The sequence below is a fragment of the Pseudomonas sp. NFX224 genome (assembly GCF_048565165.1).
Lineage (GTDB): Bacteria > Pseudomonadota > Gammaproteobacteria > Pseudomonadales > Pseudomonadaceae > Aquipseudomonas.
On the sequence record NZ_CP183416.1, the window covers coordinates 4,966,433 to 5,024,103 of the forward strand.

Genomic DNA, 57,671 nt, shown 5'->3' on the forward strand with positions numbered 1-57,671 from the left:
GCGCAGGGTTGTGGTCCCTTGGGCACCGATGACAGGGAACATGCTTTTGGCCAGGGAGGCTCCGGACTGGATCGATGCCATGGCTATTATTAGCAGGCCGACCGAAAACAGGGTCGAGGCAAGGCTGCGAGGCTGATCATTCATTGAGTGACATCGTCCAGGGCTGGGATCTTGGGTGTTGTTCTTGGTGATGAGCAATATACTGCGCATTCGATGCGGGCGCGTCTATATATAAGCAATGAAATTGTTCTTGCTGATAGAAAAACCAAATCAGTGCTTGACGGCAGATCTCAGGTGTCTATAATTCGCCCCACTTCCGGCGCAGTCGAAACGGAAAACTCCTTGGTAAACAACGAGTTACGAAGTTTTCGGCAGCAAGTTGCTTCAGTTCATCGAAGCCAAAAGGAAGTTGAAAAAGAGGTGTTGACAGCAGCGTGTAACGCTGTAGAATTCGCCTCCCGCTGATGAGAGATCTGAGGCGCAAGTGGTTGAAGTTGTTGAGGAATTCCTCGAAAGCTTCTGAAAATAATCACTTGACAGCAAATGAGGCTGCTGTAGAATGCGCGCCTCGGTTGAGACGAAAGATCTTAACCAACCGCTCTTTAACAACTGAATCAAGCAATTCGTGTGGGTGCTTGTGGAGTCAGACTGCTAGTCAACAGATTATCAGCATCACAAGTTACTCCGCGAGAAATCAAAGATGTAACCAACGATTGCTGAGCCAAGTTTAGGGTTTTCTCAAAACCCAAAGATGTTTGAACTGAAGAGTTTGATCATGGCTCAGATTGAACGCTGGCGGCAGGCCTAACACATGCAAGTCGAGCGGATGAAGAGAGCTTGCTCTCTGATTCAGCGGCGGACGGGTGAGTAATGCCTAGGAATCTGCCTGGTAGTGGGGGACAACGTTTCGAAAGGAACGCTAATACCGCATACGTCCTACGGGAGAAAGCAGGGGACCTTCGGGCCTTGCGCTATCAGATGAGCCTAGGTCGGATTAGCTAGTTGGTGAGGTAATGGCTCACCAAGGCGACGATCCGTAACTGGTCTGAGAGGATGATCAGTCACACTGGAACTGAGACACGGTCCAGACTCCTACGGGAGGCAGCAGTGGGGAATATTGGACAATGGGCGAAAGCCTGATCCAGCCATGCCGCGTGTGTGAAGAAGGTCTTCGGATTGTAAAGCACTTTAAGTTGGGAGGAAGGGTTGTAGATTAATACTCTGCAATTTTGACGTTACCGACAGAATAAGCACCGGCTAACTCTGTGCCAGCAGCCGCGGTAATACAGAGGGTGCAAGCGTTAATCGGAATTACTGGGCGTAAAGCGCGCGTAGGTGGTTCGTTAAGTTGGATGTGAAAGCCCCGGGCTCAACCTGGGAACTGCATTCAAAACTGACGAGCTAGAGTATGGTAGAGGGTGGTGGAATTTCCTGTGTAGCGGTGAAATGCGTAGATATAGGAAGGAACACCAGTGGCGAAGGCGACCACCTGGACTGATACTGACACTGAGGTGCGAAAGCGTGGGGAGCAAACAGGATTAGATACCCTGGTAGTCCACGCCGTAAACGATGTCAACTAGCCGTTGGGAGCCTTGAGCTCTTAGTGGCGCAGCTAACGCATTAAGTTGACCGCCTGGGGAGTACGGCCGCAAGGTTAAAACTCAAATGAATTGACGGGGGCCCGCACAAGCGGTGGAGCATGTGGTTTAATTCGAAGCAACGCGAAGAACCTTACCAGGCCTTGACATCCAATGAACTTTCCAGAGATGGATTGGTGCCTTCGGGAACATTGAGACAGGTGCTGCATGGCTGTCGTCAGCTCGTGTCGTGAGATGTTGGGTTAAGTCCCGTAACGAGCGCAACCCTTGTCCTTAGTTACCAGCACGTTATGGTGGGCACTCTAAGGAGACTGCCGGTGACAAACCGGAGGAAGGTGGGGATGACGTCAAGTCATCATGGCCCTTACGGCCTGGGCTACACACGTGCTACAATGGTCGGTACAGAGGGTTGCCAAGCCGCGAGGTGGAGCTAATCCCATAAAACCGATCGTAGTCCGGATCGCAGTCTGCAACTCGACTGCGTGAAGTCGGAATCGCTAGTAATCGCGAATCAGAATGTCGCGGTGAATACGTTCCCGGGCCTTGTACACACCGCCCGTCACACCATGGGAGTGGGTTGCACCAGAAGTAGCTAGTCTAACCTTCGGGAGGACGGTTACCACGGTGTGATTCATGACTGGGGTGAAGTCGTAACAAGGTAGCCGTAGGGGAACCTGCGGCTGGATCACCTCCTTAATCGACGACTCAGCTGCTCCATAAGCTCCCACACGAATTGCTTGATTCATTGAAGAAGACGAAAGAAGCAGCCCGAAATTGGGTCTGTAGCTCAGTTGGTTAGAGCGCACCCCTGATAAGGGTGAGGTCGGCAGTTCGAATCTGCCCAGACCCACCAATTTTGTGTGGGAAACGCCTGTAGAAATACGGGGCCATAGCTCAGCTGGGAGAGCGCCTGCCTTGCACGCAGGAGGTCAGCGGTTCGATCCCGCTTGGCTCCACCACTACTGCTTCTCTTGTATAAAGCTTAGAAATGAGCATTCCATCGGTAAGATGGTGAATGTTGATTTCTAGTCTTTGACTAGTTCGTTCTTTAAAAATTTGGGTATGTGATAGAAAGATAGACTGAACGTTACTTTCACTGGTAACGGATCAGGCTAAGGTAAAATTTGTGAGTTCTCTTAGTTGAGAAATTCGAATTTTCGGCGAATGTCGTCTTCACAGTATAACCAGATTGCTTGGGGTTATATGGTCAAGTGAAGAAGCGCATACGGTGGATGCCTTGGCAGTCAGAGGCGATGAAAGACGTGGTAGCCTGCGAAAAGCTTCGGGGAGTCGGCAAACAGACTTTGATCCGGAGATGTCTGAATGGGGGAACCCAGCCATCATAAGATGGTTATCTTGTACTGAATACATAGGTGCAAGAGGCGAACCAGGGGAACTGAAACATCTAAGTACCCTGAGGAAAAGAAATCAACCGAGATTCCCTTAGTAGTGGCGAGCGAACGGGGACTAGCCCTTAAGTGGCTTTGAGATTAGCGGAACGCTCTGGAAAGTGCGGCCATAGTGGGTGATAGCCCTGTACGCGAAAATCTCTTGGTCATGAAATCGAGTAGGACGGAGCACGAGAAACTTTGTCTGAATATGGGGGGACCATCCTCCAAGGCTAAATACTACTGACTGACCGATAGTGAACTAGTACCGTGAGGGAAAGGCGAAAAGAACCCCGGAGAGGGGAGTGAAATAGATCCTGAAACCGTATGCGTACAAGCAGTGGGAGCCCACTTTGTTGGGTGACTGCGTACCTTTTGTATAATGGGTCAGCGACTTATTTTCAGTGGCGAGCTTAACCGAATAGGGGAGGCGTAGCGAAAGCGAGTCTTAATAGGGCGTCTAGTCGCTGGGAATAGACCCGAAACCGGGCGATCTATCCATGGGCAGGTTGAAGGTTAGGTAACACTGACTGGAGGACCGAACCGACTACCGTTGAAAAGTTAGCGGATGACCTGTGGATCGGAGTGAAAGGCTAATCAAGCTCGGAGATAGCTGGTTCTCCTCGAAAGCTATTTAGGTAGCGCCTCATGTATCACTGTAGGGGGTAGAGCACTGTTTCGGCTAGGGGGTCATCCCGACTTACCAAACCGATGCAAACTCCGAATACCTACAAGTGCCGAGCATGGGAGACACACGGCGGGTGCTAACGTCCGTCGTGAAAAGGGAAACAACCCAGACCGTCAGCTAAGGTCCCAAAGTTATGGTTAAGTGGGAAACGATGTGGGAAGGCTTAGACAGCTAGGAGGTTGGCTTAGAAGCAGCCACCCTTTAAAGAAAGCGTAATAGCTCACTAGTCGAGTCGGCCTGCGCGGAAGATGTAACGGGGCTCAAACCATACACCGAAGCTACGGGTATCACTTAGGTGATGCGGTAGAGGAGCGTTCTGTAAGCCTGTGAAGGTGAGTTGAGAAGCTTGCTGGAGGTATCAGAAGTGCGAATGCTGACATGAGTAACGACAATGGGTGTGAAAAACACCCACGCCGAAAGACCAAGGTTTCCTGCGCAACGTTAATCGACGCAGGGTTAGTCGGTCCCTAAGGCGAGGCTGAAAAGCGTAGTCGATGGAAAACAGGTTAATATTCCTGTACTTCTGGTTATTGCGATGGAGGGACGGAGAAGGCTAGGCCAGCTTGGCGTTGGTTGTCCAAGTTTAAGGTGGTAGGCTGGAATCTTAGGTAAATCCGGGATTCTAAGGCCGAGAGCTGATGACGAGTGTTCTTTTAGAACACGAAGTGGTTGATGCCATGCTTCCAAGAAAAGCTTCTAAGCTTCAGGTAACCAGGAACCGTACCCCAAACCGACACAGGTGGTTGGGTAGAGAATACCAAGGCGCTTGAGAGAACTCGGGTGAAGGAACTAGGCAAAATGGCACCGTAACTTCGGGAGAAGGTGCGCCGGTGAGGGTGAAGGACTTGCTCCGTAAGCCCACGCCGGTCGAAGATACCAGGCCGCTGCGACTGTTTATTAAAAACACAGCACTCTGCAAACACGAAAGTGGACGTATAGGGTGTGACGCCTGCCCGGTGCCGGAAGGTTAATTGATGGGGTTAGCTAACGCGAAGCTCTTGATCGAAGCCCCGGTAAACGGCGGCCGTAACTATAACGGTCCTAAGGTAGCGAAATTCCTTGTCGGGTAAGTTCCGACCTGCACGAATGGCGTAACGATGGCGGCGCTGTCTCCACCCGAGACTCAGTGAAATTGAAATCGCTGTGAAGATGCAGTGTATCCGCGGCTAGACGGAAAGACCCCGTGAACCTTTACTATAGCTTTGCACTGGACTTTGAATTTGCTTGTGTAGGATAGGTGGGAGGCTTTGAAGCGTGGACGCCAGTTCGCGTGGAGCCATCCTTGAAATACCACCCTGGCAACTTTGAGGTTCTAACTCAGGTCCGTTATCCGGATCGAGGACAGTGTATGGTGGGTAGTTTGACTGGGGCGGTCTCCTCCTAAAGAGTAACGGAGGAGTACGAAGGTGCGCTCAGACCGGTCGGAAATCGGTCGTAGAGTATAAAGGCAAAAGCGCGCTTGACTGCGAGACAGACACGTCGAGCAGGTACGAAAGTAGGTCTTAGTGATCCGGTGGTTCTGTATGGAAGGGCCATCGCTCAACGGATAAAAGGTACTCCGGGGATAACAGGCTGATACCGCCCAAGAGTTCATATCGACGGCGGTGTTTGGCACCTCGATGTCGGCTCATCACATCCTGGGGCTGAAGCCGGTCCCAAGGGTATGGCTGTTCGCCATTTAAAGTGGTACGCGAGCTGGGTTTAGAACGTCGTGAGACAGTTCGGTCCCTATCTGCCGTGGACGTTTGAGATTTGAGAGGGGCTGCTCCTAGTACGAGAGGACCGGAGTGGACGAACCTCTGGTGTTCCGGTTGTCACGCCAGTGGCATTGCCGGGTAGCTATGTTCGGAATAGATAACCGCTGAAAGCATCTAAGCGGGAAACTAGCCTCAAGATGAGATCTCACTGGAACCTTGAGTTCCCTGAAGGGCCGTCGAAGACTACGACGTTGATAGGTTGGGTGTGTAAGCGCTGTGAGGCGTTGAGCTAACCAATACTAATTGCCCGTGAGGCTTGACCATATAACACCCAAGCAATTTGACGCTCCTCGTTGAAGAAACGAGAGAGACCAGATTGCGGTGTGTGAAGACGCAATGAACCGAAAGTTCGATGCTCACAAAACACCAAGCTATCACATAGCCAATTTGCTGAAGCGAGACCATCTGGTCACGAGTCAGTACCCGAATTTCTTGACGACCATAGAGCGTTGGAACCACCTGATCCCATCCCGAACTCAGAAGTGAAACGATGCATCGCCGATGGTAGTGTGGGGTTTCCCCATGTGAGAGTAGGTCATCGTCAAGATTAAATTCCGAAACCCCAATTGCGAAAGCAGTTGGGGTTTTGTTTTGGGCGAAAGAAAAGTGCCGCGATAAAAAAGGGATAGCCTGATGGCTATCCCTTTTTCATTTCGCAACTTTAATGAAACTTCGGCAGCACGAACTCTGCAATTTCTTCAATAATCTCCGCGACCGGCCGTTCGCTACGACGGACATGCACGCCGATGTGTTGCACGCCGGCCTCACGCAATGCCTGAAGCTCATCAATCAAGGCCAACCGTCCACAGCTACCACCGAAGCGCACACGCCGCATTGGCGCATGAGGATTGGCAGCCAGGTCCAGGTGAACGAAGCTTACATAAGGTTTATCCCCACCCACCTCTCGCCACAATCCCACTCGCCGACGATGCTCTTCCGGTGTTCCAGGATAGGCGAGCCAACCATCCATATGCTGGCCAATCCACGCTGGAGATTGCTGACCAAGCCCCGCAACCAGTAACGGCGCTGACTGATCGCGCTCCGGAAGCAAGCGTGCCCCTTCCGGCAATCGGCCCTCGCCCTGGCTGCGCAGCAGTTCAACGGTCTCGCGGAAGATTCCGCCGCGCTGATCGTAGTCCACGCCAAATAACGGATATTCCATCGGACGGTCACCACTGGCTACGCCTAACAGCAGGCGCCCATCACTTAACTCATCAATGCTGTTGGCCGACTTGAGGGTTAGCCAAGGCTGACGCAGCGGAAGTACAACCGAAGCCGTACCCAGCATGATGTTATCGGTAATGCCGGCCAGATGACCCAGGTAGGAAAAGGTTTCGAACACCTGTGCAGCGTCGCCGAAGTGGGGGTCATAAACCGGTACGTCGCGAACCCACAACGCACGAAAGCCGGACTGGTCGGCCAAGCGTGCCATGGCGGCATGCTGCTTCAAGTCGGGTACTCCAAAGGGGCGGTCCTCGGCCATCCGCAGCCGCTGACCATCGCTGGACCAATCATTATCCAGCGGCAGCTCTAATCCGATGGAAAACCCGTTTGAACCCAATAGTCGTTGAAATCGCGGATGCATGAACACACTCCAAAAAATGACATGCATCCAGTATCGACTCACCAATCAGCAAGAAAAATGCAGGAGTGGGAACATCAATATTGACTGAGACGCACGAGTCTTCTGCCCCGTGGGAATTCAAGTTAAAAAAATGACATAAAGGTGGCCTGACAGTTTTGTTATGGTGCAGCTCATTTTTTTGACGGACAGTTTTCACGCCCAGGGACCGGTGTCTTCTTTTCAAAGAGTTGCTTCAGAAATGCCCCAACCGATACCGATCAAGGACCACGAAACAGAGACACGCCTGGTCAACAAAAGGTTGATGGCTTGCGGCTTGTTCGTCGTCGCCATTACCTGCGCGCTGGTGGTGCGCATGTACATCCTGCAGGTCGTCGAATTCGACTATCACTCCACGATTTCCGAAAACAACCGCGTCCATGTCCTACCGATCACGCCTACTCGCGGATTGATCTATGACCGCAATGGCGTGGTCCTGGCGGATAACCGACCCAGCTACAACCTGACCATCACCCGCGAACGCGCGTCTGATGTCAATCAAGAGCTGGACGATGTGGTCAACCTGCTGCACCTGCCCGCTGAGGAACGCACGCTATTCGACAAGGCCCTGAAGCAGGCACGGCATCCGTTTGTGCCGGTGACGCTGTTCTACGAACTGAGTGAAGAGCAGATCGCGGTTCTCGCGGTCAACGAGTTCCGCTTGCCGGGTCTCGATGTCGAGCCGCAGTTCGTTCGGCACTATCCACTGGGCTCGCACTTCGCTCATTCGGTCGGCTATGTCGGACGGATCAACGAGAAAGAATCCAAGGCGCTGGATACGGTCGAGTACCGCGGTACTCAATCCGTCGGCAAAACCGGGATCGAAAAATTCTACGAGTCGCAGCTACACGGCCATGTCGGTTACGAAGAGGTCGAAACCAATGCTCAGGGCCGCGTGCTGCGAGTGCTCAAGCACACTGACCCGGTCCCCGGCGAAAACATTGTCCTGAGCCTCGACGTCAAACTTCAGGAAGCCGCCGAGCAAGCCTTGGGCGATCGTCGTGGCTCAGTGGTCGCGCTCGATCCATCGACCGGTGAAGTGTTGGCCATGGTCAGCAATCCGAGCTTCGATCCGAACCTGTTTGTCACCGGTATCAGCTCGAAGGAATACTCGACGCTGCGCGACTCCATCGACCGACCACTGTTCAATCGCGTGCTGCGCGGGCTCTATGCACCAGGCTCGACCATCAAGCCAGAGGTCGCAATTGCCGGGCTCGACGCCGGTGTCGTCACGCCCCAGACCCGAGTCTTCGATCCGGGTTACTACCAACTCCCGGATTTCGATCACAAGTACCGCAACTGGAACCACAGCGGCGACGGTTGGGTGGATATGGACGCGGCGATCATGCGCTCCAACGACACTTACTTCTACGACTTGGCGCACAAGCTGGGGATCGATCGCCTGCACGACTACATGGCAATGTTCGGACTCGGTGAGAAAGTCTCTCTCGACATGTACGAAGAATCCTCAGGTCTGATGCCATCCCAGGCCTGGAAACGCGCTACACGCCGCCAACCGTGGTTTCCGGGTGAAACCGTGATCCTCGGCATTGGCCAAGGCTACATGCAGGTCACGCCGCTGCAATTGGCCCAGGCGACTGCGCTGATCGCCAACAAGGGGGTGTGGAACCGCCCGCATCTGGCCGTGACCGTCGACGGCGTTGCGCCGGTGGATGAGCATCCGATGCCGAATATTCTGCTCAAGGATCCGCGTGACTGGGAGCAGGTCAACCACGGTATGCAGATGGTGATGCACGATGCTCGCGGGATTGCCCGGGCCGCAGCGGCAGGCGCGCAATACCGGATCGCCGGCAAGAGTGGCACCGCGCAAGTGGTGGCAATCAAGCAGGGTGAGCGCTACAACCGCGAGAAAACCCGCGAGCGTAACCGCGACAATGCCTTGTTCGTCGGCTTTGCTCCGGCCGAACACCCGAAGATCGTGATTTCGGTGATGATCGAAAACGGCGAGGCCGGTGGCCGCGTCGCCGGTCCTGTGGTGCGGCAAATCATGGACGCCTGGCTACTCGATCAGGACGGCCATCTCAAGCCGCAATACGCAGCGCCGAGCAAGGCGCCGGGCGATCCTCACGTCTGAACCATCAAGGCTTCACAGCACAGGCTCACGGATGCTGAGCATGTGCTGGAAGCTTTCGAGGAACACCGTTTCGGCCTGACTCATCTTCTGTTCGCGATTCCACAGCAGCTGGATATCGAAATCCACCACGCCTCCCTCCGGCGGCAAACGCCAGAGTACCCCTTGCTCGACATCCCGATGCACTAGGTGCGTGGGTAATGCGCCAATGCCGTACCCTGCACAGATCAGACGATAAATTTCTTCGAAACTGGTGGATGACGCGACGATCTTGCCGGTGAAACCTTGCTGGTCGCGGAACCGCGTCAGGGGTGAAAGATTGCCGCCCAATTGATCGCTGGTGAAGCTGACAAAATTTTCGGCGGCAAGCTGTTCCAGGGTCAGATTCTCTTGCCCGAACAACCGATGACGCTGGCCACAAAAGTAAGCGTAGGTCTCTCGAAACAGTACCCGTTGTTCCAGTCGCGGCTGGGGTAAACGACACAGGCCGACGCCAATGGTCGCGGTCTTTTGCAGCAGCGAACTGATGATGCTCGAGCTGCCCATGACCTCGACTTCCAGCTCGATTTTCGGGTGGGTTTCATGGAAGTCAGCGAGGAATTCATCGTAATGCCGCGCCTGCACACCGCTGACGGTGAGGATGCGGATCTTGCCCACCACGTCGTCGTGACGGCTTTCCACAACCGTGCCCAAACGTGAAATGTCACCGTAAATATCCGCCGCAATGCGCAGGACTTCTTCCCCGGTTTCCGTCAGATCAAAGCGTCGCCCACTGCGGGCAATCAACACACATTCCAATTGTTCTTCGAGGCGTTTCAGCGCCTGGCTGACCGCCGACTGGGTGATGTGCAGGCGCGCAGCGGCGCGGCTCATGCTGCCTTCCTGGCCGATGACCAAATAGGTACGCAGCAGGTTCCAGTCGAGGCGGTCATTAAGAAATCGGCGGCCGACCCACGGGTTGGAAGTGGAGGGCATAAAACCTCATGTAGTAGCGCTGCTAATAGTAAAGATAAGGAATTGAAAATTGACTAATCCTGGCACGGAAGCGATAAAGCCCACAAGCGCCACAGAGCGCAACCGTCACCAGCCTTAACACCTGCCCAAAACTATAAGTACACAGGGTCCTTGCATGCACACTACCGCCCAACCGCGCCGAGCCGCGGCCGCTGCCTTCATTGGCACGACCATCGAGTTCTACGACTTTTACATTTACGCCACCGCGGCGGCATTGGTGCTCGGGCAAGTGTTTTTCCCCAGCAGCGACCCGGTGATGAGTACCCTCGCGGCGTTCGGCAGCTTTGCTGTCGGCTTCATTGCGCGTCCCATGGCCGGCATGGTGTTCGGTCATTTGGGCGATCGTCTCGGGCGCAAGAAAATGCTGCTGGTGACCATGGCCCTGATGGGCATCGCCACTGCTGGCATCGGTATGTTGCCGAGTTATGCCAGCGCCGGCATCTGGGCACCCATTGGCCTGATCGTGTTACGCGTGATCCAGGGCATTTCGGTGGGTGGCGAGTGGGGCGGGGCGGTGCTGATGGCCAGCGAACATGCGCCGGCCAAGCGCAAGACCTTCTATGCCTCATTCGCGCAACTGGGCAGCCCGGCCGGTTTGCTGCTGGCGCTGATTGCCTTTCGACTGGTGACGTCCCTTGAGCCTGAGGAGTTTCTTGCCTGGGGCTGGCGTCTGCCGTTTCTCGCCAGTGGCGTGTTGATGATGGTTGGTCTGTTGATCCGTTCCGGGGTCCACGAGTCGCCGGAGTTCGCCAAGGTCCAGGACAACAACGAGACCGCCAAATATCCGGTCATGGAAGTGATTCGCACCTGCTGGCGGCAGATCCTGTTCGCCGCCGCTGCCGTGACCATCGGCTCGGCCGGTTTCTTCTTCACCAACACGTTCATGATCACCTACGTCACTCAATACCAGGGCATCGCCCGTTCGACGATTCTCGACTGCCTGTTTCTGGTGACCCTCATTCAGTTGCTCTCGCAACCGGTCTCGGCGCTGCTGGCTGAACGCATCGGCGAAGACCGCTTCCTCAAAATGGTCGCGTTGCTGTGCATGGTCACGCCGTACCCGATGTTTCTGTTGGTTGGCACGCAGAACATTCTGTTGATGATCCTCGGCATTGCCTTGGCCGTGGTGATCCTGTCGGCGCTGTACGCGGTGATCGCGGGCTACATGACCCAGGCGTTCCCGGTGCACCTGCGCTACTCGGGCATTTCCATCGCCTATCAATTGGCCTGCGCCGTGGCCGGTGGCAGCACGCCACTGATCGGCACGCTGTTGGCCAGCAAGTTTTCCGGACAATGGTTGCCGCTGGCGGTGTTTTTCACCCTGCTCTCGGCCGTGTCCCTGATCGGTGTTTGCGGCCTGGCCCGCCTGCGCGCCAACCCGGTCGTCACCCACGTTGCTAAAAAAGAGGTGTATTCGTGAGTAAACCTGCACACATCGACCCGGTTGAATGGCAAGCCCGCTGCGAGCTGGCGGCGCTGTATCGGCTGGTTGCGCACTTTCGCATGACCGACCTGATCGACACCCACATCACCCTGCGCATACCGGGACCCGAGCACCACTTTCTGATCAACCGCTACGGCGTGATCTTCGACCGCATGCGCGCCTCGGACCTGGTACGCATTGATCAGGAGGGCCGGGTGGTCGACCCAGAGTACGCAGGCCATCGGGTTAACGCCGCCGGTTTCGTGATTCACTCGGCAATCCATATGGCGCGCCCGGATCTCAACTGCGTAATCCACACCCACACGGCGGCCGGCATGGCGGTCGCGGCGCAGAAGCAGGGCTTGCTGCCGATCAGTCAGCACGCGCTGAAGTTCTACGGCAAGTTGGCCTATCACACCTATGAAGGGATCGCGCTGTCTCTGGATGAGCGTGAGCGGCTGATCGCCGACCTCGGTCCGCACCGGGCGATGATCCTGCGCAACCACGGCCTGCTGGTCGGCGGTTCGGGCGTGGCCCAGGCGTTCCAGGAGATCCATTTTCTCGAGCGTGCCTGCCAGGCCCAGGTTCAGGCGTTGGCCGGTGGTTCAGCGTTGCATTACCCGTCGCCGGAAGTCTGCGCACACACCGCCGAACAGTTTGACCGTGATGAGCAGGACAACATCATCGACCTGGCCTGGGAGGCCGCTCTGACCCTGATCGAATCCCAGCGCGAGTCCTATTTGTCATGAATACCGTGGTTTTGCTGTCCCGCGACACCCTGCTGCTCAAGCAACTGCAAGTCGCGTTTGCTCGCAGTGCGCCGCAACTCACCACTGTGCTGGCCGATGATCCGCGGGCAGCCAACGCGCGGATGGCAGCCTGCTGGTTTCCTTTGCCGGGCAGTCTTGCCGCCTTGCCAAACCTGCAAGTCGTCCACTCGGTGGCCGCCGGCATCGATCACCTCGACCACGATCCGTCGTGCCCGGACTTGCCGATCTGCCGGGTGGTCGACCCCGGCCACCGCCAGGGCATGACCGAGTACGTGCGCTGGGCGGTGATTCACTATCACCGAGGCTTCGACCAAGTGTTGTTGCAGCAACGGGAACGGCATTGGGAACGACCGCTGCAACGAGCGGCGGGGCAGTTCAAGGTCGGTGTGATGGGGCTCGGCTCGCTGGGCAGCGCCATCGCGCTGGATCTGGTCGCCGCAGGTTATGAGGTGCGCGGCTGGGCGCGACGCAGCAAGGACTTGCCGGGCGTGCGCACATTCGCCGGCGCGGATGCGTTGGACACGTTTCTCGACGGTGTTGAGTTGCTGATCAACCTGTTGCCGCTGACCAGCGAGACTCGCGGCATTCTCGGCCAAGCTACTTTCGACCGGCTCGCCAACGGCGCAGCACTGGTCAACTGTGGACGCGGCGGTCATTTGAACATTGACGACCTCGAACAGGCATTGGCGAAAGGACAACTGCGCGGTGCCTTGCTGGATGTCTTCGAGCAGGAACCGCTGCCGGTCGATCATCGGCTCTGGAACATGCCCGGTGTAACGATCACCCCGCACATGGCTTCGGCGGCATCCCATGACTGCATTGCCGAACAAGTGGCGGAAAACTTCCGTCGGTTGAATATCGGCGAGCCGTTATTGAACTGTGCCGACCGGTTACTGGGTTATTGAACCCGGCGTTATTCAACTAAGAAAAAGTGCCCTGCGAACAGTGAAGAGCGATTGATCGTCCGAAAAAGTACGTTGCTGGTCTCGGATCGTGCCGAACCGCGTTTGCTCGAACGCTTGCGCGCGGGTGAGCCGGTGGCGCAGGTGTTGCGCGTTTAGTCGGTCAGCCGTTGTTGCAGACTTTCGAGAAAGATTGTCTCCGCACGGCTCATGCGCTGCTCGCGGTTCCACAGCAAATGAATGTCCACATCGGCAATCCCTTCGTGGGGCGGCAGGCGCCAGAGCAATCCGGCGTCGACGTCCGCCGCCACCACGTGTTCGGGCAGGCAGCCGATACCGAACCCGGCGATCACTAGTCGCCGGACTTCCTCCAGGCTCGGTGACGAGGCGACGATGCGTCCGCTGAAGCCCTGCTGATCGCGAAAAATCGTCAGCGGCGAGAGCATGCCGCCGATCTGGTCACTGGTAAAACTGACGAAATTCTCCCGCTGCAAATCCCCTTCGCTGACGTCCTGTTGGCCGAACATTGCATGATGCTTGCCGCAGAAAAACGCATAGCGCTGACGCAGGAATAAACGTTGTTCCAGGCGCGGTTGCGGGCGGCGGTTGAGGCTCAGGCCCAGGGTCGCGGTTTTTTCCTGGAGCGCGCTGACGATGTCGGAGCTGCGCATCACCTCGACTTCCAGATCCACTCGCGGATGCTGGCGGTGAAAGTCAGCGAGGAAATCATCGAAGCGCTCGGAAAAGATCCGACTGATGATCAGCAACCGTACCTTGCCGATCACCTCGTCCGCCGGTTGTTCCAGCACGCTGCTGACCTGGGACATCTGCCCGTAGATTTCCCCGGCGAGTTCGAAGATCTGCTCGCCAACCTCGGTCAGGGCAAAGCGCGGCCCGCGACGGGCGATCAGTTGCCGGCCCAGTTGTTCTTCCAGTCGTTTGAGCGCCTGGCTCACCGCCGGTTGCGTCAAGTGCAGGCGCGCGGCGGCGCGGCTGATGCTCAGCTCCTGACCAATCACCCGAAAGGTGCGCAACAGATTCCAGTCCAGCCGGTCGTTGAGCAGGCGTTGCACGTCGCGTTCGGCCATGGCGGTTCTCAATTATAAGGTGGCGTAATACTTCGCATAATAAATAGAAAATTGACTAATCATAGCCTCGGGGAGAAAAATCATCCCCAGACCGGCGCCGCCAGAGCGCCCCGGATTTGCCGTTTCTCTCCTGCCAAAAAAACAATCAAAGGAGCCCGACCTCATGAAGCCTCAAGCTTCGAATCAGCCGCGCCGTGCGGCAGCTGCTGCCTTCATCGGCACCATGATCGAGTGGTACGATTTTTACATCTACGCCACCGCCGCCGCGCTGGTGTTCGGCGCGCTGTTCTTTCCTTCCGACGACAAGCTGTTCAGCACCATGGCTGCGTTCGGCACTTTCGCCGTGGGCTTCTTTGCGCGGCCATTGGGCGGGATTGTCTTCGGTCATATCGGCGACCGCATCGGCCGCAAGAAGTCGCTGATCATCACGTTGCTGATGATGGGGGTGGTCACGGTGTGCATCGGCTTACTGCCGACTTACGCGCAGATCGGTGCAACCGCGCCGGTGTTGCTGATTCTGTTGCGCATCGTCCAGGGCATCGCCGTCGGTGGCGAGTGGGGCGGGGCGGTGTTGATGGCCGGCGAGCATGCGCCGAAAGGTCGACGCAATTTCTTTGCATCCTTTGCGCAACTGGGCAGCCCGGCGGGTTTGATTCTCTCGCTGCTGGCTTTTAGCGCCGTCACCCGGTTGCCGGAAGAAGACCTGATGAGCTGGGGCTGGCGCCTGCCGTTCCTCGCCAGTTCGCTGTTGCTGCTGGTGGGCCTGGCGATTCGCCTGGGCGTGAATGAGTCGCCGGAATTCCTCGCCAGCCGCGAACAGGCCTCCAAAAACAAGCGCAAGGAACAGGCGCCGGTCATGGAGGTTTTGCGCACTGCGTGGCGACCGCTGCTGTTGTGCATCGGGGCCAACACGCTGGGCATCGCCGGGGTGTATTTCACCAACACCTTCATGATCGCCTACACCACCCAACAACTGTCATTGCCGCGCTCGCTGATCCTGGAATGTCTGTTCTTCGTCGCGATCATCCAGTTCTGCATTCAACCGCTGGCGGCGTGGCTGGCCGAGAAGATCGGTGCGACCCGTTTCCTGTGCCTGGTGTCATTGCTGGCGATGGCGTCGCCGTATCCGATGTTCGTGCTGGTCAGTTCGGGCCAGGCGCCGCTGATCATCCTCGGCATCGCCCTGGCGGTGGTGTGCATGGCGTCGTTCTACGCGGTGATTGCCGGTTACGTCAGCGGCATGTTCGAGACCCGCGTGCGCTACACCGCGATCTCTCTGGCGTACCAGATTTGCGGCGCGGTGGCCGGTGGCCTGACGCCGCTGATCGGCACGATGCTGGCGCACAAGTTCGCTGGCCAGTGGTGGCCGATGGCGGTGTTCTACAGCCTGATCGCCGCGACTTCCTTGATTTGTGTCCTGTCCCTTGCCCGTCGCCATGCCAGCGTTGAACGCCTGGAACTGGCCAAGGCCTGACCCTGAATTTTCCTGGAGAAACTCATGTTGAAGATTAATGGCGAACGCCTCTGGGCGAGTCTGATGGCCATGGCCGAAATCGGTGCCACCGCCCGTGGCGGCAGTTGCCGCCTGGCCTTGAGCGATGAGGACAAGGCCGGTCGCGAACTGTTTGCCCACTGGTGCCGCGAAGCCGGCATGACCCTGAGCGTGGATGCCATCGGCAACCTGTTCGCCCGCCGCGCCGGCACCGATCCTGACGCTGCACCGGTGATGATGGGCAGCCATCTCGACACCCAGCCCGAAGGCGGGCGGTTCGATGGCGTGTACGGCGTGCTTGCCGGCCTGGAAGTGGTGCGTTGCCTGAACGACCTCGGCATCCAGACCCGCAAGCCGCTGGAAGTGGCGGTGTGGACCAACGAGGAAGGCGCACGCTTCACCCCGGCGATGTTCGGCTCGGCGGTGTTCACCGGCATCATGCCGCTCGACGCGGCGCTGGCGGTGCGTGATGTCGATGGCATCAGCGTCGCCGAAGAACTGCAGCGCACCGGTTATGCCGGCGAGCGCCCGTTGGGCGGAGCGGTGGACGCCTACTTTGAGGCGCACATCGAACAAGGGCCGATCCTCGAAGACAACGCCAAGAGCATCGGCGTGGTCAGCGGTGGCCAGGCGATTCGCTGGCTCGACGTACGGGTCGAAGGCATGGCGGCCCACGCCGGCACCACGCCGATGCCGCTGCGCAAGGACGCCTTGTACGGCGTGGCGCGGATGATTCAGGCGATCGAAGGTTTGGCCGCTGACTTCGCGCCTGAAGGCCTGACTACCGTCGGTGAGCTGAGCATCAACAAGTCTTCGCGCAACACCATTCCGGGGCTGGTGAACTTCACCGTCGACCTGCGTCATCACCGCGATGAGGCCATTGAGGCGATGGAGCAGCAAGTTCGCGCTCGATTGCAGGCGATTGCCGATGAACGTCGCTTGAACCTGACCATCACTCCGCACTGGATCAGCCCGGCCACGCCGTTCGACGCCGAGTGCGTGGCGGCCGTGCAGCAAGCTGTGGACGCCTTGGGCTACGCTCAGCAATCGATCGTCAGCGGCGCCGGACATGACGCTATTCACCTGGCGCGGTTCTGCCCGACGGCCATGGTGTTCATCCCGTGCGTGGGCGGCTTGAGCCATAACGAAGCCGAGGATGTGTTGCCTCAAGATGTGCGGCGGGGCACGGATGTGTTGCTTAACGCGGTGTTGGCCCGGGCCGGGAAAGTTGTCTGAACGCAATCCCTTTAGGAGCAAGCCTGCTCGCGATAGCGGTGGATCAATCGCCATTGATATTGAAGGTGCTGACCTCATCGCGAGCAGGCTCGCTCCTACAGGGAACCGCGTCCGGTTTCAGGATTTTTGTTAACTGACAGGTATTGATTCCATGCGCAGTTTTTTCCACTCCGAACAATTGCTCCACCACCCACGCAGCTACTACTCCCGTGGCCAGATGCGCACGCCGCAGGAAGTACCGGAGCGGGCGCAGCGCCTGGTGCAGGCGTCTCATGCATTGGGTTTCAAGGTCGAGCAACCGGCCGATGCCGGGCTCGATCCGCTGCTGGCGGTGCACGGTGCGCCATACCTGGCATTTCTTCAGGAAGCGCATCAACGCTGGAAGGAAGTCCCCGAGGATTGGGGTGACGAGGTGATGTCGAATATCTTCGTGCGTGAGCCCAACGCCCTGCGCGGGATTCTCGCCCAAGCCGCGCGTTATCTGGCCGATGGCAGTTGCCCGGTGGGCGAGCAGACCTGGCGCTCGGCCTATTGGTCGGCGCAAAGCGCGATAGCCGGCGCCCAGGCCGTGCTCGATGGCGAGTCGGCTGCATACGCCTTGTGCCGTCCACCGGGGCACCACGCCCGTGCGGAAGCGGCGGGTGGTTTCTGTTATGTGAACAATGCGGCGGTGGCGGCTCAAGTATTGCGCGCCGGGTTTGAGCGGGTGGCGGTGCTGGACACCGACATGCACCACGGCCAAGGGATTCAGGAGATTTTCTACGACCGCGATGACGTGCTTTATGTCTCGGTGCATGGCGATCCGACCAACTTCTATCCGGGTGTCGCCGGTTTTGCCGATGAGCGCGGCGTCGGCGCGGGGGAAGGTTTCAATCTCAACCTGCCGATGGCCCATGGCGCGAGCGAGGCGGATTTCCTCGGGCAGCTGGATGTGGCGCTGAAGGCGGTGACGGAGTTCGGTGCCGAGGTGCTGGTGCTGTCCTTGGGCTTCGATATTTTCGAACTGGACCCGCAGAGCAAAGTGGCGGTCACTCGGGAAGGTTTTGCGGTGCTCGGCGAGCGGATTCGCAACCTGGGGTTGCCGTGCCTGATCGTGCAGGAGGGCGGCTATCACCTGGAAAGTCTGGAGGATAATGCGCGGGCGTTTTTTGTGAATGCCGAGGTGTGGCAGCTCTGATTTATCGGCGCCTGCGATGACGCCATCGCGAGCAGGCTCGCTCCTGCAGTAGACCGGTTCGAACCATGGATTTGTGGTCAATGCGCAACCTGTAGGAGCGAGCCTGCTCGCGATGAACGATAACGCGGTCCATAAGCGCCCTACGGCACTTGCCATCGCCCTGACGTTAACGTAAAGATTGCGGCAGGGCGCCGACGTATGAAGGCGCAGGGCGGACGACCCGGAGCGCTTGATGACGCTAATAAAAACAAACTCCCCCAAACTGCACCGCGAAGCCCGGCTGGCCCGGGAAAAGCTGCATCTGGAAGGCGAAGTGCCCGATGGCGTCCTGCGCGCCGAAATCGACGCTTCGTGGCGACGTAGCCTCGGCCATGGCGTGCATTTCAATGCCAAACATGAGCTGGCCCTGGAGTCGAGTGCCAGCGTCGATGTGCTGCTGGCGAGCAATCGCTTGCTGATCGATGCTGCGCTGCCGGCCATCGATTACCTGGCCGAACGCCAGGGCAAGGAAGGGTTGATCATCCTCGCCAACTCCGACGCCACCATCCTCGCCGTCGAAGGTCGCGCCGATCGCCTCAAGGGTAGCGGCCTGCAGGACATCACCCTCGGTGCCTGCTGGAGCGAAGCCGCACGCGGCACCAACGCCCTCGGCACCGCACTGGTGGAAGCCCGGCCAACGCTGATCGATTGCGGCGAACATTATCTGGATCGCCTCAGTGATTTTTCCTGCACCTCCGTGCCGATTCATTGTCCGCAGGGCGACATCCTCGGCGTCCTCGACCTGACCCGCGAAGGCCCGCTCGGCCGCGCCCACGACAGCACCGCGCTACTGGCCATGGCCGTCAGCCAGATTGAAAGCCGGGTGTTCAACGCCAGTTATCCCGACGAGATCGTGCTGGCATTTCACAGTCGTCGCCAGTACCTCGAATCCCCATGGCAAGGCCTGCTGGCAGTCAGTCTCGGCGGGCAGATCCTCGCGGTCAGCGCCCAGGCCTGCCAGTTGCTGCATGCCGAGCGTTCGGCGCTGGTCGGGCGGCGTTGTGAAGAGTTTCTCGGTGTCGATGGCCTGCAATTGCTGGCGCGCCTGCATCAGGGTGGCGTCGGTAGCCTGCAAACCGCCAAAGGCGAGTTTTTCTACAAGACCCTGCGCGCGCCGCAACGCACGATCAATGTCAGCAGCCCGCCGCGCAGCGTGGCGAAAACCACCAAACCGCAACCGGATCTTGAATCCCTGGCCGGCAGCAATACCCGTTACGCCCGAGCCCTGCGCATGGCCCGACAAGGCCTGGCCAACGAACTACCGGTTTTGCTGTTGGGCGAAACCGGCACCGGTAAAGAAGTCATCGCCCGCGCCCTGCACATGGCTGGCACGCGCTGCGACAAACCCTTCGTCGCGGTGAACTGCGCAGCCATCCCCGAAGGCCTGATCGAGTCCGAATTGTTCGGCTACCGCGAAGGTGCGTTCACCGGCTCGCGTCGTGGCGGCATGGTCGGTCGTTTGCAACAGGCCCATGGCGGCACGCTGTTTCTCGATGAAATCGGCGACATGCCGCTGGCCCTGCAAGCCCGTTTGTTGCGCGTGTTGCAGGACCGCAAGGTCGCGCCGTTGGGTGCAGGCGAAGAGCAGGACATCGATGTCGCACTGATCTGCGCCACCCACCGCGACCTCAAGCGTCTGGTCGAAGAAAAGCATTTTCGTGAAGACCTGTTCTATCGGGTCAATGGCATCAGCGTGATGCTTCCGGCCTTGCGCGAGCGCGAGGATTTCGCTGGATTGGTCAGTCGTTTGCTGGCCAGGCTCGATGCGCCGACGGTGGTGCTGCATGACGACCTCAATCGCCTGCTTGGCGGGTATCACTGGCCGGGCAACATCCGCCAACTGGAAATGGTCCTGCGCACCGCGCTGGCCATGCGTGAACCGGGGGAAACCGTGCTGACCCCCGATCACTTGCCCGACAGCATGCTCGACGAATTGACCGCGATCGAACGGCCCCAGGCCGGCAGCATCCGTGAAAACGAACTGGAGATGATTCGCCAGTCCCTGGACAGCCATCAGGGCAACGTCTCGGCCGCCGCCGACGCCCTCGGTATCAGTCGCGCGACTCTGTATCGCAAGCTCAAACAGTTGCGTTCGTGATGCAGCGTTTGATCGTTCGACTGATCGACAGCCAGAACCCCGAGGCCCTGCAAGCGGCGTTGCGTTGGCTCTACAGCTTCGTGCGACCGCATCGGCTGGCAATTGCAGGGTTGCTGGGATTGTCGGTGTGCGCCTCGGCGCTGGTGCTGGTGCAGCCATGGTTGACCAAACTGCTGATCGACGATGGTTTGCTGGCGCGCAACTTCCCGATGCTGGTGCTGATCGCCGGGCTGATGATCGTCGCCGGCCTGTTGGGCACGGCGCTTTCTGGCATCAACCGCTACCTGCACACGCGGCTGTCCGGGCGCATGCTGTTTGCCTTGCGCGATGACCTGTATCGGCATTTGCAGACCTTGTCGCCGAGCTTCTACGGCCAGCGGCGTATCGGCGACCTGATGTCGCGCCTCGATGGCGACGTGGCGGAGATCCAGCGCTTTGCCGTGGACTCGCTGTTCTCGGCGGTGTCCAGCGTGATTGGCCTAGTGGTGGCGGTGGCGATGCTGTTGACCCTGTCATGGAAACTGTCGTTGTTGGCGCTGGTGCTGATTCCTCTCGACGTGCTCTGGCTGCGCTGGATGCGGCGCAAGGTCGAGCGCGATGTGCGGCAGTTGCGCGAACGCTCGGCGGACATGTCGTCGTTCATGGTCGAGACACTGCCGGTGATGAAATTCATCCAGTCCGCCGGCCAGCAGCAGCGTGAAGCGCGACGGCTTGAGAGTCTGGGCCAGGGCTACATGAGCCAGTTGCTGCGCCTGCAAGTCACCGAATTCTTCACTCAGGCCGTGCCGGGCACATTGACCTCGCTGTCCCGGGCCTGTGCATTTTTGATTGGCGGGTATTGGGTGGTGCAGGGCACCTGGCAACTGGGTGCCTTGATCGCGTTTTCCACTTATCTGGGCATGGCGGTGGGGCCGGTGCAGAGCCTGCTCGGGCTGTACGTGGCGATTCAACGCATGACCGTCAGCCTCGGGCGGGTGATGGAACTGCGCGGCGAAGAACCGACCGTGCTCACACCGGTCACACCGAAGCCGATGCCGGCTTCTGGCGAGCTGCGTTTCGAGGATGTGCACTTCACACATCCCGGTCGCCAGACGACGTTGCGCGGTATCGAGGCGCGGATTCCCTACGGTTTGAAAGTCGCCTTGAGTGGCGGCTCGGGCGTCGGTAAATCGACGCTGATCGACCTGTTGCAACGCCACCATGATCCGCAGTCCGGCCGCGTGCTGTTGGGCGAAGTGGATGTGCGTGAGCTGGATCTGTTTCAGCTGCGTCGGCGCATTGCCGTGGTTAGTCAGGACATCGTGCTGTTTCGTGGCAGCCTCGCCGACAACCTGGCCTATGCGATGCCCGACGCCAGCCGTGAAGCGATTGCCGAAGTGGCGCGGTTGGCGCAACTCGACAGCCTGATCGCGTCCTTGCCTGAAGGTCTGGACAGTCCGCTGGGCGAGCGCGGCCAGCAGTTGTCCGGCGGGCAGAAACAGCGTATCGCCATCGCCCGAGCGCTGCTGCAGGACCCGTTGATTCTGGTACTCGACGAAGCCACCTCGGCGGTGGATGAAGCCACCGAGCGCGAAGTGATCGAGGCCATCGACCGCCTGTTTGCCGGGCGCACCCGCATCCTGATCAGCCATCGCCCCTCAACCCTGGCCGATGCCGATCTACGCTTCGAACTGATTGACGGTGTACTGGTATCGAAAACGGTATTGCATGAAGTCTGAGCCTTATGAAAACTGAGTTGCGTATCGGTGTGGTGGACAGTGGCCACTCGGCCGCACAACGGGTGCAGGTTGTGGCCGGGCGCAGATTTTCGCTCGTGGAGGACGGACTCGCCGAAAGCGACTTGCGCGATGATCCACTGGGACATGGCAGCGCGGTGATCGAAGCCATCGGCCGGCGTGCACCGTCGGCGCTGTTTTGCGTGGCCCAGGTGTTTGATCAGCGCGGGGTCACCAGCGCCTTGCAGATCGCCACGGCCATCGACTGGCTGGTGACGCAGGACGTGCGCCTGATCAATTTGAGCCTCGGTTTGCGTCAGGATCGCAGCCTGTTGCGTACTGCTTGTGCGGCAGCGGTGGCGCAGGGCGTATTGCTTTGCGCGTCCAGCCCGGCGCAGGGCGAGGGCGTGTATCCGGCAAATTATCCACAGGTGTTGCGCGTCACCGGCGATGCGCGCTGTGCCGAACTCGAATGGTCATGGCTCAACAGTGCCCAGGCCGATTTCGCCGCGTGCGTGCATGGCACGTATCCGGGGCAGTCGGGTGCCAGTCTCGGCTGTGCGGCATTGAGCGGGCACATCGCCGGTTTCCTGGTGGAGCAGCCTGGGGCAAGCAACCAGCAAATCATCGAATGGCTGCGACACAACGCGCGTTATCGCGGCCCTGAGCGGCGTGTCGCGCCATGACCATGATCGTGATATTGGGCGCCGGGCCGGCAGGCGCAGCGGTGGCCTTGGGGCTGCGGCGACTGGGTTACGCCGTTACGCTGGTCAGTGAATGGCGCCGGTTTGCGGCGCTGGAAGGCGTTTCCATTCGGGTGCTGGAGGCTTTGCGCGGCGCAGGTCTGCATCAGGCGTTGGCGGATGCGACGCTCCCTTCTCAACGGCAGGTGAACTGGAACGGCCAACAACACGCGCAAAACATCGAATATTTGCTGGATCGCCCGACCTTTGATCGCGGCCTGCGCGAGGATTTGCGTGCGGCGGGGGTGGCGTTGATCGAGGGGCGGGTGCTTGGCGTGCAGTCGTCGACCTCTGGGCATCAAGTCCGGATCGAAGGACGTGAGGTGTTGAGCGCAGACTTTCTGGTCGAGGCCCGTGGCCGTCAGGCGCCAGCCCTTGGCAAAGGCCTGCGCGGGCCGGAGACGGTCAGCCTGCTCAATCGCTGGCAAGGTGCGCCGGGCAGTACCGCCAGCGCCGTGGAAAGCCTCAAGGATGGCTGGGCGTGGATGGCGCGGCGGGCCGACGGCCAGTGTTACTGGCAATGGACAGTGGACGTGGTCAGCGCCGGGTTGCCGGGCAAGGCGCAATTGCTTGAATACTGCCAACAGCGGCGTCAGGACTCGGCGGTGGCGCGGGCATTTTTCGGTGACGAACCCGAGCTCGATTTACAGCTGCACGCCCGCAGCAGCACGGCGATTCTGAGCCCGCAGGTGTGTGGCGATCATTGGATTCGCATCGGCGATGCGGCGATGGCGGTGGACCCGCTGTCGGGCAACGGCATTTTTCAATCGCTGTCCTCGGCATTGCAGGCGCCGACGGTAATCAACACCCTGCTGCGTAAACCCGAACGCGCGGCGTTGGCCCAGCGTTTTCATCAGCAGCGGGTGGAGCAGTTGTTTCTGCGCTTCGCCCGAATCGGCCGGGACTTTTATGCCGATGAGCAGCGTTGGTTCGATCAACCCTTTTGGCAGGCGCGGCGGCAATGGCCGGATGCCGAAGTCGCCCATGCCGAGGCGGATTTCGAGGCGTTGAGGATCGAGCGGGCGCCGGTGTTGCGTGATGGATTTGTCGATGAGGCCGAGGTGGTGATGACCGCGGATCAGCCGCTGGGGATTTGGCATGTGCAGGGGGTTGAGCTGGCGCCGTTGGTGCGGCGGTTACGGATCGAACCGGCTGAGCAGGCGTTGGCCGGGTTGACGGCTGAACAAGGAAGGATGGTCAGGAGTTGGTTGTTGGGGCAGGGGTACAAACCCTGAAACTCGGGTTGGTTGGGCTGTCGTCATTGCTAGCAGGCTAGCTCCCACATAGGAATGCATTCCCCTGTGGGAGCTAGCCTGCTAGCAATGACGGACCGAAAAACGCCGCGATTACAACTTGATCAACACCGACTTCAACTCGGTGTAATGCTCGATCGCCGCATACCCCATCTCACGCCCGACGCCCGACATCTTGTAGCCGCCAAACGGCAGCGCCGGGTCCAGGGCGCTGTGGCAGTTGACCCATACCGAACCGGACTTGATTCGCGGAATCATCCGGTGCACCGCCGCTAAATCATTCGACCAGATGCTCGCGCCCAACCCGTAAGGGCTGTCGTTGGCCATGCGCAGCGCATCGGCTTCGTCATCGAACGGGATCGCCACCAGCACCGGGCCGAAGATTTCTTCCTGCACCAGCGAATGCTTCTGATCGACGTCGACAATCACCGTCGGCTTGACGAAAAAGCCCGGTCCGAACTGCTCGCCACCGCAGGCGATGGTCGCGCCGCTTTCCCGACCTTTTTCGATGTAGCCGTAAACCCGTTCCTGCTGGCGCGCAGAGATCAATGGACCCATTTCGACACTCGGGTCCAGGCCGTTACCGAGTTTCATGGCATTGGCGATATCGCTGATGTCCGCCACCACATTGTCGAAATGCTTGCGCTGAACATACAGGCGCGAACCCGCGCAGCAGACCTGACCCTGGTTGAAGAAAATCGCGCTGGCGGCACCGGCTGCGGCGGTTTTCAGGTCGGCGTCGGCCATGACGATGGTCGGTGATTTGCCGCCCAGTTCCAGGGTGACCCGGGTCATCGAGTCCATGGCGATTTTGCCGATCTGCTTGCCCACGGCGGTGGAGCCGGTGAAGGTCAGCTTGTCCACCCGCGGGTTGTGGGTCAAGGCTGAACCTGCGGTGATGCCGGTGCCGGTGACCACGTTGAACACGCCTTCCGGGTAACCCGCCTCCAGCACCAATTCGGCGAGTTTCAGCGCGGTCAGTGGGGTTTCGTCGGCGGGCTTGAGCACCACGGTGCAACCGGTGGCCAGCGCCGGGCCGAGTTTCCAGCAGGCCAGCAACAGCGGGAAGTTCCAGGCAACGATGGCCCCGACCACGCCCACGGCTTCGCGGCGGATGAAACTGTGGAATTGATCGTCGGGCATCAACGGCGCCGACACGTCGACCGTGGAACCTTCGATCTTGGTCGCCCAGCCGGCCATGTAGCGCAGGAAGTCGATGGACAACTGCACGTCCATCAGTTGAGCGACGGCGGCGCTTTTGCCGTTGTTCAGGCATTCCAGTTGCGCCAGCAGTTCGGCGTCGCGCTGCATCAGGTCAGCGAGTTTCCACAGCAGGTTCTGTCGCTCCCGTGGGCGGGTGCGGGTCCAGGCTGAATCATCGAAAGCCTGACGGGCGGCGAGTACGGCGCGGTCGACATCGTCCGGCGTGGCCCGTGGCACCACGCACAGCACTTCACCGGTGGCCGGGTTGTGCAGGGGCATGGTCTGGCCGTCGGCGGCCTCGACCCAGTCGCCACCAATGAGCATGCGCGGTGCGCGCTGGATGAACGCCGAAGTGGCAGGAAGCAGGTTGGGGAGCGACATGTTGAAACCTCGTCTTGTTCGTGTGGCGAGGTCTTTCGCAACGGTTGTGCCAGATCTGTTTTTCAAGCCCGAAGGCCCGGTCCAGTGGGGTGATGGATTTTTCCCCGGGCACCGTGGGATCAATAAACGTCGCAAATTGCGACGACGTGAGACATCCCGAACACAGTGTCCTGTAGGCGCGAGCCTGCTCGCGATGGTCGTCAACGAGTACGTGTGCTTACAGGTTAAACGCGGTGCTCTGGAGTACATCGCGAGCAGGCTCGTTCCTATAGAAAGCTATGCTTGTCTCAGGTTGAAACAGTTGTCGCGAAATTAAACGTGGAACGCAGACGACACGTTTGACAAAACACCGACCTTTATCGGCAAGTTATTGATTCATAGAAATATTCATAAGCTGGCACGCTCCGTGTATTGCTCATCGCAGACGTTTCTCTTGCCTCCGTCAGTGGCTCGCCACCGACGGCAGAAACCAAAAAAACGATAAGCCACAAAAATAAGAAAGCACCGTGCGAGGTTCGACGTTGATGAAGAGAAGACTCCGATCAGGCATGAGCGCCGGCCTGTTGGCCGTGGCCGCTTGCGTGGCCCTGCATTCGCCTTACAGCCTGGCAGCCCGTGACGCCCAGACCATCCTCAAGGAAACCTGTCAGGGCTGTCACACCCCTGAAGCCGATAACGCCCTCAGCCGTATCAGCCACCAGCGCAAGACACCGGAAGGCTGGCTGATGAGCATCGCCCGCATGCAGACCATGCACGGTTTGCAGATCAGCGATGAAGACCGGCGGACGTTGGTCAAATACCTGGCCGACACCCAGGGTCTGGCGCCGAGCGAAACCGATGGCGTGCGTTATGCCATGGAGCGCCGGCTCAACACAGTCGAACAATTCGACGACCAGACCAGCCAGATGTGCGGCCGCTGCCACTCCGGTGCACGGGTTGCGTTGCAACGGCGTCCGGCCCAGGAGTGGGAACGACTGGTGAACTTTCATCTCGGCCAATGGCCGTCGCTGGAGTACCAGGCGCTGTCCCGCGACCGCGACTGGTTCGATCTCGCCCGTAAAGAGATGGTGCCGCTGTTGGCCAAGCGTTATGCGCTGGACAACCCGGCCTGGAAAAAATGGCTGAGCACCGCGCCGAAAAGCGAGGCGCTGGTCGGCGACTGGAGCTTCAGCGGTCACTTGCCGGGCAAGGGTGAACTGGCCGGTGTAATGAGTGTGACCGCCGACGGCAGCGACACTTTCAAGGTCAGCGTCAAAGGCCAATACGCCGACGGCACGCCGTTCAATGGTGAGGGCAGTTCAATCCTCTATACCGGCTACGAATGGCGCGGCAACGTGACCATCGACGGCGTGACCATGCGCCAGGTGTTCTCTGCCCAAGGCAATGCGATGCAGGGCCGGATGTTCGAGGCCGAGCACGATGAGCGCGGTCTGGACTTCGTCGCCGCCAAGCAGGGCTCCCAGCGTTTGCTGGCGGTGCAGCCGGGTTATGTGAAAGCCGGCAGTGAAACCGAAGTGACCCTGATCGGCAGCGGCCTCACTGGCAAGCCGAATTTGGGCAAAGGCGTGGAAGTGCTCGAAGTGGTCGAGCAGAGCCCTGGGCAGATCAAAGTCAAAATCAAGGCTGCCGCCAATGCTCAGCCGGGCCTGCGCGCGGTCAGCGTCGGTACGCTGAAAGGCCCGAGCCTGTCGGTCTACAGCAAGATCGCCTCGGTTAAGGTCGTGCCGGAATTCTCGGTGGCGCGGATCGGTGAGGGCGGCGGTTCGACGCCGAAAGTCCAGGGCCGTTTCGATGCCGAAGCCTGGGGCAAGGGCGCCGATGGCAAGCCGTATCGCATCGGCGTGTTCCCGGCGCAGTGGAAGGTCGAGGCCTTCGACGACCGTGCCAAGGAAGACGAAGACGTCAAGTTTGCCGGCACCATGCACGCCGACACTGGCGTGTTCACCCCGGGCGATGCCGGGCCGAATCCGGCGCGCAAGATGTCCACCAACAATGCCGGCAACCTCAAGGTGATCGCCGCCATCGACGACGCAGGGAAATCCCTGACCGGCGAAGGCCACATGATCGTGACCGTGCAACGCTGGAACAATCCACCCATTCCGTGATGTGCCTGGACGTGTACGTTTCAGACATTTTTTCGGAATGACCGCAGGCCCTCAAAGCAGGGCTTGCACAGGAGGTTGGCAATGGGCGCTATCTTGAATCTGGTCGAACGCAACCTGCACGAAGTGCACGTCGATGCCGACCGCATGCTGTTTCACATTCCCAGCAGTTCGCTGTTCGCCAGTGATGAACTGACGGGGACCATCATCGATACCTTGCGCGGTCCCGGTTGTTCTTCGGACGACCTGATCCAGCGCCTGGCTGCGCGCTTCAACGGCGAGGAAGTCACCGAAACCCTGCGCGAGCTGATGGCGCTGGAACTGGTCAGCGACGGCTCGCCGCTGACCCCGGACATCGCTACCAAACGGGTCGAGCGCACGGCGATCAACACCGTGGTCCTGAACGTCAACACCGGTTGCAACCTGAGTTGCACTTACTGCTACAAGGAAGACCTCGACAAGCCTTCGGCCGGCAAGAAGATGGACGTGGAAACGGCCATCGCCTCGGTGGAAATGCTGCTGCGCGAATCCCCGGACGAAGAGCGATTCACCGTGGTGTTCTTCGGCGGCGAACCGCTGAGCAATCGCAAGCTGATCGAGTACATGGTCGACTACTGTGAGAAGCGTTTTCGCGAGGCGGGCAAGTTCGTCGAGTTCGTCATGACCACCAACGCCACGTTGCTCACCGAAGAAACCGTGGACTACCTCAACGCCCACCGTTTCGGGCTGTCGGTCAGTATCGACGGACCGAAAACCGTGCACGACCGCAACCGCATCACCGTGGGCGGGCAGGGCACCTATGACGTGGTGCGGCGCAAGGCCGAGATGCTGCTGTCGCGCTACAACAGCCGTCCGGTCGGTGCTCGCGTAACGCTCACCACCGGCGTCACCGACGTCGAAACCATTTGGGATCACCTGTTCAACGAACTGGGTTTTGCCGAAGTCGGCTTTGCCCCGGTGACCTCCGGCGACATCAGCAGCTTCAACCTCACCAGCGATGAACTGGTGCAGGTGTTCGCCAACATGAAGGCGCTGGGTCGTCGTTATCTGGAAGCCGCTCTGGAACACCGCAACATCGGTTTTTCCAACCTGCACCAGTTGATCACCGACATCCACGAAGGCCACAAGAAAGCCCTGCCATGCGGCGCGGGCCTGAAGATGCTGGCGGTGGATCACAAGGGTGAACTGAACCTGTGCCACCGCTTTACCGGTTCGAGCCTGCCGACCTTCGGCAACGTCCATAGCGGCGTGAAACAGATGGAGTTGAACGACTTCCTGTCCCAGCGCCTGGACCGCACCAACACCGGTTGCGAAGACTGCCAGATCCGCAACCTGTGTTCCGGCGGCTGCTACCACGAGAGCTACGCCCGCTACGGCGACCCGACGCACCCGACCTATCACTACTGCGAACTGATGCGTGACTGGGTCGACTTCGGCATCGAGGTCTACACCCGGATCATGGCTCACAACCCTGCGTTCATCAGCAGCTACATCACTCCGCGCAAGGCTCACTGATATGAAACATCTCAAGGCAATCAATAACAAAGCGTTGAAGCTGGATCAGGCCGCGGACGAGAACCGCATCGAAGAAGTGGTGGCGATGAGTTCGGTGGCGGGCTGTGCGTCGACCACCGACCCGGGCTGGGAAATCGATGCGTTTGGCGGTGTGTCGTCGCTGTGCCAGCCCATGGAGGCTGACCTCTACGGTTGCTCCGACCCGTGCTGGTGGCCGGCCCAGGTGCCCGACATGATGAGCACGTACCCGGACTGGAACAAGGATGCCCAGGCGTCCAACGACAACTGGCGCAACCTCGGCACTGTCTTCCCGAAAGACAAGTGATCTGACAAGAAGAAGGATTCCAGCATGCACAGCATAAAAGCCTGCGGCCTGGCCGCTTTCGCCGTCCTGAGCACCTGTTCGCTCAGTGTTCTGGCGGATGAAAACACTGCACTGCAAGACGGTCACGAGTACATGTTGACCACCAACTACCCGAACAACCTGCATGTGATCGACCTGGCCACCGACACCTTGTACAAGACCTGCAAGATGCCCGACGCGTTCGGCCCTGGCACCGTGCAGTTGTCACCGGATCGCAAGACCGCCTACGTGCTGAACAACCACTACGCGGATGTCTACGGCGTTGAGCTGGACAGTTGCAAACAGGTGTTCCACGCCAGCATCACCCAGAAGCCGGGCGAGAAAGCCAAATCCATGTTTGCCTTCACCCTCAGCCATGACGGCAAGGAATTGTTCACCGTCGCCAACCCGACCTTGATGCTCAACGATCGCTACGAAGTGCAGCAGCCGCGGCTCGACGTGTACAAGACCGACGCCGGCATGGACGCCCAACCGGTGCGCAGTTTCCCGGCACCGCGTCAGTTGACCATCATGCAGAGCGGTGATGACGGCACGCTGTACGTGGCCGGGGCGGACGTCTACAAGGTCAATGTGCAGACCGGCAAGTTCGACGTGCTGATCCCCAGCCGCCACTGGAAGCGCGCGAACTACAGCGCGCCGGACGTGCTCTACGTGTGGAACCAGCAGACGTATCGCCATGACTTCTCGCTGCTCTACACCGCCGCGAAATTCAAGGACAAGAAACAGGACCCGGCCACCGCCGAATACCTGTATGGCCTGTTCAGCGTCGACCTGAAGACGGGCAAGACCGAAACCACCGATTTCGGCCCTTTGACCGAAATCTACTTCAGCGGCATGCGCTCGCCGAAAGACCCGAACCTGATGTTCGGCGTGCTCAATCGGCTGGCCAAGTACGACATCAAAGAGAAGAAAATGCTCCAGGCCGCGACGCTGGATCACTCCTACTACTGCATTTCCTTCAACAAGGAGGGCAGCAAGATCTACCTGGCGGGGACGTTCAACGACGTGGCGATCTTCGATGCCGACAGCCTGAAACAGACGGGCAGCATCAAGTTGCCGGGTGGAGACATGGCGATTACCACGGCGCAGATTTTTGTCCGGTAAATTGTGGCGTCTGGGCTGACGTCATCGCTGGCAAGCCAGCTCCCACAGTGGATTTGTGGTGTGTGAACACCACCGAACCCTGTGGGAGCTAGCCTGCCAGCGATGGGGCCCTCAAAAACAATGCAAAAATAGCCAAAATCAAACCCCCGGCACCGGACACCCCAAATCCCCCTCCTGGCACTTCAAGTAAGTCTTGAACGTCTCCACCCGCGCCTTGGTCAGTTCAGTCACGCAATTGCTGTAGATCAGCGGATACACGCTCCCGCCTTCCACCCCGGATGCCGAAAACTTGCACTCGGCATCGCGAAACGCAATCCACGAACGCTGCGCGCCCACCAACAGTTTCTTGCTGTCGGGGTTACCCTTCAAGCGCGAAGTGATTTGCTGGTAAAGCGCATTCAACTCCTTATCCGCCGCTGCATGCTGCTGCGACGCACACTGGTTCATCGTGGCTTGATCAGTGGCGTTGTCGCAGTCAACGGCATGAGCCAGGGAAGTGAACAACAAAGGCGTCAACGCCAGGAGGAAGCGTGCGTGCATGGCAGAAACTCGCTGTGACGGGGGAATTTGCGGTGCAGTGTAGCGTTGTAGGTAATTCAGACATCTACATCTGTCACGCCGGGTCGGATTTTGCCGACATATTTTCAAGCAAGTGTGGGTGCAGAGGCGGCTCGAAGTAGCGCGTCAGCTGTTGCTTCAATATCGTCGCGCAAATGAAGTTTCTCCAGCCAACCTTCGGGTATGGCTCTCACGCCGTAATGAGCTCCGGCCAATTGACCAACGATTGCAGCGGTGGTGTCAGCGTCGTCTCCCAAGTTGGCCGCTTTCAGGATGGCGGCTGCAAAATTGTTGGTTTGATCAAAGCACCACAAGGCCGCTTCAAGTGCGGCAACACAGTAACCACTGCCCTGGATATCGTTTGGTGATTTACCGAGGTAACTGCCTCGGGCGATGGCGGCGACTTTTGGTTCAAGGAATTTCGTCTTTGCTGCATTAAGCAACGCCCGTTTTGAAGCGCCTTGCAACGCATTACAGCTCAGCTCGGCGAACAACTGGCAGCATTCGATCGCTTCCGGTGCAGCGTGCGTGGTTCGTGAACTGTTCGAGGTAAATATCCTTACCTGCTCGCGGTCCGGAAAGTAATACAACACCACGGGTATCAGGCGCATCAGTGAACCATTGCCGGCGGTACGGGGATGACTGGAACCGGAGTAGGGTTCTCCGGTTGCCTGATACCGGGCTAGAGCGTCACTTACAGTGATGCCGATGTCGAAGCATTCGCCGGTCGAGCTTAGATAGCCGTTCTGCCACCAATCGACGTAGCGGTTCATCTGGTCCATTGCGTCGAAACCATTTCTGATCAGCAGGCTTCTGGCCAGACAGAGAGCCATTGATGTGTCATCGGTCCATTGTCCGGGTTTCAGCTGAAAGGGACCGCCGCCGACCATATCGGTCAGGGGGGGAAATGATCCGCGAGGCTGGAACTCGACACTGGTGCCAACGGCATCGCCGCAGGCCAGGCCCAGCAGGGCCCCGCGATAACGCTCCTGGAGTGAGGGCTGCATGCATCTTCCTTGTTCTGAATTGGTTTCGGTGAAGAACGTTAGCAGTTTTAGTCTGCTTCTTTGGTCTGCAGCCCAGAACTTATCGATAGAAATGCACCCGAATATTTCGGGCGAAGCTGATCACAACACAACTTTCGGGCTGGACATGTGGTCTTAGAGGCCTACTGTTGTTCAGTACAGGAGGTGACGTATGAAACCAGTACCCAATAGTTTTGAGCGCAAAATCACGCTTAAAGCGCCGCGCTCCCATGTGTGGCGTGCCTTGGTCGATGCCGAGGCGTTCGGTCAGTGGTTCGGCGTAGCGCTTGAAGGCAGGCGTTTCATTGCCGGTGAGTGGACGCAGGGGCAGGTGACCTATCCCGGTTACGAGCATGTGTTGTGGAATGTGCTGGTGGAGCGGGTCGAGCCGCAGCAGTTGTTCTCCTTTCGCTGGCACCCTTACGCGGTGAATCCGAAGATCGACTACTCCCAGGAGCCCACCACGCTGGTGAAATTCGAAATGGAAGATTTTGAGAACGGCACGTTGCTCAAGGTGACCGAATCGGGTTTCGCTCACATTCCCGACATACGCCAGAAGGAGGCGTATTACATGGACAGCCGTGGCTGGGAAGAACAGTTGAGCAGACTGGAGCAATTCCTTGTTGAAAACGCCAAGGCCCGCGAGCGCGAGAGTGACTGACAGCAGTATGTTTGAGCCTTGGCTGAAACGCTGGGCGCTGGCCTCCAGCCTTAGTACATGAGGCACCTAAGGGTTTTCGGAGGGGGCGCTATAGCGAATGTCTTACACGCCGTAACAACTATGTCGTCTATTGCCGATTGGATCCCATGCGTATTCTGGCCTCATCCACTGACGCACAGGGAGTGCTCAGGATCATGGATGATCGGCCATTTGCATGGAATGCTGACGACAGGGAGTCGTAATGGTCTTGGAAGAACCCGCTTCGGCGGGTTTTTTTATGGGCGCAGGAAAAGTTCTGGCTGCGGGAGCCTTGGCCCCGCAGTTTTTTTCTACCGACGGTCGAGTTTCGCGGCGGCACGCTCGGTGATTTCCGCACGCAGTTTCAACGAGTCTGCGGCGCGTTTGCGGGCTTCTGCCAATACGCTGGCCGGCGCTGTTTCCGGGCTACCGGCCTGGAACGGCGGAGCAGGGGCGTATTCCAGTTGCAATTGCACCAGTTCGGCAGTGTCCTGATCGAACAGTTCTGCAGCCAGGGTCAGGGCGAAATCGATGCCCGCGGTGATCCCGCCACCGGTCAGCAGATTGCCGTCACGCACCACCCGATCCTTCACCTCGATCGCCCCCAGCGGTGCCAGCAACTCGTGATAGGCCCAATGAGTGGTGGCGCGTTTACCTTTCAACAAACCCGCCGCGCCGAGCACCAGCGCCCCGGTGCAGACCGACGTCACGTAACGCGCATTCGCCGCCTGAGCCTTGATGAACGCCAGCGTTTGCTCATCTTCCATGAGCGGCCCGACGCCGCTGCCACCGGGCACACAGATCACATCCAGTGCCGGGCAGTCGTCGAAGGTGACCGTCGGCTTCAGCATCAGGCCGGTGCTGGCGGTGATGGGCATCAGGTCCTTCCAGATCAGATGCACCTTCACATCCGGCAACGAGGCCAGCACGTCGTACGGGCCGGTGAGGTCGAGTTGCTGCACCTGTGGAAACAACAGAAAACCGATCTGCAAGGTCATGGTGTTTTTCTCCTGGAGTGGGTGGACGACTTCACTGTAGGCGCCTAGGATTTGGCGCATACGCCAATAACCCCACGATTTCCGCCAAAATGCCGAAAACCATTCACGTTCTTGCCTTCGCCAATGTGCAATTGCTCGACGTCACCGGGCCGTTGCAGGTGTTCGCCTCGGCCAATGACATCGCCCGTCAGCAAGGTTCGTCTGCGCCGTATGCGCCGTCGGTGATTGCCAGTGGCGGCGGGGCGGTGATGTCGTCGGCGGGGTTGGCGTTGTTGGCTGAACCCTTGCCCGGGCAGGGCAGCGACACCTTGATCATCGCCGGTGGCTGGGGCGTTTACGCGGCGGCGGAAGATCAGCCACTGGTGAATTGGGTACGTGAGCACGCGGCGGGCTGCCGACGGGTTTCATCGGTGTGTACCGGGGCATTTTTACTGGCGGCCAGTGGCTGGCTCGACGGCCGGCGCGTGGTCACCCACTGGACCCGATGCGAGCAATTGGCCCGGCAACATCCGCAATTGCAGGTCGAACCCAATCCGATTTTCATCAACGACGGTCCGGTATGGACCTCGGCCGGCGTTACCGCCGGCATTGATCTGGCGCTGGCGATGGTCGAAGCCGATCTGGGCCGCACCATGGCCCTGGAAGTCGCCCGGCAACTGGTGGTGTTTCTCAAACGTCCCGGCGGGCAGTCGCAATTCAGTGTGACCTTGTCCTTGCAGAAAGAAGGCAGCCGTTTCGACGACCTTCACGCCTGGATCAGCGAAAACCTCACCAAAGACCTCGGCATTCCAACGCTGGCGCTACAGGCCGGCATGAGCGAACGCAGCTTCGTCCGCCATTACCGCGCCGACACGGGCCAGACCCCGGCGCGGGCCATTGAACTGATCCGGGTCGAAACCGCACGGCGCCTGCTCAGCGATACCGGCGTACCGATCAAACGGGTCGCGGTGCAATGCGGGTTTGGCAGCGAGGAAACCCTGCGTCGCAGTTTTCTGCGGGCGATGGGGGTGACGCCGCAAGCCTATCGAGAGCGGTTTTCCGTCAGTACTGCAGGGTGTGTTCAGTCGGTCTGTTCAACGACTTCCACTTCCGCCACCTGATTAAAATACTTCGCCCGATCCGGTGTAAACATCACCACAGTTCGTCGCGGTTGAGGCCGGTTCGAAGGGGCAGGTCAATGCTGCGATGGATGCGTTGGGACATTCCGATTCCTTGAATTCGGGGGTGTTGGACAGCTCCGCTGTACCCGCTGAAGGTCGATGTTATGGGCGGATGTAATGGCTGGCAACAGGGTGTTTCCGGCTATTTTGTTTAAGACGTGTAGGACGCGTGCAGGCGACATGCCCGGGGCGAGACGTCTCAGACCGGGTGTTTAATGTCCCTTCAAGGCTGCCAAAAACTCTTCTCCCCACTCAACTTCCGATCGAGAAAACACGCGGCGCTGATCAATGCCAAGTGCGTCAACGCTTGCGGCGTGTTGCCCATGTGCCGCGCGTGGCTGTCGAACTCTTCGGCGTACAGCCCCAGCGGGTTGGCGTAACGCAGCAGTTGTTCGAACTCCAGATGAGCCTTTTCCACCCGACCGGCGCGGGCCAGGCATTCGACGTACCAGAACGAACACGCGGCGAATGCGCCTTCGGTGCCCGGCAGGCCATCAATCTGGTTGAGGTCGTTGTGGTAGCGGTAGACCATGCCGTCGCGCACCAGATTCTTTTCGATGGCGTCGAGGGTCGCCAGCCAGCGCGGGTCCTTGGCACTGACGAAACGCACCAACGGCATCAGCAGCATTGAACCGTCGAGGCCGGTACCGCCGATGTGCTGGACGAAATGCCCGCGTTCCTCATTCCAGAAGTTGTCCCAGATGTCGGCGTAGATCGCTTGCCGAGTCTGGTCCCAGCGGGCGAACGGGGCGGGCAAGGAGCGTTTTGAGGCGAGACGAATCGCCCGATCCAGTGCGACCCAGCACATCAGGCGTGAGTGCAGGAAGTGATGTTGTTCGCCGCGCATTTCCCAGATGCCGACGTCTTCCTGCTGCCAGGTTTCACAGACCTGATCGACCACTTCCACGGTGTGCTTCCAGCCTTCGTGGGAAATTGCCTCGCCGTACTTGTTGACCAGGTACACCGCGTCCATCAACTCGCCGAAGATGTCGAGCTGAATCTGCGTGTACGCCAGATTGCCGATGCGCACCGGTTTCGCGCCGCCGTGGCCGGACAGGTGCGTGAGTTCGATTTCCGGCAGTTCCTGACGACCGTCGATGCCATACAGAATGTTCAGTTTCATTGGTTGGCCGCGACAGTCGCTGACCCGTCCGCGCAGCCAGCGCATGTAGGCGTTGGCCTCTTCGACAAAGCCCAGGCGCATGAAGGCGTAGACGGTGAACGAGGCGTCGCGGATCCAGGTGTAGCGGTAATCCCAGTTGCGTTCGCCGCCGGTGGTTTCCGGCAGGCCAAAAGTCGCGGCGGCGAGGATGGCGCCGTGTTTGCGCGAGGTCAGCAGCTTCATCGCCAGTGCCGAGCGGTTGACCATTTCCCGCCAGCGACCGCGATAGTTCGACTGGCCGATCCAGTCGCGCCAGAACTTCAGCGTGCGTTGCAGGCACAACGCGGCGGCGCCTTCCTTGAAGCGCGGATCGTCGACGGCGCCGAGCAGAAATTCGGCGGTCTGGTTCTGTTCGAGGGTGAATTCGGCGACGGCCGCGTGGTTGTCGATATGCAGCGGTTGATCTGCGGCCAGACGCAGGGAAAGCTGATCGACAGCCTCGAAAATTACGTCTTTTTTGCTCATGCAGGCGAGGGTAGCGGCGCGAGCGTAATCGTGGCGCACAGCGCAACGCAGGTGAAAGGTAGCCTTGCCGCTGACCACTTGGACCCGACGCATCAGCATCGGCAAATCGTCCTCGCTGTCACCGATGGGCAGCAGATCGGTCACCTCGACCACCGCGCGATCGCTCAGCCAGCGGGTCTGCAGGACGTTGGTGTCCGGCAGGTAAATCTGCTCGCGTCGGGCGTCGGGCAGATCAGGGGATAACTGGAAAATACCGGCCTCGGGGCTGTCCAGCAGCGAACAGAAGATCGACGGGCTGTCGAATTCCGGCCAGCAGAAAAAGTCCACGCTGCCCTTGTCATTGACCAGTGCGGCACTGCGCATGTCGCCGATGATGCCATGGGCGTCGATGGGGCTTTGGCGTTCGGGGTGATCAGTCATTGGCGCGGGGCTCCGGCAGTTGAGGGCCTAAGTAGCTGACTGGTCTTGGCGGGCTGGAGTTCATTTTGCGGTGACTGCTCTGCCCCCATCGCCAGCAGGCTCGCTCCTACAGTGGTGTTCATCCGACTAATTCTGGCATGCGCCCATCCGTTCTCTTTACAGACAACTTTCGAGGTACGCCCGGTGACCCCGCTGACATTGCTGTGCCTGCCCTATTCTGGCGCGAGCGCCATGGTCTATAGCCGCTGGCGGCGCAAACTGCCGGAGTGGATCAAGCTGCAACCGGTGGAATTGCCGGGGCGCGGCGCGCGCTACGGCGAGCCGTTGCACACCGACATGCGCCGCCTGGCGCTGCAACTGGCTCACGAACAAAAAACCATGCTCACGGCGCCCTATGCGTTGTTCGGCCATAGCCTCGGTGCATTGCTGGCCTGTGAGATGGCGCACGCGTTTCGCTCGCTTGGCTGCCCGGAGCCGGTCGCCTTGTTCGCCTCGGGCACCGCTGCGCCGACCCTGCGCGCCGACTACGATCGCGGTTTTGCCGAGCCGAAAACCGATGCCGAACTGATCGAGCAACTGCGCACCCTCAACGGCACCAGCGAGGAAGTGCTGGCCAACGAAGAACTGATGAGCCTGACGCTGCCGATCCTGCGCGCCGACTTTCAGTTGTGCGGGCGCTTCGAGCCGATCCAGCGACCGCTGCTCAAGTGCCCGGTGCACGTGCTCGGCGGCAAGGCTGACCGTGCCACCACCGAGCAGTTGATTGGCTGGAGCAAGGAAACCCACGGCAGTTTTTCCGTGGACATGCTCGCTGGCGGGCATTTCTTCATCCATGAGCACGAGGCCAAGGTGCTGCGGGTGATCAAGGATCAGCTGGAGGTTCATTATCGGCGGCATGCCATGGCGGCTGTGGGATAACCCCCTCTCAAATATCACTCAAACCCTGTAGGAGCGAGCAGACTTGCTCCTACAGGGTTTTGCATTGCTTGCGAACACGCGTTTTACCTCCCTTCTGATACTTGTTCTCATTCGCTAATTTTTCCGGCCTGCATTCGTTTTATAGGGACGACGTGCCTTTGTGCTTCCCGCCACTGATCCGGATACCCAGAAATGAATGCTGAAGACTCCTTGAAACTTGCTCGCCGGTTTATCGGGTTGCCCCTGGAAAAGCGCCAGATGTTCCTTGCGGCCTTGCACAAGGAGGGCGTTGATTTCGCCCGTTTCCCCATTCCTGCCGGCGTCGAGGCCGAGGATCGCCAGGCGCTGTCGTACGCTCAGCAACGCATGTGGTTTCTCTGGCAACTGGACCCGCAAAGCGGCGCCTACAACCTGCCAGGCGCGGTACGCCTGACCGGTCGTCTGAATTTGCCGGCACTGGAACAGGCCTTCGCCAGCCTGGTGGCGCGTCATGAAACCCTGCGCACCGTGTTTGCGCCTCAGCCTGACGACAGCCTGCTGCAAGTCCCGGCCACGGCGCCGTTGGTGATCGATCACGTCGATTTCAGTGCCTTGCCGGCCACCGAACGCGAGCAGGCTGTGGCCCGCGCCGCCGAACAGCAATCGGTGTTGCCGTTCGACCTGGGCAGCGGTCCGCTGCTGCGCGTGACCTTGCTCAAGCTCGCCGAGCAGGAACACGTGCTGCTGCTGACCCTGCACCACATCGTGTCCGACGGTTGGTCGATGAACGTGCTGATCGACGAATTCATCCGCTGCTACGACGCCTTCGATGCCGGCACACAACCGCAACTGGCGGCGTTGCCGATTCAATACAGCGACTACGCCTTGTGGCAGCGCCGCTGGCTGGAGGCGGGCGAGCAGGCGCGCCAACTCGAATACTGGCAAGCGCAACTGGGCGACGAACACCCGGTGCTGGAACTGCCTCTCGATCATCCGCGCCCGGCGATGCCGAGCTATCGCGGGACACGCTACGAATTCGCCGTCGACGGACAGCTGGCTGAGCAATTGCGCGTCACTGCACAGAAACACAACATCACCTTGTTCATGCTGTTGCTCGGTGCGTTCAATGTGCTGCTGCACCGGTACAGCGGGCAGAACGACATCCGTGTCGGCGTGCCGATTGCTAACCGCAATCGCGCCGAGATCGAAGGCCTGATCGGTTTCTTCGTCAACACCCAGGTGCTGCGCACGCAACTGGATGGCCAGACCCGTGTCGACGACTTGCTGCGCCGCATCAAGGAAACCGCGCTCGGCGCCCAGGCCCATCAGGACCTGCCGTTCGAGCGTCTGGTCGAAGCCTTGAAACTGGAGCGCAGCCTCAGCCACACGCCGCTGTTCCAGGTGATGTACAACCACCAGCCGCAGGTCGCGGACATTTCCACGGTGACCACGGCGTCCGGCCTGGCGCTGGGTATGATCGAGTGGCAAGGGCGCACCACGCAGTTTGACCTGACCCTCGACACCTACGAGAAGGGTGGCAAGTTGCACGCCGCGCTGACCTACGCCAACGACCTGTTCGACGCCGCGACCATCGCGCGCATGGCGCAGCACTGGACACGTTTGCTGCAAGGCATGGTCAGCGATTCGCAGCAGCGCATCAGTGATTTGCCGTTGCTGGAACAGGCCGAATATCAGCGCATCGTGCAGGACTGGAACCGCGCCGACGAAAGCTTCGCCGAAGATCTGTGCATTCATCAGCTGATCAGCCAGCAAGTGGCTGCGAGCCCTGATGCATTGGCCGTGACCTTCGCGAACACGCAACTGACTTACGGCGAACTCGATCAGCAAGCCAACCGTCTGGCACACAAACTGATCGAGCTCGGCGTCGGCCCGGAAGTGCGGGTCGGCGTGGCCATGCAGCGTTCCGAACAACTGCTGGTGGCCTTATTGGCTGTGCTCAAGGCCGGGGGCGCCTACGTGCCGCTGGACCCGGATTACCCGGCCGAGCGCGTTGCCTACATGCTCGAAGACAGCCGCGCGCGGGTGCTGATCACGCAGCAGGCCGTCGCCGAATCGTTGAGTGTGAGCGCCGACACTCAAGTGCTGTTGATGGACGAAAACCAGTCGCTAACCGCCTACCCGCAAAGCGCCCCGGTCACCCGCGTCACGCCGGACAACCTGGCCTACGTGATCTACACCTCCGGTTCCACCGGCAAACCCAAAGGCGTGGCCATCGCCCATCGCAACGTGCAGGCGCTGATCGACTGGTCCAAATCGGTGTACAGTCGCGACGACATTCAAGGTGTGCTGGCCTCGACATCGGTGTGCTTCGACCTGTCGGTGTGGGAGCTGTTCGTCACGCTGGCCAACGGTGGTTCGCTGATCATCGCCCGCAACGCCTTGGAATTGCCGCAGCTGCCGGCGCGGGATCAGGTGCGCCTGATCAACACCGTGCCGTCGGCGATCAATGCGTTGCAGCGCGACGGGCAGATCCCGCCGAGCGTGCGCATCATCAACCTGGCCGGTGAACCGCTCAAGCAAAGCCTGGTTGACGCGCTGTATCAGCAAGCGACCGTCGAGCACGTCTACGACCTGTACGGCCCTTCGGAAGACACCACCTATTCGACCTGGACCCGTCGCGAAGCCGCTGGCCACGCCAACATCGGTCGCCCGCTCAAGCACACCGCCAGCTATCTGCTGGATGCCGATCTGCAACCAGTGCCGCAAGGCGTGTCCGCCGAGCTGTACCTCAGCGGTGCAGGCATCACCCGTGGCTACCTGGCTCGCCCAGGCCTGACCGCTGAAAAGTATGTACCGAACCCGTTTTCCAGCACCGGCGAACGCCTGTACCGTACCGGCGACCTGACCCGTTATCAGGCCGACGGCACCCTACAATATGTCGGTCGCATCGACCATCAGGTCAAGGTCCGTGGCTTCCGTATCGAACTCGGTGAAATCGAAGCGCGACTGTTGCAGCAAGACGCGGTTCGCGAGCTGGCGGTGCTGGCCCAGGACGGCGTCAGCGGTCAGCAACTGGTGGCATACATCGTGCCGAACGATTCGGCGCTGGTAGTCGATGCCGACGCGCAAGCGACCCTGCGCGAGACGCTGAAAGCCGCGCTGCGTCAGCATCTGCCGGACTACATGGTCCCGGCGTTCCTGTTGTTCCTCGACCATCTGCCACTGACCCCTAACGGCAAACTCGACCGCAAGGCCTTGCCGGCGATTGATGGATCTACCCCGCAACGCGAACACGTCGCGCCGCGCAGCGAACTGGAAAAAGCCCTCGCCGCCATCTGGCAGGACGTGCTGGCCATCGACAGCGTTGGTTTGGAAGATAATTTCTTCGAACTGGGCGGCGACTCCATCGTCTCGATGCAAGTGGTCAGCCGTGCGCGGCAGGCCGGCATCGTGCTCAGCCCCAAGGACCTGTTCCAGCACCAGACCATCCGCAGCCTCGCCCAAGCGGCACGCACAGGCGAGCAATCGCAGATCGATCAAGGTCCGGCGGTGGGCGCAGTGGCGCTGGCGCCGGTGCAGCAATGGTTCTTCGAACAAGCGATCCCCGAGCGTCAGCACTGGAACCAGTCGCTGTTGCTGGTGCCGCGCGAGGCGCTGAACATCGAAGCGCTGGAACGTGCACTGGAGCAATTGCTGACCCGGCACGACAGTTTGCGCCTGCGTTATTTACAGACAGAAAACACCTGGCAACAGGCGTACTCCGCGCCGACCACGGAGTCGGTGTTGTGGCAGTGTCAGGCGCAATCGCTCGAGCAACTCAACACCTTGTGCGACGAAGCCCAGCGCAGTCTCGATCTGCATAACGGCCCGTTGCTGCGCGCACTACGGGTGGCGATGGCCGACGGCTCAGAACGATTACTGCTGGTGATCCATCACCTGGCGGTAGACGGTGTCTCCTGGCGCGTGCTGCTCGAAGATTTGCAGCACTTCTACAACGGCGGCACGGCGCTGGCGAAAACCAGCACTTATCAACGTTGGGTCGCGCGTTTGCAGGATCATCTGCCAGCCTTCGAACACAACCTCGACCACTGGCAGAAGCAACTGCAAGGCGCGCCAACCGACCTGCCATGCGAACGCCCGAACGGCGCGCTGGAGAACCGCTTCGAAGAAAAACTCGAACTCAAGCTCGACACCGAACAAACCCGCAAGCTGCTGCAACAGGCCCCGGCGGCCTATCGTACCCAGGTCAACGACCTGCTGCTGACCGCACTGACCCGCGCCGTTTGCCGCTGGAGCGGGCAGGGCAGTACGCTGATCCAGCTCGAAGGGCATGGCCGTGAAGACCTGTTCGATGACATCGACCTGACCCGCACCGTTGGCTGGTTCACCAGCCTGTTCCCGGTCAACCTGAAACCCGCCGCCGACCTCGGTGCATCGATCAAGTCGATCAAGGAGCAACTGCGCAACGTCCCGGATAAAGGCTTGGGTTATGGTGCGCTGCGCTACCTCGGCACGCCTGAGGTACGCGCTGAACTGGCGGCGTTGCCGCAACCGCGCATCACCTTCAACTATCTGGGGCAGTTCGATCGTCAGTTCGATGAGGGCGCGTTGTTCACCCCATCCACCGAAGGCAACGGTATCGCGCAGGACCCATCGGCGCTGCTCGGCAACTGGCTGGTGGTCGAAGGCCAGGTCTACGGCGGCGAGCTGTCCCTGAGCTGGGGCTTCAGCCGCGAGATGTTCGACACCGCGACTATCCAGCGTCTGGCCGACGAATATGCGCAAGAATTGAGCGCACTGATTGATCACTGCTGCACGCTTGAACTGGCGCAAGCCACGCCGTCGGACTTCCCGCAGGCGCAGATCAATCAGGCGCAAATCGATGGATTGCCGCTCACCGTCTCGACGCTGGAAGACCTGTATCCGCTGTCGCCGATGCAGCAGGGCATGCTGTTCCACACCTTGTACGAGCCGCAAGTCGGCGCCTACATCAGCCAGTTGCGCCTGGACATCGGCGGCCTGGACACCGAGCGCTTCACTCGCTCCTGGCAGGCTGCGGTCGAGCGTCACGACATTCTGCGCAGCAGCTTTCACTGGCAGGGTCTCGACGTCGCGCATCAGGCGATTGCCCGTCAGGTCGGGTTGCCGCTGCAAGTGCTTGAAGCGACCGACACTGACGCATTGGCCGATGCCGAACGTGCCCAAGGTTTCGAGCTGGGCAGTGCACCGTTGTTCCGCTTGAAGCTGGTGCGTACTGGCGCCAGTGACTGGCACCTGATCTACACCAGCCATCACATCCTGATGGACGGCTGGAGCAACGCGCAGTTGCTCGCCGAAGTCATTCAGCACTACGCCGCCGGGCAGTCGCTGCCGGCGCCAACGGGGCAATACCGCGATTATCTGGGCTGGTTGCAGCAGCAATCGGCCGTCGCTGGCGAGCAGTTCTGGAAAGCCGCGCTGGCACCGCTTGAAGCTCCGACCCTGCTGGCTGAAGCCCTGCGTCCACCGGTCGGCGCCGAGGGTAGCGAGGAACATCGCGTGGCCCTCGATGGTCCCGCGACCCAGCGTCTGGCCGAGTTCGCACGCCAGCAGAAAGTCACCCTCAATACCGTGCTGCAAGCGGCATGGAGCCTGTTGCTGCAACGCTACACCGGCCAGGATTGCGTGGTGTTCGGCGCCACCGTGGCCGGACGTTCGGCGCCGTTGCCGGGAATCGAAGTGCAACTGGGGCTGTTCATCAACACGCTGCCGCTGGTGTGCTCGATGAAACCGGACCAGACCGTCAGCCAGTGGCTGGGTGAGTTGCAAGGCCTGAACCTGGCGATGCGCGAGTTCGAACACGTGCCGCTGTACGACATTCAGGGGTGGGCGGGGCAACAGGGTTCGGCGCTGTTCGACAGTTTGCTGGTGTTCGAAAACTTCCCCGTCGCCGAGGCGCTGAAGCAGGGCGCGCCGGCCGGGTTGTCCTTCGGCAACTTGCATAATCATGAGCGCACCCACTACCCACTGACGCTTGGCGTCGAGTTGGGCGAAGCGTTGAGTTTTGATTTCAGCTACGACGCAGCGCGTTTCAGTGCCGCCCAGGTCGCTCAGCTGTCGGCCAATCTGCAGCACCTGCTGACGCAATTGGTCGCCGCGCCGGATGCTGCATTGGGTGCGCTGGAGCTACTCGATGGCGAAGGCAAAAACGCGGTGCTCGCGATCAGCCAACCAGCGCCGGTTGAGTTATGCACAGGGCTTTTGGTCCACCAGAGAATCGCCGCGCAAGCCGCTGCCACTCCGGACGCACTGGCATTGCAGGTCGAAGGTCACTCGCTGAGCTACGGCCAACTGAATACCCAGGCCAACCGCCTGGCCCATCGCCTGATCGACAACGGCGCCGGTCCCGGCAAGCGTGTCGGCCTGGCGCTGCGTCGTGGTCCGCAGTTGATCGTCAGCTTGCTCGCGGTGCTGAAAAGCGGCGCGGCCTATGTGCCGCTGGACCCGAAATATCCAAGCGAGCGACTGGCCTACATGATCGAAGACAGCCGTCTCGACGTGCTGTTGTGCGAATCGGGCCTGCTGGAAGATTTGCCGCTGCCCGTGCATCTGCGCCTGTTGAGCCTGGACGAAGCCGCAGGCTACCCGGACAGCGATCCACAAAACCATGCCGTGGCCGCAGACCTGGCCTACATCATCTACACCTCCGGTTCGACCGGTCAGCCCAAAGGCGTGGCCATCGACCATGGCGCGCTGCGCGAGTTCTGCCAAGCCGCTGCCGACTATTCGGTGCTGTCGGCCGCCGACCGCGTGCTGCAATTTGCGACCTTCAGCTTCGACGGTTTCGTCGAGCAGTGCTACCCGGCGCTGTGCGTCGGCGCGGCGTTGATCATGCGCGGCGATGACCTGTGGGACGCCGGTCGACTGGCGGCGGAAATCGTCGATCAGGGCGTGACCGTGGCCGACTTGCCCGCCGCCTACTGGTTCCTGCTGGCCCGTGAATGTGCCAGCGGTCTGGTGCGCAACCTCGGCGATTTGCGCCAGGTACACGTCGGCGGCGAAGCCATGTCGGTGGAAGGTCTGCGCCTGTGGCATCAGGCTGGTTTGAGTCACGTACGCCTGCTCAACACCTACGGACCGACCGAAGCGACCGTGGTCTCCAGCGTGCATGAATGCCATGTGGACGATGCCAGCGACGCGTTTGGCATCCCGATCGGTCGTGCCATTCCCGGCCGAGCGTTGTATGTGCTGGATGCGGCCGGTCATTTGCTGCCGGCCGATGGCGTCGGCGAATTGTGCATCGGCGCACCGGCCTGCCTGGCGCAAAGCTATTTCGACCGCCCGGCACTGACCGCCGAACGTTTCCTGCCAGACCCGTTTGCCCGCGAACCGGGCGCGCGTCTGTACCGCAGCGGCGACCTGGCTCGCTACAACGCCAACGGCGATCTGGAGTACGTCGGACGTATCGACCATCAGGTGAAAATTCGCGGTTTCCGCATCGAAATGGGCGAGATCGAAGCTTGCCTGCAAGCCCGGGACGAGGTGCGCGAAGCAGCGGTCATCGCCCAGGACGGCACGCAACTGGTGGCGTACATCGTCGCCAGTGGCGCGGTGAATGCCGAGGCTGATTATCTGGACGAGCTCAAGGCCGTTATGCGCCAGTCGCTGCCGGAATACATGGTGCCGAGCCATCTGATCCTGTTGGCGAAACTACCGCTCAACAACAACGGAAAACTCGACCGCAAGGCCTTGCCACGCGCTGACGCCGGTGCTGCACAACGTGCATTCGTCGCTCCGGCTGAGGGGCTGCAAATGCAACTGGCGCAGATCTGGCAGAGCGTATTGCAGGTTGAGCAAGTAGGGCGCGACGACAACTTCTTCGAGTTGGGCGGCCATTCGTTGCTGGTGCTGCAAGTGATCTCCCGGGTACGTCAGCAACTGAACATCGAACTGTCGGTGAGCAGCCTGTTTTCCGCTGCGAACCTGGCAGCATTCGCCGAGCGTGCGGCGCTTGCCGACACCAGCGCTCAACCGCAACTGCAACGCGCGACAGACGATCAACCGCGAATTTTGTCCTACGCCCAACAGCGCCAATGGATTCTCTGGCAACTGGACCCACAGAGCAGCGCCTACAACATTCCTGCCGCGCTGCGCCTGAAAGGACCGCTGAACCGCAAGGCCCTGCGCCATGCCTTCCTGCAATTGCAGGCCCGTCACGAAACCCTGCGCACGACCTTCGAACAGGACGGCCAGCAGGCGCGTCCACGGGTGCACGCCGAACTGGCGTTGCAGTTGAGCGAGCGGCCAGTCGCAGAGTCTTCGATAAACGATGCCGTGGCCGAAGAAATCGCCCAGCCATTCGACCTGCGCAACGGTCCGCTGTGGCGCGCATTGCTCCTGCAAATCAGCGCCGAAGAGCATGTGCTGGTCTTGACCGTGCACCACATCGCCGCCGATGGCTGGTCGATGCAGGTGATGGTCGATGAGTTCAGCGCGTTGTATCAGGCGGCTGCGCAAGGACGCGCGGCCAGCCTCAACAGCTTGCCGGTGGATTACAGCGATTACGCCCGCTGGCAGCGTGACTGGCTGGAGGCAGGCGAAGGCGCGCGGCAACTGGCGTGGTGGCGCGAGCAACTGCAGGGCAGCCAGGCACCGCTGGAGTTGCCGAGTGAACTGACCCGTCCGGCTCGCCGCAGCGAACACGGCGCCAACCTGACGTTGAACGTCGATCGCGAACTGCTGGCCGGTTTGCGTCAGCGTGCGCAGGAACAGCAAGTAACTTTGTTCATGCTGTTGCTGGCAAGTTTCCAGACCTTGCTGCACCGCCAGAGCGGGCAGTCAGGCATCAGCGTCGGTGTGCCGAGCGCCGGGCGTTCGCGCCTGGAAACCGAAGGCCTGATCGGCTTCTTCATCAACACCCAGGTGCTGCGTGCCGAGATCGATGGGCAACAGCCATTCAGCGCCTTGCTGCAACAGGTCAAGCAAACGGCGTTGACGGCGCAGGCCCATCAGGACTTGCCGTTCGAGCAACTGGTCGATGCCTTGCAACCGGACCGTAGCCTTAATCACAGCCCATTGTTCCAGGTGCTCTACAACCACCAGCAGCAAATGGGCGCGAGCGTCGAGCGGGTCGTCGCCGGTTTGCAGGTCGAGCGCCTGCACTGGCAGCAGCACACCGCACAATTCGATCTGGTGCTTGATACCCAGGAGCGGGGCGATGCACTGGATGCGAGCCTGAGCTACGCCACCGATCTGTATGACGAAGCTTCGATGCAGCGCTTGGCCGAACAGTGGCTCAACCTTCTGCGTGCGGTGGTTGCCGATCCGCAGCAACGCGTCGCAGAACTGCCGCTGCTGCAAGCATCGCAATCGGCCGGTTTGATCCAGCACTGGAACCCGACGTTCCAGGTGCTACTGCCATCGCCGACCTTGCATCAGTTGTTCGAAGCGCAAGCCGCGCAACGGCCAGACGCGATTGCACTGGTGTTTGAGGGCGAGCAACTGAGCTACGCCGCGCTCAACGCCCGGGCCAACCAACTGGCGCGTCAACTGCGCGAGCAGGGCGTCGGACCGGAAGTGCGCGTAGGTATCGCCACCGAACGGGCGATGCCGCTGGTGGTCGGTTTGCTGGCGATTCTCAAGGCCGGTGGCGCCTATGTGCCGCTGGACCCGCAATACCCGGCTGAGCGCTTGAGCTACATGATCGACGACAGCGGCATTGCGCTGCTGCTGACCCAATCACACTTGATCGACGGTTTGCCGGCCCGCGATGACGTGCAGGTGCTGGATCTGGCGTCACTGCAACTGGACGCCTACAGCGCTGACAACTTGCCGGTATTGGCAACTCCGGACAACCTCGCGTACGTGATCTACACCTCCGGTTCCACCGGTCGGCCAAAAGGTGCATTGCTCAGCCACGGCAACGTCGGCCGCCTGCTGACGGCCACCGCTGCCGAGTTCAACTTCGGTGCGGACGATGTCTGGACGCTGTTCCATTCCTACGCCTTCGATTTCTCGGTGTGGGAGCTGTTCGGTTCACTGTGCACCGGTGGGCGTCTGGTGATCGTGCCGTATTACATCAGCCGCGAGCCGCAGCAATTCCATCGTTTGCTCTGCGATGAAGGCGTGACGGTGTTGAACCAGACCCCGACCGCGTTCCGTCAACTGCTGCCGATTGCCTGCGCCAGCCCACGCAACCTGGCGTTGCGTCAGGTGATCTTCGGTGGCGAAGCATTGGAAGTCGCGAGTCTGCGTCCATGGTTCGAACGCTTCGGCGATCAACAGCCAACGCTGGTGAACATGTACGGCATCACCGAAACCACGGTGCACGTGACCTACCGCGCCATTCGCCTGGCCGATCTCGACGGCAAGGCGCAGAGCCCGATTGGTTTGCCGATCCGCGACCTGCGCTGGTACTTGCTCGACAGCCAGTTGCAACCGGTGCCGGTGGGTGTGGCGGGCGAGTTGTACATCGCCGGTGCGGGTTTGGCGCGCGGTTATCACGGGCGTTTCGGCCTGACCGCCGAGCGTTTTGTGCCGAGCCCGTTTGACGTGTCGCAACGCCTCTATCGCAGTGGCGACCTGGCACGTCAACGCGCCGATGGCAGCATCGATTACCTCGGGCGCATCGACCAGCAAGTGAAGATTCGCGGGTTCCGCATCGAACTGGGTGAAATCGAAGCCGCGCTGCTGGCGCAACCGGGTGTGCGTCAGGCGGTATTGAGCGTGCATGCCGGTGACGCCGGGCCGCAACTCTGCGCGTACGTCGTCGCTGAACAGCCCCCGCATGATCCGATCGCCTGGCGCGACAACTTGCGCGCTGCGCTCAAGGTCGACCTGCCGGATTACATGGTGCCGAGCCACTGGCTGCTGCTCGATGACTTGCCGCTGACCAGCAACGGCAAGCTCGACCGCAAGGCCTTGCCGCTGCCGGATGCCGAGGACTGGCAACGACCGTTCGAAGACCCTGAAGGCGAACTCGAACAGCAACTGGCGGCGATCTGGGCCGACGTGCTGGGCGTGGCGCAGATCGGCCGGCGCGACAACTTCTTTGAATTGGGCGGGCACTCGCTGCTCGCCGCCCAGGCCAGCGCCCGTGTGGAACTGGAACTGGGCATCGAGCTGCCGCTGCGCGCGCTGTTCGAAAGCAACGACCTTCAGGCTTATGCCGCCATGGCCGGGCAACAAGCCCCGACTGACAACGATGCACGTCTGGATGCGCTTGAGTCGCTTCTCGACGAGATGGAGATCAACTGATGGAACACACCACCGCCATGCGAATCGCCTCCCGTTTTGCCGGCCTGCCCGCCGACAAGCGCCGCGAGTTTCTGACCAAGATGCAAGAGCAGGGTGTGAGTTTCGGCCAACTGCCGATTCCAGCTGCTACCGAACCGCAAGCAACGTTTGAACTGTCCTATGCGCAGCAGCGCCAATGGTTTCTCTGGCAGCTCGATCCGCAGAGCTCGGCGTACAACATTCCTGCCGCCCTGCGTCTGCATGGACAGCTGAACGTCGCAGCCCTGCAACAGAGTTTTGATGTGTTGCTGGAGCGGCACCAGAGCCTGCGCAGCCGCTTCGTCGAGGACGATGGCCAGGTGATGCAAGCCTTGGCGGCGTTCACTTCGCTGTCCATCGAGCAGCACGATTTGCGCGATGAGCCTGAGACGCAGCGTTTCGAATGCGCATTGAAAAAGGTCGAACAGGAAATCGCCCGGCCATTCGATTTGCAGCACGGCCCGCTGCTGCGCGTCAGCCTGCTGCAACTGGACACCGAGGACCATGTGCTGGTGCTGACCCTGCACCACATCGTCACCGATGGCTGGTCGATGGGCGTATTGGTCGAAGAGTTTTCCCAACTGTATGCCGCCCATTGCCAAGGTCAGGGCGCAGCGCTGCAAGCGCTGCCGATCCAGTATTCGGACTACGCCGCGTGGCAACGACGCTGGATGGACGCCGGAGAACTGGAGCGTCAACTGAACTGGTGGCGTGAGCAGCTCGGCAGCGAACAGCCATTGCTGGAGTTGCCGACGGATCGTCCGCGTCCGGCGCAACCGAGCCAGCGCGGTGCGCGTCTGGACTTTGCACTGGACGCTACACTCGCAAGCGGTTTGATGGCTCTGGCCAAACAGCGCGGCGTGACGCCGTTCATGCTGTTGCTGGCGAGTTTTCAGGCCTTGCTCTATCGCTACAGCGGCCAGGCTGATCTGCGCATCGGCGTGCCGATCGGCAACCGTAATCGCGCGGAAACCCGTGGCCTGATCGGCTTCTTCGTCAACACCCAGGTGATGCGCGCCGAACTCGACGGACGCCTGCCGTTCAACCAGTTGCTGGAGCAAACCCGCGCCACTTCGCTGGATGCCCAGGATTTTCAGGACTTGCCGTTCGAGCGTCTGGTGCAGGCGCTGCAAGGCGAGCGCAGCCTGAGTCACAGCCCGTTGTTCCAGGTGATGTTCAACCACCAGCAAGCCCGGCCGGCAGCGGTCAGTGGTTTGCTGGCCGGTTTGCGGGTCGAGGCGCTGAACGCCACGGCGCAAACCACCCAGTTCGACCTGCAACTCGACACCCAGGAGGAGGGCGACAAACTGTTCGCCAGCCTGACCTACGCCACCGACCTGTTCGACGCCGAGCGCATCGAAACGCTGGCCCGGCATTGGCGCAACCTGCTCGCCGGGGTGCTGGCGAACCCGCAAACCCCGCTGGCCGAATTGCCGCTGCTGGATGCCGACGAGCGCCTGCGTATTCTCGATGACCTCAACGACACGGCTCAGGTGTATCCGGGTGAAGTCTGCGTGCAGCGGCATTTCGAAGCGCGGGTGATGGAAAACCCTGAAGCGACGGCGCTGGTGTTCCAGGGCCAGTCCTTGAGCTACGCGCAGCTGAACCTGCGCGCCAACCGTCTGGCCCATCACCTGCGTGCGCAAGGTGTTGGCCCGGAAGTGATCGTCGGGATTGCCTGCGACCGTTCGTTGGAAATGGTCGTCGGCCTGCTGGCGATTCTCAAGGCCGGTGGCGCCTATGTGCCGCTGGACCCGGAATATCCGCTCGATCGCCTGAGCTACATGATCGAGGACAGCGGGATTTCGCTGTTGCTGACCCAAGCGCATTTGCTGGTGCAACTGCCGACGCCGGACAACGTACGCACCTTGAGCCTGCATGCCGATGCCGATTGGCTGAGCGACCTGCCGGGCAGCGATCTGCCAAACATCGCCGTGGCAGAAAACCTCGCCTACATGATCTACACCTCCGGTTCGACCGGTAAACCAAAAGGCGCGGGCAACCGTCATGTGGCGTTGCACAACCGTATCGAGTGGATGCAGGAAGCCTACAACCTGCTGCCGTCGGACCGCGTGCTGCAAAAGACGCCGTTCAGTTTCGACGTGTCGGTGTGGGAGTTTTTCTGGCCGCTGATGAAAGGCGCCACGCTGGTCATCGCCGCACCGGGTGAGCATCGCGATCCACAACGCCTCGCTGCATTGATCGTCGAGCAAGCGATCACCACGCTGCACTTCGTGCCGTCGATGCTCTCGGCGTTCATCGGCGCTGACGAAGCGCTGGCCTGCACCTCGCTGACCCGCATTATTTGCAGCGGTGAAGCGCTGCCGATGGAACTGCAACGCCAGACCCTGCGCAGCCTGCCGCAAGCCAACCTGTACAACCTGTATGGCCCGACCGAAGCGGCCATCGACGTGACCCACTGGACCTGCGTTGAAGAAGGCCGCGACAGCGTGCCGATCGGCCAACCGATCGCCAACCTGCGCACCTGCATTCTCGACAGCGAACTGCAACCATTGCCGCTGGGCGCGGTGGGTGAGCTGTACCTCGGCGGTGTCGGCCTGGCCCGTGGTTATCACCGTCGTGGCGCGCTGACTGCCGAGCGTTTCGTGGTCGACCCGTTCGGCAGCGGCGAGCGCTTGTACCGCACCGGCGACCTGGCGCGTTATCGCGCCGACGGTGCCATCGATTACTGCGGACGCATCGACCATCAAGTGAAAATTCGCGGCTTGCGCATTGAACTCGGGGAAATCGAAGCGCGTCTGCAAGAACATGCCGACGTGCAAGAAGCGGTTGTCCTGGCCCTCGACGGCCCGGGCGGCAAGCAACTGGTGGCGTACATCGTGCCGCAGGACCGCGCTTTGATCGGCGCCGATGCCGAACAGCAGGGCGCGTGGCGCGAAACCCTGAAAAGCCATTTGCTCGGCAGCCTGCCGGATTACATGGTGCCGGCGCAGACCATGCTGATCGAGCAAATGCCCTTGAGCCCCAACGGCAAGCTGGATCGCAAACGCCTGCCGGCGCCGACCGCGCAGGTCAGCCAGCGTGCGTTCGAAGCACCGCGCAGCAGCCATGAGCAAGTGCTGGCGCAGATCTGGCAGGATGTGTTGGGCGTGGAACAGGTCGGGCGTCAGGACAATTTCTTTGAACTGGGCGGCGACTCGATCATCTCGATTCAAGTGGTCAGCCGCGCCCGTCGCGCTGGCCTCAGCCTGCAACCGCGCGACCTGTTCCAGCAGCAAACCCTGCAAGCCCTGGCTGCCGTGGTCAAGGAACAGGCCGCACCGCTGGCGCAACAAGGGCCGGTGGATGGCGTGCAAAAACTCACGCCGATCCAGCGTTGGTTCTTCGAAGAGCCGATTGCGCAACGCGCCCACTGGAACCAGGCGGTATTGCTGACGCCGCGCGAAACCCTTGAACTGCCGCGTCTGCAAAGCGCCTTGCAGCGGGTGCTCAAGCAGCACGATGCCCTGCGTCTGCGCTTCAGTCAGGTCGACGGCCAATGGTCGGCGCGTTATGTCGGTGCCGACAGCGCCGACGTCATCGACATGCTCTGGACCGCTCGCGTGGCCAGCGATGCCTCGCTGGAATCGGTGTGCGATGAGGCCCAGCGCAGCCTCAGCCTGCAAGACGGACCGCTGCTGCGCGTAGCGCTGATTGCCCAGGCCGATGGCTCGCAACGCTTGCTGCTGGTGATCCACCACTTGGCGGTGGACGGTGTTTCGTGGCGCGTGCTGTTGGAAGATTTGCAGGCCGCTTACCAAGGTGAAGAACTGCCACCGAAGACCAGCGCTTTCCAGGCCTGGGCCGACAAACTCGACGTTTACGCACGTTCTGAAACTGCCGCCGATGAACTGAACGGGTGGCAAACGCAGTTGGCCGGGGCCAGCGATACGCTGCCAGCGGCCAACCCGTATGCAAGTCAGGCCGGGCATCTGCGCCAGGGCGTGAGCATCGGTCTGGATCGCGATCAGACCCGCCAGTTGCTGCAACAGGCGCCAGCGATCTACCGCACACAGGTCAACGATCTGCTGCTGACCGCACTGGCCCGCACCCTCAGTCGCTGGACCGGTGAAGCATCGGCGTTGATCCAGCTCGAAGGCCATGGCCGCGAAGAACTGTTCGACGACATTGACCTGACCCGCACCGTCGGCTGGTTCTCCAGCCTGTTCCCGGTGCGCCTGACGCCGACCGTCGAGCTCGGCGCTTCGATCAAGGCGATCAAGCAACAACTGCGCGACATTCCGGGCAAAGGCCTGGGTTTTGGCCTGCTGCGCTACATGGGCGATGCCACGGCGCAATCCGCATTGGCGGCGTTGCCGCAGGCGCGGGTGACCTTCAACTACCTGGGGCAGTTCGACCAGAGCTTTGCCGAGGACGCACTGTTCACGCCGGCCAAGGAGTCCAGCGGTGCCGCGCAATCGGCGGACGCGCCACTGCCTAACTGGTTGTCGGTGGACGGCCAGGTTTATGGCGGCGAACTGAAACTCGACTGGACCTTCAGCCGCGAATGCTTTGAGCTGCGCGAGATTGAAGCCCTGGCGATCGATTTTCGCGCTGAACTGTTGGCGCTGATCGACCACTGTCTGAGCGATGGCGCGGGCGGCGTGACTCCGGCGGACTTCCCGCTGGCGCGCCTGAGCCAGGCGCAACTCGATGGTCTGCCGGTGCCGCCAGCGCAGATCGAAGATGTATATCCGCTGTCGCCGATGCAGGCCGGTTTGCTCTTCCACAGCCTCTACGAATCGGCGTCCGGTGCCTATGTGAACCAGCTCAGCGTCGAGGCTCGCGGTCTCGATGCCGAACGTCTGGGCCGGGCGTGGCAAGCGGTGCTCGACGGCCATGCGATCCTGCGCAGCAGCTTCCACTTCCCGCAAGGTTTCGAAGCGCCGGTGCAACTGGTGCACCGCCATCTGCAATTGCCGCTGACCTGCCTGGACTGGCGTGGTCGCGACAATCAGGCCGAAGCGCTGGCGCAACTGATCGACAGCGAACGCCTGCAACTGGATTCGACCAAAGCGCCGCTGATGCGTCTGACGCTGGTGCGCCTGGACGACGAGCGTCAGCAACTGATCTACACCCACCATCACCTGCTGCTCGACGGCTGGAGTAACTCGCTGCTGTTGAGCGAAGTCTTGCAGCGTTATGCCGGGCAAGAGGTGCAAGCGCCCACCGGGCGTTTCGCCGACTACATCGGCTGGCTGCAGCGTCAGGATGCCGAGGCCGACGAGGCTTTCTGGCGCGGGCAACTGGCGACGCTCGACAATCCGACGCTGCTGGCCCAGAGCCTCGCGCATGTCGACGGCAAAAACCTGTCGGATGCGGCGTTTGCCGACCATCGCCAGACGTTCGATGTCGCCACCAGCAAACGCTTCAGCGACTTTGCTCGCCAGCAGAAAGTCACCCTCAACACTTTGGTGCAAGGCGCATGGGCGTTGCTGTTGCAACGCTACAGCGGCCAGCGCAGCGTGGCGTTCGGCGCCACCGTGGCCGGGCGTCCGGTGGATTTGCCGGGAGCAGAAAGCCAGCTCGGCCTGTTCATCAACACCTTGCCGGTGATCAGCAGCCCGGACGCCGTAGAAAGCGTCGAGCAATGGCTGAGCCGTTTGCAGGCGCAGAACCTCGAACTGCGCGAACACGAATTCACCGCCCTCGGTGACATTCAGCGCTGGGCCGGGCGTGCCGGCGAGCCGCTGTTCGACAGCCTGCTGGTGTTCGAAAACTTCCCGGTGGCCGAAGCCCTGCAACAGGGGGCGCCAGCCGGATTGAGCTTCTCGATCCCGCAGAACCATGAACGCACCAACTTCCCGCTGACCCTGGCGGCCACCGCCGAGAGCCAGCTGAGCCTGAACTGGAGCTACCAGTGCAGCCATTTCAGCAGTACTGCCATTGCGCGCATGAGCGAGCATCTGGCCGCGCTGTTGGCCGCGATGGTTGCGGCGCCGCGGGCCGCTTTGAGTGAACTGGACCTGCTGACTGCGCCGGAACGCACCCAGCAATTGCTGGCGTGGAACCCGCCATTCACGGTGGCGGAAAACCCGCTGTGCGTGCATCAACTGATCGAGGCGCAGGCGGTTGCCCGCCCGGACGCCACTGCGCTGATCTTCAATGACCTGGAACTGAGCTTCGACGTACTCAACCGCCGCGCCAACCGCCTGGCCCATCACTTGCGTGGGCGCGGTATCGGCCCTGAAGTGCGGGTCGGCCTGGCGATGCAGCGTTCGCCGGAAATGATCGTCGGCCTGCTGGCGATCCTCAAGGCGGGCGGCGCTTACGTGCCGCTCGACCCGGCGTACCCGGCGGAGCGCCTGCGTTACCTGATGGACGACAGCGGGATTTCACTGTTGATCAGCCAATCCTGGTTGCGGGAAAAACTGCCGTTGCCGGAAGGCCTGGCAGTGCTGGAAATCGACCGCGAACCGCTGGAGTTCATGGCGGACAGCAACCCGGTCAACCTGACGTGTGGCGAAAACCTCGCATACCTGATCTACACCTCGGGCTCCACCGGGCGGCCGAAAGGCGTCAGCGTGGCCCACGGTCCGCTGGCCATGCACTGCGTGTCCATCGGTGAGTTGTACGGCATGACCCCGGACGACCGTGAGCTGCAATTTGCCTCGATCAGCTTCGACGGCGCCCATGAACGCTGGCTGACGCCGCTGGTGTTCGGTTCGGCGGTGATGCCGCGTGATGACGAGTTGTGGAGCGTCGAGCGCACCTGCGCCGAAATCGAAAAACACCGCATCACCATCGCCTGTTTCACCCCGACCTATCTGGCGCAGATCGCCGATTACATGGGCGAAGCGGGGCGCGATTTGCCGATCCGTTCCTACACCCCATGCGGCGAAGGCATGGCCAAGCATGCGTTCGACGAAGTTCAGCAAGTGCTGCAACCCAAGCGCCTGATCAACGGCTACGGCCCGACTGAAACGGTGATCACTCCGCTGATCTGGCTGGCGTATCCGGATACCGAATTCGACTCGGCGTTCATGCCGATTGGCCGACCGGTGGGCAACCGCAGCGCCTACATTCTGGACGGCGGCTTGCAGCCGTTGCCGGTGGGCGTGGCGGGCGAGTTGTACCTCGGCGGCGAGGGCGTGGCGCGGGGTTACCACCAGCGTCCGGACCTGACCGCTGAACGGTTCGTGCCGGACCCTTTCGTGCCGGGCGGGCGGCTGTACCGCAGTGGTGACCTGGCGCGATTCCGTGCCGACGGCGTGGTGGAATACCTCGGCCGTATCGACCAGCAAGTGAAGATTCGTGGCTTCCGTATCGAACTCGGCGAAATCGAAGCGTGCCTGATGGAGCACGAAGGCGTGCGTGAAGCGTTCGTCATCGACCGCGAGGGGCCGGTGAGTCGCCAACTGGTGGGCTACGTGGTGCCACGCGATCCGTTGGCCGACGAACAGGACCTGCGTGACGCATTGACCGCGCACCTGCGCAGCCGTCTACCGGCGCACATGTTGCCGGCGCATTTGATGTGCCTGGCTGCACTGCCGTTGACGCCGAACGGCAAACTGGATCGTCAGGGCCTGCCGGCGCCGGAAGCTTCGCGTCAGAGCCTCGATCAGGTCGCCGCCGCGACGCCTGCCGAGGCGCTGTTGGTGGAGATCTGGCAGGAACTGCTGGGCCTGGATTCGCTGGGCGTCACCGAAAACTTCTTCGAGCTGGGCGGTGACTCGATCATCTCGCTGCAAGCGGTGAGCCGTGCCGGGCAGCGTGGGTTGCTGTTCACTCCGAAGCAACTGTTCGAACAGCAGACCATCCGGGCACTCGCCGTCGTGGCGACCCGTCGTGAAGCGACGTTGGTCGAAGCGCCGACCGTCGAGGCTTTCGCCCTCGTGCCACACATTGATGCGACGGCTCGTGAGGGGCTGCAAGACCTGTATCCACTGTCGCCGATGCAGCAGGGCATGTTGTTCCATTGCCTCGACTCACCGGAGCTCAACCCCTACGTCAACCAGTTGAGCGTGGCGGTGGATGGCTTGCAGATGCCACGTTTCCGCGCGGCATGGCAGGTGTTGGTCGAACGTCATGAAGTGTTGCGTGCGGCGTTCCGCTGGCGCGATGGTCTGGCTGATCCGCTGCAAGCGGTGTTTGCCGAGGTTGAGTTGCCGATCGAAGAACTCGACTGGCGCGACCGCAGTGACACCGAGCAAGCACTGAGCGAACTGGCGGCCGCCGAGCAGGCCAAAGGCTTCGACCTGAGCTGCCCGCCGCTGATGCGCTTCATTCTGGTTCGCCTGGGTGAAGAGCGTTACCAGATGATCTGGATCTACCATCACCTGCTGCTGGACGGCTGGAGTGCTTCGCGTCTGCTGGGCGAGATGCTGCGC

General features: G+C 60.6%; 29 protein-coding genes, 2 tRNA genes and 3 rRNA genes (2 of these 34 running past the window's edge). 25 read left to right on the forward strand and 9 right to left on the reverse strand.

The window, feature by feature from the left end; all coding sequences use genetic code 11:
- A protein-coding gene (gene rhtA, locus ACNYC6_RS22750) for a threonine/homoserine exporter RhtA (RefSeq protein ID WP_419709256.1) crosses the window boundary here: on the reverse strand, positions 1-144 show its start. It extends 744 nt beyond the left edge of the window; 144 of the gene's 888 nt are visible here — the first part of the coding sequence; it begins with the start codon at positions 142-144; its stop codon lies off the left edge, out of view.
- Between the two features lie 613 nt (positions 145-757).
- Between rhtA and ACNYC6_RS22755 the strand changes: the two genes are divergently transcribed.
- The 5 genes from ACNYC6_RS22755 (at position 758) to rrf (ending at position 5,978) form a co-directional block, all read left to right on the forward strand.
- Positions 758-2,294: ribosomal RNA gene (locus tag ACNYC6_RS22755) — 16S ribosomal RNA — on the forward strand.
- Positions 2,295-2,374: 80 nt separating this feature from the next.
- Positions 2,375-2,451, forward strand: a tRNA-Ile gene (locus ACNYC6_RS22760).
- Positions 2,452-2,481: 30 nt separating this feature from the next.
- A tRNA-Ala gene (locus ACNYC6_RS22765) sits at positions 2,482-2,557 on the forward strand.
- Between the two features lie 246 nt (positions 2,558-2,803).
- Positions 2,804-5,695: ribosomal RNA gene (locus ACNYC6_RS22770) — 23S ribosomal RNA — on the forward strand.
- Between the two features lie 167 nt (positions 5,696-5,862).
- A 5S ribosomal RNA gene (rrf, locus tag ACNYC6_RS22775) occupies positions 5,863-5,978 on the forward strand.
- The 16S, 23S and 5S rRNA genes sit together here with 2 tRNA genes alongside, the layout of an rRNA operon.
- A 114-nt stretch (positions 5,979-6,092) precedes the next feature.
- On the opposite strand, the gene ACNYC6_RS22780 is transcribed toward rrf, so the two are convergent.
- Entirely contained in the window at positions 6,093-7,016 is a 924-nt protein-coding gene (locus tag ACNYC6_RS22780) for a TIGR03571 family LLM class oxidoreductase (RefSeq protein ID WP_419709257.1), read from the reverse strand.
- Positions 7,017-7,254: 238 nt separating this feature from the next.
- Between ACNYC6_RS22780 and mrdA the strand changes: the two genes are divergently transcribed.
- Entirely contained in the window at positions 7,255-9,147 is a 1,893-nt protein-coding gene (gene mrdA / locus ACNYC6_RS22785) for a penicillin-binding protein 2 (protein ID WP_419709258.1), read from the forward strand.
- Between the two features lie 12 nt (positions 9,148-9,159).
- Here mrdA and ACNYC6_RS22790 read toward each other — a convergent pair whose 3' ends face one another.
- Positions 9,160-10,119, reverse strand: a complete 960-nt coding sequence (locus ACNYC6_RS22790) for a LysR family transcriptional regulator (protein WP_419709259.1) — start codon at positions 10,117-10,119, stop codon at positions 9,160-9,162.
- 154 nt (positions 10,120-10,273) lie between these two features.
- On the opposite strand from ACNYC6_RS22790, the gene ACNYC6_RS22795 reads away from it, so the two are divergent.
- Genes ACNYC6_RS22795 through ACNYC6_RS22805 form a run of 3 tightly spaced genes read left to right on the forward strand, consistent with a single transcriptional unit; the run spans position 10,274 to position 13,256 of the window.
- Complete coding sequence (locus ACNYC6_RS22795) at positions 10,274-11,578, forward strand: MFS transporter (protein ID WP_419709260.1); 1,305 nt, start codon at positions 10,274-10,276, stop codon at positions 11,576-11,578.
- On the forward strand, positions 11,575-12,330 hold the full coding sequence (locus ACNYC6_RS22800; protein WP_007988289.1) for a class II aldolase/adducin family protein: 756 nt from the start codon (positions 11,575-11,577) through the stop codon (positions 12,328-12,330). The genes ACNYC6_RS22795 and ACNYC6_RS22800 overlap by 4 nt, the downstream gene beginning before the upstream one ends.
- Positions 12,327-13,256, forward strand: a complete 930-nt coding sequence (locus ACNYC6_RS22805; protein ID WP_419709261.1) for a 2-hydroxyacid dehydrogenase — start codon at positions 12,327-12,329, stop codon at positions 13,254-13,256. The genes ACNYC6_RS22800 and ACNYC6_RS22805 overlap by 4 nt, the downstream gene beginning before the upstream one ends.
- A 152-nt stretch (positions 13,257-13,408) precedes the next feature.
- On the opposite strand, the gene ACNYC6_RS22810 is transcribed toward ACNYC6_RS22805, so the two are convergent.
- Positions 13,409-14,341: a LysR family transcriptional regulator gene (locus ACNYC6_RS22810; RefSeq protein ID WP_419709262.1), complete on the reverse strand. Its 933-nt coding sequence runs from the start codon at positions 14,339-14,341 to the stop codon at positions 13,409-13,411.
- A 163-nt stretch (positions 14,342-14,504) separates the two neighbouring features.
- Between ACNYC6_RS22810 and ACNYC6_RS22815 the strand changes: the two genes are divergently transcribed.
- The 7 genes from ACNYC6_RS22815 to ACNYC6_RS22845 all read left to right on the forward strand — a co-directional run bounded on the left by ACNYC6_RS22815 (position 14,505) and on the right by ACNYC6_RS22845 (position 24,076).
- Positions 14,505-15,815, forward strand: a complete 1,311-nt coding sequence (locus tag ACNYC6_RS22815) for an MFS transporter (RefSeq protein WP_419709263.1) — start codon at positions 14,505-14,507, stop codon at positions 15,813-15,815.
- Positions 15,816-15,839: 24 nt separating this feature from the next.
- Positions 15,840-17,069 (forward strand): Zn-dependent hydrolase, encoded by a 1,230-nt coding sequence (locus tag ACNYC6_RS22820; RefSeq protein ID WP_419709264.1) that lies wholly within the window; start codon positions 15,840-15,842, stop codon positions 17,067-17,069.
- A 151-nt stretch (positions 17,070-17,220) separates the two neighbouring features.
- Complete coding sequence (locus ACNYC6_RS22825; protein ID WP_419709265.1) at positions 17,221-18,246, forward strand: histone deacetylase family protein; 1,026 nt, start codon at positions 17,221-17,223, stop codon at positions 18,244-18,246.
- Positions 18,247-18,478: 232 nt separating this feature from the next.
- Positions 18,479-20,383 carry a sigma-54-dependent Fis family transcriptional regulator gene (locus tag ACNYC6_RS22830; RefSeq protein WP_419709266.1) on the forward strand — a complete coding sequence of 635 codons (1,905 nt, stop codon included), beginning with the start codon at positions 18,479-18,481 and terminating at the stop codon, positions 20,381-20,383.
- Positions 20,383-22,101, forward strand: a complete 1,719-nt coding sequence (locus ACNYC6_RS22835) for an ABC transporter ATP-binding protein (RefSeq protein WP_419709267.1) — start codon at positions 20,383-20,385, stop codon at positions 22,099-22,101. Before ACNYC6_RS22830 ends, ACNYC6_RS22835 begins: the two co-directional genes overlap by 1 nt.
- A gap of 5 nt (positions 22,102-22,106) precedes the next feature.
- The gene (locus ACNYC6_RS22840; RefSeq protein WP_419709268.1) at positions 22,107-22,784 is read left to right on the forward strand and encodes a S8 family serine peptidase; all 678 of its coding nucleotides are present in this window, start codon (positions 22,107-22,109) and stop codon (positions 22,782-22,784) included.
- Positions 22,781-24,076 (forward strand): NAD(P)/FAD-dependent oxidoreductase, encoded by a 1,296-nt coding sequence (locus ACNYC6_RS22845; RefSeq protein WP_419709269.1) that lies wholly within the window; start codon positions 22,781-22,783, stop codon positions 24,074-24,076. The genes ACNYC6_RS22840 and ACNYC6_RS22845 overlap by 4 nt, the downstream gene beginning before the upstream one ends.
- Before the next feature lie 111 nt (positions 24,077-24,187).
- Here ACNYC6_RS22845 and ACNYC6_RS22850 read toward each other — a convergent pair whose 3' ends face one another.
- Positions 24,188-25,678: an aldehyde dehydrogenase family protein gene (locus ACNYC6_RS22850; protein ID WP_419709270.1), complete on the reverse strand. Its 1,491-nt coding sequence runs from the start codon at positions 25,676-25,678 to the stop codon at positions 24,188-24,190.
- 524 nt (positions 25,679-26,202) lie between these two features.
- Here ACNYC6_RS22850 and peaA point away from each other — a divergent pair.
- From peaA to peaD, 4 genes are all read left to right on the forward strand, one after another.
- Positions 26,203-27,783 carry a quinohemoprotein amine dehydrogenase subunit alpha gene (gene peaA / locus ACNYC6_RS22855; protein WP_419709271.1) on the forward strand — a complete coding sequence of 527 codons (1,581 nt, stop codon included), beginning with the start codon at positions 26,203-26,205 and terminating at the stop codon, positions 27,781-27,783.
- An 81-nt stretch (positions 27,784-27,864) separates the two neighbouring features.
- On the forward strand, positions 27,865-29,295 hold the full coding sequence (gene peaB / locus ACNYC6_RS22860; protein ID WP_419709272.1) for a quinohemoprotein amine dehydrogenase maturation protein: 1,431 nt from the start codon (positions 27,865-27,867) through the stop codon (positions 29,293-29,295).
- A gap of 1 nt (position 29,296) precedes the next feature.
- The gene (gene qhpC / locus ACNYC6_RS22865) at positions 29,297-29,620 is read left to right on the forward strand and encodes a quinohemoprotein amine dehydrogenase subunit gamma (protein ID WP_008016081.1); all 324 of its coding nucleotides are present in this window, start codon (positions 29,297-29,299) and stop codon (positions 29,618-29,620) included.
- A 24-nt stretch (positions 29,621-29,644) separates the two neighbouring features.
- Positions 29,645-30,763, forward strand: a complete 1,119-nt coding sequence (gene peaD / locus ACNYC6_RS22870) for a quinohemoprotein amine dehydrogenase subunit beta (protein WP_419709273.1) — start codon at positions 29,645-29,647, stop codon at positions 30,761-30,763.
- Positions 30,764-30,901: 138 nt separating this feature from the next.
- Here the strand turns inward: peaD and ACNYC6_RS22875 are convergent, their stop codons facing one another.
- Positions 30,902-31,303, reverse strand: a complete 402-nt coding sequence (locus ACNYC6_RS22875) for a lysozyme inhibitor LprI family protein (protein WP_419709274.1) — start codon at positions 31,301-31,303, stop codon at positions 30,902-30,904.
- A gap of 104 nt (positions 31,304-31,407) precedes the next feature.
- Positions 31,408-32,328 (reverse strand): ADP-ribosylglycohydrolase family protein, encoded by a 921-nt coding sequence (locus ACNYC6_RS22880; protein WP_419709275.1) that lies wholly within the window; start codon positions 32,326-32,328, stop codon positions 31,408-31,410.
- Positions 32,329-32,518: 190 nt separating this feature from the next.
- On the opposite strand from ACNYC6_RS22880, the gene ACNYC6_RS22885 reads away from it, so the two are divergent.
- Positions 32,519-33,007, forward strand: coding sequence for an SRPBCC family protein (locus ACNYC6_RS22885; protein WP_419709276.1), 489 nt, complete (start codon positions 32,519-32,521; stop codon positions 33,005-33,007).
- 329 nt (positions 33,008-33,336) lie between these two features.
- Here ACNYC6_RS22885 and inhA read toward each other — a convergent pair whose 3' ends face one another.
- Positions 33,337-34,023 carry an isonitrile hydratase gene (gene inhA, locus ACNYC6_RS22890; protein ID WP_419709277.1) on the reverse strand — a complete coding sequence of 229 codons (687 nt, stop codon included), beginning with the start codon at positions 34,021-34,023 and terminating at the stop codon, positions 33,337-33,339.
- Positions 34,024-34,112: 89 nt separating this feature from the next.
- Between inhA and ACNYC6_RS22895 the strand changes: the two genes are divergently transcribed.
- A complete protein-coding gene (locus ACNYC6_RS22895; protein WP_419709278.1) occupies positions 34,113-35,123 on the forward strand; it encodes a GlxA family transcriptional regulator in 1,011 nt (336 codons plus the stop codon).
- Between the two features lie 283 nt (positions 35,124-35,406).
- On the opposite strand, the gene ACNYC6_RS22900 is transcribed toward ACNYC6_RS22895, so the two are convergent.
- Positions 35,407-37,230 (reverse strand): glycoside hydrolase family 15 protein, encoded by a 1,824-nt coding sequence (locus tag ACNYC6_RS22900; protein ID WP_419709279.1) that lies wholly within the window; start codon positions 37,228-37,230, stop codon positions 35,407-35,409.
- A gap of 183 nt (positions 37,231-37,413) precedes the next feature.
- Here ACNYC6_RS22900 and ACNYC6_RS22905 point away from each other — a divergent pair, with 183 nt between their 5' ends.
- The 3 genes from ACNYC6_RS22905 to ACNYC6_RS22915 all read left to right on the forward strand — a co-directional run.
- Complete coding sequence (locus ACNYC6_RS22905; RefSeq protein ID WP_419709280.1) at positions 37,414-38,148, forward strand: thioesterase II family protein; 735 nt, start codon at positions 37,414-37,416, stop codon at positions 38,146-38,148.
- A gap of 192 nt (positions 38,149-38,340) precedes the next feature.
- Positions 38,341-49,323: an amino acid adenylation domain-containing protein gene (locus tag ACNYC6_RS22910; RefSeq protein WP_419709281.1), complete on the forward strand. Its 10,983-nt coding sequence runs from the start codon at positions 38,341-38,343 to the stop codon at positions 49,321-49,323.
- Positions 49,323-57,671, forward strand: the 5' portion of a protein-coding gene (locus tag ACNYC6_RS22915) for a non-ribosomal peptide synthase/polyketide synthase (protein ID WP_419709282.1). 3,414 nt of this gene lie beyond the right edge of the window; the window shows 8,349 of its 11,763 coding nt (coding positions 1-8,349); the start codon lies at positions 49,323-49,325; its stop codon lies off the right edge, out of view. The genes ACNYC6_RS22910 and ACNYC6_RS22915 overlap by 1 nt, the downstream gene beginning before the upstream one ends.

What these genes read in the sequence shown, in the direction of transcription:
- ACNYC6_RS22780 (WP_419709257.1), bottom strand. Translation starts at nt 7,016, where the DNA reads ATGCATCCGCGATTTCAACGACTATTGGGTTCAAACGGGTTTTCCATC.
- mrdA (WP_419709258.1), top strand. Translation starts at nt 7,255, where the DNA reads ATGCCCCAACCGATACCGATCAAGGACCACGAAACAGAGACACGCCTG.
- ACNYC6_RS22790 (WP_419709259.1), bottom strand. Translation starts at nt 10,119, where the DNA reads ATGCCCTCCACTTCCAACCCGTGGGTCGGCCGCCGATTTCTTAATGAC.
- ACNYC6_RS22795 (WP_419709260.1), top strand. Translation starts at nt 10,274, where the DNA reads ATGCACACTACCGCCCAACCGCGCCGAGCCGCGGCCGCTGCCTTCATT.
- ACNYC6_RS22805 (WP_419709261.1), top strand. Translation starts at nt 12,327, where the DNA reads ATGAATACCGTGGTTTTGCTGTCCCGCGACACCCTGCTGCTCAAGCAA.
- ACNYC6_RS22810 (WP_419709262.1), bottom strand. Translation starts at nt 14,341, where the DNA reads ATGGCCGAACGCGACGTGCAACGCCTGCTCAACGACCGGCTGGACTGG.
- ACNYC6_RS22815 (WP_419709263.1), top strand. Translation starts at nt 14,505, where the DNA reads ATGAAGCCTCAAGCTTCGAATCAGCCGCGCCGTGCGGCAGCTGCTGCC.
- ACNYC6_RS22820 (WP_419709264.1), top strand. Translation starts at nt 15,840, where the DNA reads ATGTTGAAGATTAATGGCGAACGCCTCTGGGCGAGTCTGATGGCCATG.
- ACNYC6_RS22825 (WP_419709265.1), top strand. Translation starts at nt 17,221, where the DNA reads ATGCGCAGTTTTTTCCACTCCGAACAATTGCTCCACCACCCACGCAGC.
- ACNYC6_RS22830 (WP_419709266.1), top strand. Translation starts at nt 18,479, where the DNA reads ATGACGCTAATAAAAACAAACTCCCCCAAACTGCACCGCGAAGCCCGG.
- ACNYC6_RS22835 (WP_419709267.1), top strand. Translation starts at nt 20,383, where the DNA reads ATGCAGCGTTTGATCGTTCGACTGATCGACAGCCAGAACCCCGAGGCC.
- ACNYC6_RS22840 (WP_419709268.1), top strand. Translation starts at nt 22,107, where the DNA reads ATGAAAACTGAGTTGCGTATCGGTGTGGTGGACAGTGGCCACTCGGCC.
- ACNYC6_RS22845 (WP_419709269.1), top strand. Translation starts at nt 22,781, where the DNA reads ATGACCATGATCGTGATATTGGGCGCCGGGCCGGCAGGCGCAGCGGTG.
- ACNYC6_RS22850 (WP_419709270.1), bottom strand. Translation starts at nt 25,678, where the DNA reads ATGTCGCTCCCCAACCTGCTTCCTGCCACTTCGGCGTTCATCCAGCGC.
- peaA (WP_419709271.1), top strand. Translation starts at nt 26,203, where the DNA reads ATGAAGAGAAGACTCCGATCAGGCATGAGCGCCGGCCTGTTGGCCGTG.
- peaB (WP_419709272.1), top strand. Translation starts at nt 27,865, where the DNA reads ATGGGCGCTATCTTGAATCTGGTCGAACGCAACCTGCACGAAGTGCAC.
- qhpC (WP_008016081.1), top strand. Translation starts at nt 29,297, where the DNA reads ATGAAACATCTCAAGGCAATCAATAACAAAGCGTTGAAGCTGGATCAG.
- peaD (WP_419709273.1), top strand. Translation starts at nt 29,645, where the DNA reads ATGCACAGCATAAAAGCCTGCGGCCTGGCCGCTTTCGCCGTCCTGAGC.
- ACNYC6_RS22875 (WP_419709274.1), bottom strand. Translation starts at nt 31,303, where the DNA reads ATGCACGCACGCTTCCTCCTGGCGTTGACGCCTTTGTTGTTCACTTCC.
- ACNYC6_RS22880 (WP_419709275.1), bottom strand. Translation starts at nt 32,328, where the DNA reads ATGCAGCCCTCACTCCAGGAGCGTTATCGCGGGGCCCTGCTGGGCCTG.
- ACNYC6_RS22885 (WP_419709276.1), top strand. Translation starts at nt 32,519, where the DNA reads ATGAAACCAGTACCCAATAGTTTTGAGCGCAAAATCACGCTTAAAGCG.
- inhA (WP_419709277.1), bottom strand. Translation starts at nt 34,023, where the DNA reads ATGACCTTGCAGATCGGTTTTCTGTTGTTTCCACAGGTGCAGCAACTC.
- ACNYC6_RS22895 (WP_419709278.1), top strand. Translation starts at nt 34,113, where the DNA reads ATGCCGAAAACCATTCACGTTCTTGCCTTCGCCAATGTGCAATTGCTC.
- ACNYC6_RS22900 (WP_419709279.1), bottom strand. Translation starts at nt 37,230, where the DNA reads ATGACTGATCACCCCGAACGCCAAAGCCCCATCGACGCCCATGGCATC.
- ACNYC6_RS22910 (WP_419709281.1), top strand. Translation starts at nt 38,341, where the DNA reads ATGAATGCTGAAGACTCCTTGAAACTTGCTCGCCGGTTTATCGGGTTG.